This is a genomic window from Erythrobacter dokdonensis DSW-74, assembly GCF_001677335.1.
Taxonomy (GTDB): domain Bacteria; phylum Pseudomonadota; class Alphaproteobacteria; order Sphingomonadales; family Sphingomonadaceae; genus Erythrobacter; species Erythrobacter dokdonensis.
The window spans coordinates 55,476-111,209 of record NZ_LZYB01000009.1; the positions used below are offsets into that span (position 1 = coordinate 55,476).

General features: G+C 64.4%; 57 protein-coding genes (2 of these 57 running past the window's edge). 27 read left to right on the forward strand and 30 right to left on the reverse strand.

From position 1 onward, the window contains the following. Positions 1–2,207, reverse strand: partial view of a DUF305 domain-containing protein gene (locus I603_RS13735; RefSeq protein ID WP_068865804.1) — the 5' portion only. It extends 97 nt beyond the left edge of the window; only the first 2,207 of its 2,304 coding nucleotides appear in the window; it begins with the start codon at positions 2,205–2,207; its stop codon lies beyond the left edge, outside the window. Between the two features lie 277 nt (positions 2,208–2,484). On the opposite strand from I603_RS13735, the gene I603_RS13740 reads away from it, so the two are divergent. Then, positions 2,485–3,531 carry a serine hydrolase gene (locus I603_RS13740; RefSeq protein ID WP_068865805.1) on the forward strand — a complete coding sequence of 349 codons (1,047 nt, stop codon included), beginning with the start codon at positions 2,485–2,487 and terminating at the stop codon, positions 3,529–3,531. A 113-nt stretch (positions 3,532–3,644) separates the two neighbouring features. On the opposite strand, the gene I603_RS13745 is transcribed toward I603_RS13740, so the two are convergent. Beyond that, positions 3,645–3,932 carry a hypothetical protein gene (locus tag I603_RS13745; RefSeq protein ID WP_068865806.1) on the reverse strand — a complete coding sequence of 96 codons (288 nt, stop codon included), beginning with the start codon at positions 3,930–3,932 and terminating at the stop codon, positions 3,645–3,647. A 259-nt stretch (positions 3,933–4,191) separates the two neighbouring features. Between I603_RS13745 and polA the strand changes: the two genes are divergently transcribed. Beyond that, positions 4,192–7,047 (forward strand): DNA polymerase I, encoded by a 2,856-nt coding sequence (gene polA / locus I603_RS13750; protein ID WP_068865807.1) that lies wholly within the window; start codon positions 4,192–4,194, stop codon positions 7,045–7,047. Positions 7,048–7,167: 120 nt separating this feature from the next. Here the strand turns inward: polA and I603_RS13755 are convergent, their stop codons facing one another. After that, the gene (locus I603_RS13755) at positions 7,168–9,474 is read right to left on the reverse strand and encodes a CDC48 family AAA ATPase (protein ID WP_068865808.1); all 2,307 of its coding nucleotides are present in this window, start codon (positions 9,472–9,474) and stop codon (positions 7,168–7,170) included. Positions 9,475–9,998: 524 nt separating this feature from the next. Between I603_RS13755 and I603_RS13760 the strand changes: the two genes are divergently transcribed. The 5 genes from I603_RS13760 (at position 9,999) to I603_RS13780 (ending at position 14,033) form a co-directional block, all read left to right on the forward strand. Further along, on the forward strand, positions 9,999–10,721 hold the full coding sequence (locus tag I603_RS13760) for a CoA transferase subunit A (RefSeq protein ID WP_068865809.1): 723 nt from the start codon (positions 9,999–10,001) through the stop codon (positions 10,719–10,721). Between the two features lie 437 nt (positions 10,722–11,158). Continuing rightward, entirely contained in the window at positions 11,159–11,737 is a 579-nt protein-coding gene (locus tag I603_RS13765) for a ubiquitin-like domain-containing protein (RefSeq protein ID WP_143736699.1), read from the forward strand. Beyond that, positions 11,734–12,399 (forward strand): CoA transferase subunit B, encoded by a 666-nt coding sequence (locus tag I603_RS13770; RefSeq protein WP_068865811.1) that lies wholly within the window; start codon positions 11,734–11,736, stop codon positions 12,397–12,399. The genes I603_RS13765 and I603_RS13770 overlap by 4 nt, the downstream gene beginning before the upstream one ends. Before the next feature lie 9 nt (positions 12,400–12,408). Next, positions 12,409–12,879: a DUF2269 family protein gene (locus I603_RS13775; RefSeq protein WP_068865812.1), complete on the forward strand. Its 471-nt coding sequence runs from the start codon at positions 12,409–12,411 to the stop codon at positions 12,877–12,879. After that, positions 12,876–14,033, forward strand: coding sequence for a CaiB/BaiF CoA transferase family protein (locus I603_RS13780; RefSeq protein WP_068865813.1), 1,158 nt, complete (start codon positions 12,876–12,878; stop codon positions 14,031–14,033). The genes I603_RS13775 and I603_RS13780 overlap by 4 nt, the downstream gene beginning before the upstream one ends. Here I603_RS13780 and I603_RS13785 read toward each other — a convergent pair. From I603_RS13785 to hisS, 7 genes are all read right to left on the reverse strand, one after another. Next, complete coding sequence (locus I603_RS13785) at positions 14,030–15,223, reverse strand: DUF418 domain-containing protein (RefSeq protein ID WP_068865814.1); 1,194 nt, start codon at positions 15,221–15,223, stop codon at positions 14,030–14,032. The two genes, I603_RS13780 and I603_RS13785, sit on opposite strands and share 4 nt — an antisense overlap. 23 nt (positions 15,224–15,246) lie before the next feature. Beyond that, the gene (gene metK, locus I603_RS13790) at positions 15,247–16,479 is read right to left on the reverse strand and encodes a methionine adenosyltransferase (protein WP_068865815.1); all 1,233 of its coding nucleotides are present in this window, start codon (positions 16,477–16,479) and stop codon (positions 15,247–15,249) included. 97 nt (positions 16,480–16,576) lie between these two features. Further along, entirely contained in the window at positions 16,577–18,151 is a 1,575-nt protein-coding gene (gene lnt, locus I603_RS13795; protein ID WP_068865875.1) for an apolipoprotein N-acyltransferase, read from the reverse strand. Positions 18,152–18,189: 38 nt separating this feature from the next. Beyond that, positions 18,190–18,885: a DUF4167 domain-containing protein gene (locus I603_RS13800; protein ID WP_068865816.1), complete on the reverse strand. Its 696-nt coding sequence runs from the start codon at positions 18,883–18,885 to the stop codon at positions 18,190–18,192. A 277-nt stretch (positions 18,886–19,162) separates the two neighbouring features. Then, on the reverse strand, positions 19,163–20,050 hold the full coding sequence (locus I603_RS13805; RefSeq protein WP_068865817.1) for a N5-glutamine methyltransferase family protein: 888 nt from the start codon (positions 20,048–20,050) through the stop codon (positions 19,163–19,165). Then, positions 20,050–21,117, reverse strand: a complete 1,068-nt coding sequence (gene prfA, locus I603_RS13810; RefSeq protein ID WP_068865818.1) for a peptide chain release factor 1 — start codon at positions 21,115–21,117, stop codon at positions 20,050–20,052. The genes I603_RS13805 and prfA overlap by 1 nt, the downstream gene beginning before the upstream one ends. A gap of 110 nt (positions 21,118–21,227) precedes the next feature. Further along, a complete protein-coding gene (gene hisS / locus I603_RS13815; RefSeq protein WP_068865819.1) occupies positions 21,228–22,475 on the reverse strand; it encodes a histidine--tRNA ligase in 1,248 nt (415 codons plus the stop codon). A gap of 104 nt (positions 22,476–22,579) precedes the next feature. On the opposite strand from hisS, the gene ppa reads away from it, so the two are divergent. Continuing rightward, positions 22,580–23,110, forward strand: a complete 531-nt coding sequence (gene ppa, locus I603_RS13820; protein ID WP_068865820.1) for an inorganic diphosphatase — start codon at positions 22,580–22,582, stop codon at positions 23,108–23,110. Positions 23,111–23,164: 54 nt separating this feature from the next. Here ppa and I603_RS13825 read toward each other — a convergent pair whose 3' ends face one another. Next, entirely contained in the window at positions 23,165–23,542 is a 378-nt protein-coding gene (locus tag I603_RS13825) for a hypothetical protein (protein WP_068865821.1), read from the reverse strand. 250 nt (positions 23,543–23,792) lie between these two features. On the opposite strand from I603_RS13825, the gene lptB reads away from it, so the two are divergent. From lptB to ctrA, 3 genes are all read left to right on the forward strand, one after another. Beyond that, positions 23,793–24,575, forward strand: a complete 783-nt coding sequence (gene lptB, locus I603_RS13830) for an LPS export ABC transporter ATP-binding protein (protein ID WP_068865822.1) — start codon at positions 23,793–23,795, stop codon at positions 24,573–24,575. Between the two features lie 11 nt (positions 24,576–24,586). Next, positions 24,587–26,080, forward strand: coding sequence for an RNA polymerase factor sigma-54 (gene rpoN / locus I603_RS13835; RefSeq protein WP_068865823.1), 1,494 nt, complete (start codon positions 24,587–24,589; stop codon positions 26,078–26,080). Between the two features lie 202 nt (positions 26,081–26,282). Then, entirely contained in the window at positions 26,283–26,978 is a 696-nt protein-coding gene (ctrA, locus tag I603_RS13840) for a response regulator transcription factor CtrA (protein ID WP_068865824.1), read from the forward strand. 127 nt (positions 26,979–27,105) lie between these two features. Here the strand turns inward: ctrA and I603_RS13845 are convergent, their stop codons facing one another. Next, the gene (locus I603_RS13845; RefSeq protein ID WP_068865825.1) at positions 27,106–28,323 is read right to left on the reverse strand and encodes a mechanosensitive ion channel family protein; all 1,218 of its coding nucleotides are present in this window, start codon (positions 28,321–28,323) and stop codon (positions 27,106–27,108) included. A 97-nt stretch (positions 28,324–28,420) separates the two neighbouring features. Here I603_RS13845 and trmB point away from each other — a divergent pair, with 97 nt between their 5' ends. Both trmB and I603_RS13855 read left to right on the forward strand, forming a co-directional pair. Continuing rightward, positions 28,421–29,122 carry a tRNA (guanine(46)-N(7))-methyltransferase TrmB gene (trmB, locus tag I603_RS13850; RefSeq protein ID WP_068865876.1) on the forward strand — a complete coding sequence of 234 codons (702 nt, stop codon included), beginning with the start codon at positions 28,421–28,423 and terminating at the stop codon, positions 29,120–29,122. After that, entirely contained in the window at positions 29,119–29,838 is a 720-nt protein-coding gene (locus I603_RS13855; protein ID WP_068865826.1) for a M50 family metallopeptidase, read from the forward strand. Before trmB ends, I603_RS13855 begins: the two co-directional genes overlap by 4 nt. Here the strand turns inward: I603_RS13855 and I603_RS13860 are convergent. After that, positions 29,835–30,227, reverse strand: coding sequence for a hypothetical protein (locus I603_RS13860; RefSeq protein WP_084440133.1), 393 nt, complete (start codon positions 30,225–30,227; stop codon positions 29,835–29,837). The genes I603_RS13855 and I603_RS13860 overlap by 4 nt on opposite strands. Continuing rightward, complete coding sequence (locus I603_RS13865; protein ID WP_068865827.1) at positions 30,224–32,485, reverse strand: NADP-dependent malic enzyme; 2,262 nt, start codon at positions 32,483–32,485, stop codon at positions 30,224–30,226. The genes I603_RS13860 and I603_RS13865 overlap by 4 nt, the downstream gene beginning before the upstream one ends. Before the next feature lie 150 nt (positions 32,486–32,635). On the opposite strand from I603_RS13865, the gene mutS reads away from it, so the two are divergent. Together mutS and I603_RS13875 are read left to right on the forward strand one after the other, a co-directional pair. Next, complete coding sequence (gene mutS / locus I603_RS13870; RefSeq protein WP_456151861.1) at positions 32,636–35,278, forward strand: DNA mismatch repair protein MutS; 2,643 nt, start codon at positions 32,636–32,638, stop codon at positions 35,276–35,278. 42 nt (positions 35,279–35,320) lie between these two features. Then, positions 35,321–35,758, forward strand: coding sequence for a hypothetical protein (locus I603_RS13875; RefSeq protein ID WP_068865828.1), 438 nt, complete (start codon positions 35,321–35,323; stop codon positions 35,756–35,758). 17 nt (positions 35,759–35,775) lie between these two features. Here the strand turns inward: I603_RS13875 and I603_RS13880 are convergent, their stop codons facing one another. The 4 genes from I603_RS13880 to gluQRS all read right to left on the reverse strand — a co-directional run bounded on the left by I603_RS13880 (position 35,776) and on the right by gluQRS (position 38,388). Then, positions 35,776–36,645: a 3-hydroxyacyl-CoA dehydrogenase NAD-binding domain-containing protein gene (locus tag I603_RS13880; protein WP_068865829.1), complete on the reverse strand. Its 870-nt coding sequence runs from the start codon at positions 36,643–36,645 to the stop codon at positions 35,776–35,778. Between the two features lie 76 nt (positions 36,646–36,721). Continuing rightward, the gene (locus I603_RS13885) at positions 36,722–37,297 is read right to left on the reverse strand and encodes a cob(I)yrinic acid a,c-diamide adenosyltransferase (protein ID WP_068865830.1); all 576 of its coding nucleotides are present in this window, start codon (positions 37,295–37,297) and stop codon (positions 36,722–36,724) included. A gap of 5 nt (positions 37,298–37,302) precedes the next feature. Then, entirely contained in the window at positions 37,303–37,533 is a 231-nt protein-coding gene (locus I603_RS13890) for an HIG1 domain-containing protein (RefSeq protein WP_068865831.1), read from the reverse strand. A gap of 24 nt (positions 37,534–37,557) precedes the next feature. Beyond that, positions 37,558–38,388, reverse strand: a complete 831-nt coding sequence (gene gluQRS, locus I603_RS13895; protein ID WP_068865832.1) for a tRNA glutamyl-Q(34) synthetase GluQRS — start codon at positions 38,386–38,388, stop codon at positions 37,558–37,560. A 141-nt stretch (positions 38,389–38,529) separates the two neighbouring features. On the opposite strand from gluQRS, the gene I603_RS13900 reads away from it, so the two are divergent. Next, positions 38,530–39,138, forward strand: a complete 609-nt coding sequence (locus I603_RS13900) for an HNH endonuclease (protein ID WP_068865833.1) — start codon at positions 38,530–38,532, stop codon at positions 39,136–39,138. 78 nt (positions 39,139–39,216) lie between these two features. After that, positions 39,217–39,444 carry a hypothetical protein gene (locus I603_RS13905; protein WP_068865834.1) on the forward strand — a complete coding sequence of 76 codons (228 nt, stop codon included), beginning with the start codon at positions 39,217–39,219 and terminating at the stop codon, positions 39,442–39,444. Positions 39,445–39,459: 15 nt separating this feature from the next. Here the strand turns inward: I603_RS13905 and kynU are convergent, their stop codons facing one another. The 6 genes from kynU to dksA all read right to left on the reverse strand — a co-directional run bounded on the left by kynU (position 39,460) and on the right by dksA (position 44,513). Beyond that, complete coding sequence (gene kynU, locus I603_RS13910; RefSeq protein ID WP_068865835.1) at positions 39,460–40,683, reverse strand: kynureninase; 1,224 nt, start codon at positions 40,681–40,683, stop codon at positions 39,460–39,462. Then, the gene (locus tag I603_RS13915) at positions 40,680–41,471 is read right to left on the reverse strand and encodes a tryptophan 2,3-dioxygenase (protein WP_068865836.1); all 792 of its coding nucleotides are present in this window, start codon (positions 41,469–41,471) and stop codon (positions 40,680–40,682) included. The genes kynU and I603_RS13915 overlap by 4 nt, the downstream gene beginning before the upstream one ends. A 39-nt stretch (positions 41,472–41,510) precedes the next feature. Then, the gene (locus I603_RS13920; protein ID WP_084440142.1) at positions 41,511–41,843 is read right to left on the reverse strand and encodes a DUF4112 domain-containing protein; all 333 of its coding nucleotides are present in this window, start codon (positions 41,841–41,843) and stop codon (positions 41,511–41,513) included. Positions 41,844–41,938: 95 nt separating this feature from the next. Beyond that, positions 41,939–43,405: an ABC transporter substrate-binding protein gene (locus tag I603_RS13925; RefSeq protein WP_068865838.1), complete on the reverse strand. Its 1,467-nt coding sequence runs from the start codon at positions 43,403–43,405 to the stop codon at positions 41,939–41,941. Positions 43,406–43,486: 81 nt separating this feature from the next. Next, positions 43,487–43,864, reverse strand: a complete 378-nt coding sequence (locus tag I603_RS14375) for a PilZ domain-containing protein (RefSeq protein ID WP_084440134.1) — start codon at positions 43,862–43,864, stop codon at positions 43,487–43,489. Between the two features lie 190 nt (positions 43,865–44,054). Continuing rightward, entirely contained in the window at positions 44,055–44,513 is a 459-nt protein-coding gene (dksA, locus tag I603_RS13935; RefSeq protein WP_068865840.1) for an RNA polymerase-binding protein DksA, read from the reverse strand. 384 nt (positions 44,514–44,897) lie between these two features. Here dksA and I603_RS13940 point away from each other — a divergent pair, with 384 nt between their 5' ends. Further along, positions 44,898–45,176: a hypothetical protein gene (locus I603_RS13940; protein WP_068865841.1), complete on the forward strand. Its 279-nt coding sequence runs from the start codon at positions 44,898–44,900 to the stop codon at positions 45,174–45,176. Positions 45,177–45,184: 8 nt separating this feature from the next. Here I603_RS13940 and I603_RS13945 read toward each other — a convergent pair whose 3' ends face one another. Genes I603_RS13945 through I603_RS13965 form a run of 5 tightly spaced genes read right to left on the reverse strand, consistent with a single transcriptional unit; the run spans position 45,185 to position 48,358 of the window. Next, a complete protein-coding gene (locus I603_RS13945) occupies positions 45,185–46,324 on the reverse strand; it encodes a GNAT family N-acetyltransferase (protein ID WP_068865842.1) in 1,140 nt (379 codons plus the stop codon). Beyond that, the gene (locus I603_RS13950) at positions 46,321–47,049 is read right to left on the reverse strand and encodes a glycerophosphodiester phosphodiesterase family protein (protein ID WP_068865843.1); all 729 of its coding nucleotides are present in this window, start codon (positions 47,047–47,049) and stop codon (positions 46,321–46,323) included. Before I603_RS13950 ends, I603_RS13945 begins: the two co-directional genes overlap by 4 nt. Further along, the gene (locus I603_RS13955; protein WP_068865844.1) at positions 47,046–47,501 is read right to left on the reverse strand and encodes a RidA family protein; all 456 of its coding nucleotides are present in this window, start codon (positions 47,499–47,501) and stop codon (positions 47,046–47,048) included. The genes I603_RS13950 and I603_RS13955 overlap by 4 nt, the downstream gene beginning before the upstream one ends. Before the next feature lie 3 nt (positions 47,502–47,504). Next, a complete protein-coding gene (locus I603_RS13960; protein WP_068865845.1) occupies positions 47,505–48,125 on the reverse strand; it encodes an HAD family hydrolase in 621 nt (206 codons plus the stop codon). Next, positions 48,122–48,358: a DUF3572 family protein gene (locus I603_RS13965; RefSeq protein ID WP_068865846.1), complete on the reverse strand. Its 237-nt coding sequence runs from the start codon at positions 48,356–48,358 to the stop codon at positions 48,122–48,124. The genes I603_RS13960 and I603_RS13965 overlap by 4 nt, the downstream gene beginning before the upstream one ends. A 94-nt stretch (positions 48,359–48,452) precedes the next feature. Here I603_RS13965 and I603_RS13970 point away from each other — a divergent pair, with 94 nt between their 5' ends. Beyond that, the gene (locus tag I603_RS13970) at positions 48,453–48,815 is read left to right on the forward strand and encodes a response regulator (RefSeq protein WP_068865847.1); all 363 of its coding nucleotides are present in this window, start codon (positions 48,453–48,455) and stop codon (positions 48,813–48,815) included. Positions 48,816–48,831: 16 nt separating this feature from the next. On the opposite strand, the gene I603_RS13975 is transcribed toward I603_RS13970, so the two are convergent. Then, a complete protein-coding gene (locus I603_RS13975) occupies positions 48,832–49,407 on the reverse strand; it encodes a Pycsar system effector family protein (protein ID WP_084440136.1) in 576 nt (191 codons plus the stop codon). Between the two features lie 133 nt (positions 49,408–49,540). On the opposite strand from I603_RS13975, the gene I603_RS13980 reads away from it, so the two are divergent. The 8 genes from I603_RS13980 to I603_RS14010 form a co-directional block, all read left to right on the forward strand. Next, on the forward strand, positions 49,541–49,783 hold the full coding sequence (locus I603_RS13980) for an acyl carrier protein (protein ID WP_068865848.1): 243 nt from the start codon (positions 49,541–49,543) through the stop codon (positions 49,781–49,783). 14 nt (positions 49,784–49,797) lie between these two features. After that, on the forward strand, positions 49,798–51,024 hold the full coding sequence (gene spt / locus I603_RS13985; RefSeq protein WP_068865880.1) for a serine palmitoyltransferase: 1,227 nt from the start codon (positions 49,798–49,800) through the stop codon (positions 51,022–51,024). A 154-nt stretch (positions 51,025–51,178) separates the two neighbouring features. Continuing rightward, positions 51,179–51,637, forward strand: a complete 459-nt coding sequence (locus I603_RS13990; RefSeq protein WP_068865849.1) for a hypothetical protein — start codon at positions 51,179–51,181, stop codon at positions 51,635–51,637. Then, positions 51,634–52,977, forward strand: a complete 1,344-nt coding sequence (locus I603_RS13995) for a DNA-packaging protein (protein ID WP_068865850.1) — start codon at positions 51,634–51,636, stop codon at positions 52,975–52,977. The genes I603_RS13990 and I603_RS13995 overlap by 4 nt, the downstream gene beginning before the upstream one ends. 14 nt (positions 52,978–52,991) lie before the next feature. Next, complete coding sequence (locus I603_RS14000; RefSeq protein WP_068865851.1) at positions 52,992–54,149, forward strand: phage portal protein; 1,158 nt, start codon at positions 52,992–52,994, stop codon at positions 54,147–54,149. Beyond that, complete coding sequence (locus I603_RS14005; protein WP_068865852.1) at positions 54,146–54,451, forward strand: DUF6127 family protein; 306 nt, start codon at positions 54,146–54,148, stop codon at positions 54,449–54,451. The genes I603_RS14000 and I603_RS14005 overlap by 4 nt, the downstream gene beginning before the upstream one ends. Next, the gene (locus tag I603_RS14380) at positions 54,448–54,849 is read left to right on the forward strand and encodes an HK97 family phage prohead protease (protein ID WP_232305409.1); all 402 of its coding nucleotides are present in this window, start codon (positions 54,448–54,450) and stop codon (positions 54,847–54,849) included. Before I603_RS14005 ends, I603_RS14380 begins: the two co-directional genes overlap by 4 nt. A 75-nt stretch (positions 54,850–54,924) precedes the next feature. Then, positions 54,925–55,734, forward strand: partial view of a phage major capsid protein gene (locus tag I603_RS14010; RefSeq protein WP_068865853.1) — the 5' portion only. It continues 351 nt past the right edge of the window; 810 of the gene's 1,161 nt are visible here — the first part of the coding sequence; its start codon is at positions 54,925–54,927; its stop codon lies off the right edge, out of view.

A 55,734-nucleotide genomic window follows, 5' to 3' on the forward strand; every position in this document is an offset into this window, starting at 1 on the left:
CGCGCCGCGCCTGCTGCCGCGATCTCGGCCTCGGTCAGGAACTCGCTCGGTTCGAGCTTGAACACGTCGATCCCGCGGGTGATCTCGGTCCCGTAGATGTGGCCCCTGTACCAGTAGACCGACCAGTAACCGCCAAGCACCAGCTGCTTGTCGTCAATCGGCCCGCGATCGAAGAAGGCGATTTCCCTGGGGTTGTCGCTGTCGGTGAAGTCCATCACCGATAGCCCGCCCTGATACCAGGCTTGCGCGAACAGGTCGCGGCCCGGCACCGGAATGATCGAACCATTGTGGGCGACGCAGTTCTCCATGTCGCTCTGCGGCCCGGGCAGCTTGTAGTGCGCACGGAACTTCAGCTTGCCGTCGACCACATCATACACCGCGTTGGCGCCCCAGGTCTTGGGGTCGGAGGCCTTGCAGCGCGGCCGCCCGCCGCCGCCCCATTCGTCGGTGAAGATCACCTTGGTGCCGTCATTGTTGAAGGTGGCCGAGTGCCAGTAGGCAAAGGTCGTGTCGGTCACCGCGTCGATACGCTTCGGGTTCAGCGGATCGCGGATGTCGAACAGGATGCCGTTGCCCGAACAGGCGCCCGCCGCGATGCCCTTGGACGGGAACACGGTGATGTCGTGGCAGTGATCGGTCGTGGCGGTGCGCTGCGTGCCCTCGCCATGATCGCCGCCGCGCCACAGACCGGCGATCTCGCCCGTCTCGGTGTCGGCGAAGACGCGCGGGCTCTTGACGATGCGCGCCTTGGAGGGATCGGAGACTGGGATCTCGATCACGTCGACCGAGAACAGCGCGGTGCGGGTGTCGCCCGGAATTTCGCCGATGCACCCCGCGAGCTCCTCTTCCTCGCGGATGCCTGCGGTGCCGGAATTGTAGACGATGATGCGTGTGTCATCGGCGCTGACGATCGAATGGGTGTGGCTGCCCCGGCAGGTCTGCACCCCGCCGACCTGGCGCGGGCGCGTCAGGTCGGAAATGTCGAAGATGCGCAAGCCCCGGAAGCGGTCCTCGCTGACCTTGCCGTCAACGCCCTGCAATCCGCAGTCCACGCGCCCGCGGGTCTGCTCGACGCTCATCACGAGGATATTGCCGACCACCGAGACATCGCCTTGCCCGCCCGGACACACGACCGAGCTCATCAGGTTGGGCACGCCGTCCGCGCCCAGCTTGTAGATGTTGAAGCCGTGATAGCTGCCGGCCACAAGCACATCGTCGAAGAACGCCATGTCGGTATTGGCGAAGTCGAGCAGGGGCGAGCGCTCGGCGAACTGGGTGAGGCTTTCTTCCTCGCCGCGCTCGGGCGTTTCGCTTTCGGCGCCCTCTGCTTCAGGGGCGGCTTCAGCTTCGGGCTTGGCTTCGGCCTTGACGTCGGCCTTGGCCTTTTCGTCCTTCTTTTTTTCATCCTCGCGCGGCGGGACCGGCGGACGAAGATCGGCGGGATTGTCGGGATTGAAGAAACCTGCAGGCTTGCGCAGGCTGGCGACCTTCGTGAGATTGAAGATCGCCTCACCGGCATTGTCGAAGCCCGCAGCCAGTCCCGCGCGCGGATCTTCCGAAAGGCCGGCCAGCAGCACGTCCATGCGCTCGATCTCGCCGGTCTGCTCGTTCTCGATATCGCCGACGAAGCGGTAGAGCACCGGATCGGCCGCGGTGCCGGGCTGGCGCAGCAGCTCCTTCACCATGTCCAGCGCGCCTTCGTGGTGGGCGATCATCAGGGTGAGGAACTGGCGATCGAACTCAACCCCCTTGGCCTGCGCAAGTGCCTTCATCTGATCGGGACTCGCCATTCCGGCCATCATGTGATGCATATGCGCGCCGTGACCCTTCATCTTCGGGTCTTCTGCCGGCTCCCCCCGTTCGGCCAGCCAGCTCTTCATGAAGGCGATTTCATCGGCCTGGCTCGATTCGATGCGTCCGGCGATGTCGACGATTTCCTCGGTATTGGTACGGTCCTTGACCAGCACCGCCATTTCCACCGCCTGCTGGTGGTGGACGATCATGTGCTGCATGAAGGTCACGTCGGCCGGGGCATAGCTTGTCGCGGCGAGTTTGGTCGCTTCCTCGGCGGTAAGCGTGCGGCTGTCCTGCCCCGGCGCGCCCGGCTGGATGATCGGCACGCTCTGGGCCATGGCAATGCCGGAGGCGGAAAGCAGCAATACGGACAGGAAAGCGCCAGAGGCGCGCAAGGCGGATGCGTTGGTCATGATGTCCCTTCTAACCGGATGATAGACAGGCAGACTGCCGCCGCAGGCACGCCAGTCAAGGGGAGGAATGGTGCCTCCGGCCCAATTTCGACCAACCGGCAACGCAATCCGAGCAGCCGCATTGACGCACCATGGATGGCGAGGATGCCGAGTCGGCCCGGTCGTGCCATGCGCACCTTTCGTCGCAGACGGCGAAATGAAGTCTTGCCGCGACGAATCGGGCGTGCGTAGGGTGAGCGTTAAGTCGCCCGCAACCGTGAAGGAGTAACTTCAGGCCATGGCACGCACCCGCCTTTCCGCCCTCGTTACCGGCCTTGTCACCGGCCTCGCCGGGCTGTGCGCAGTCCTTGCCGCACCCGCCGCGGCGCAGACGCAGGAATTGCAGTCGCGCTTCGACGAGGCCTTTGGCACCGAGGTCCGCAAGCCGCAGACCTTCGAGGCGATCTATGCATCGAGCTTCGAACAGCGCATTGCCGAGCTGGCCGAACCGTCGCGCGGGCGGATCGGCGTGGCCGCGATCGACCTTGCCACGGGCGAGGAAGTGATGGTGCTGGGCGACCAGCTGTTCCCGATGGCCTCGACCAGCAAGATCGCGGTCGCGGCGACCTATCTCGAGATGGTGGAGAAGGGGCGCTATTCGCTGACTTCGGAATTCCCGCTGTTGCTCCCGGTCCGTTCGGCCAAGTTCTCCTCGGCCCGCGCGCCGGTGCGACAGGGGCAGTACATGCCCGCGATCGACCTGATCGAGATCATGATCACCCGCTCGTCCAATCCGGCGACCGACGCGCTGCTGGCCGCGGTCGGCGGGCCGGGCGTGGTGACCGACTGGGTGCACTCCCAGGGCATCGAGCAATTCAGCATCAACCGCGATATCGCCACGCTGGTGCGCGATGACGGCGAGCACAATCCGGCCATCCATATCGACCCGCGCGATGCCGCCACCCCGCGCGCCATGGTGCGGCTGCTGGCCGGGCTCTATCGCGGCGAGTTCCTGTCCGACGAAAGCCGCCGCGTGCTGCTGGGCGCGATGAGCCGCACCGTGACCGGCAAGCGCCGGATCGTCGCGCACATGCCGGAAGAGGCCCGGGTAAGCCACAAGACCGGCTCGCTCAGCAACACCTCAAGCGATATCGGCATCATCGAATCGCCTGATGGCCGGGCGATTGCGGTAGCGATTTACGTGACGGGGCAAGGCACCCGTCTTGCCCGCGAGGAGCGCATCGCGGCCATTGCCCGCGCGCTGTATGACGGTTTCGCCGTGCGCGCCCAGCAGCGCGATCCGGCGCGCAACTGGGCCAGCGCCCCCTACGGCAACGGCGGCTGAACCCGCACCGCAAGGTTCAGGACCACACATGACGCAAAAGGAAAGGGCGGCGCCTTGCGGCACCGCCCTTCCTGTTTGACCATCACTGCCTCAGCAGTGCGATCAGATCCGAATTACTCGGCAGCCTTCTCGGCAGCGGCAGCCACGTCAGCGGCGGCGTCAGCAACGGCGTCAGCGCCTTCAGCGGCGGCGTCGGCAGCAGCGGCAGCAGCGTCTTCGGCACCTTCAGCGGCGGCGTCAGCGGCGGCTTCGGCGCCTTCGGCGGCGGCGTCAGCATTGGCTTCGGCGTCGGCAGCCATCGCGTCGACAGCTTCTTCGGTTTCGGTGGCGGTTTCGCCCGAGCAAGCGGCGAGGCCGAGAGCCGAGGTGGCGATGGCAGCAGCCAGAACGATCTTACGCATAGTGATGAAATCCTTTTTCAGCGATTGTCCCGCGTTCCTTAAGGAAGCGCGGCGAAACCGGTATCTGACCCCCGGGTCCGGATCGGGAAATAGTGGCAAGATTGCGGCAGCGCAAGCCAATTAAGGCATTCCAGCCCCAATCTCGCCACTTTTCCGCCACATTTCGTCCGGCATTTGCGGCGGCCCGTCGCGGACGCGCGCCGGTCATCGCGCCGTCAAAGCGGCTACCGCGCCGCGCTGGCGGATGCTAGCAGGCGGCATGGCCGAACCGAAACAGCATCTCTACCTCGTCGACGGATCCTCATACATCTTCCGCGCCTATCACAGGCTGCCACCGCTGACCGATCCGCAGGGCACGCCGGTCGGAGCGGTGTATGGCTATACCACCATGCTGTGGAAGCTCGCCGCCGATCTCGACGAGGCCGACGGGCCGACACATCTTGCGGTGATTCTCGACGCCAGCGGCGTGTCTTTCCGCAACGAGATCTACGATCAATACAAGGCCAACCGGCCCGAACCGCCCGAAGACCTCGTCCCGCAATTCCCGCTGATCCGCGATGCGACCCGCGCCTTCAGCCTGCCCTGCATCGAGGTCGAAGGGCTGGAGGCCGATGACCTGATCGCGACCTATGCCCGCGAAGCGCAGCGCCAGGGCTGGGACGTGACCATCGTCTCGTCCGACAAGGACCTGATGCAGCTCATCAGCGAGGTGGACGGCCCGAACGGCCCGGCACGCATCGACATGCTCGACACAATGAAGAACCAGCGCATCTGGCTTCCGGAAGTCGAGGAAAAGTTCGGCGTCGGCCCCGAACTAGTCGGCGATGTGCTGGCGCTGATGGGCGACAGCGTGGACAATGTGCCGGGCATTTTCGGGATCGGGCCCAAGACCGCTTCCAAGCTGATCGCCGAACACGGCTCGCTCACCGCCGCGCTCGATGCGGCGCCGGAGATGAAGCCGTCCAAGCTGAAGGAGCGCCTGATCGAAGGGCGCGGCGATGCCGAGCTGTCGAAAATTCTCGTGACGCTCAAGGAGGACTGCGACCTGCCGCAGCCGCTGGAGGAGATGAAGCTCGGCCCCGTCCCGCCCGGACCGCTTGCCGCCTTCCTCGAAAAGCACGGCTTTACCTCGCTGCTGAAACGGCTCGAGACCGGCAATGGCAGCCCCGCGCGCAAGACCGATCTCAACCCGCCCAAGGCCGACAAGCCCGGAGCAAACCGCGCAGGGGACGACAGCGCCAACCGCCAGCCGCTGCCCGAAATGCCGCGCATCGATCACGCCGCCTATGCGACCGTCCAGACGCTGGACGCGCTGGAAGAATGGATCGCCCGCGCCCGCGCCGCGCAAGTGGTGGCGGTCGATACCGAGACCACCTCGCTCGATGCGATGCAGGCCGATCTCGTCGGGGTCAGCCTCGCGCTTGCACCCAATGATGCCTGCTATATCCCGCTGGCGCACGGCGGGAACGACATGTTCGCCCAGAAGCCCGAGCAGGTGGACAAGGCGGCGGCGCTTGCCGCGCTCAAGCCGCTGCTGGAGGATGATGCCGTCCTCAAGGTGTTCCAGAACGGCAAGTATGACCTCAACGTGCTGGCGCGCGAAGGGATCGCCGTGGCCCCCATCGAGGATACGATGGTGATCAGCTTCGATCTTGATGCCGGGCGCGGTGAAGATGGCATGGGGGGCGGCCACGGGATGGACGAACTCAGCCAGCGCCATCTCGGCCACACCCCCATCGCCTTCAAGGACGTATGCGGCACCGGCAAGAAGGCGATTTCCTTTGCCGAGGTGCCGCTGGAGGATGCCACCCGCTACGCCGCCGAGGATGCGGATGTGACCTTGCGGCTCTACCGTGTGCTCAAGCCGCGCCTTGCCGAGGAAGGGGGAACGCGCATCTACGAGCGGGTCGACCGCCCTCTGATCCCCGTGGTCGCCCGCATGGAGCGCGAGGGTATCCGCGTCGATCGTGCGCGGCTGGCGAAGCTGTCGGAGGAATTCGCCGTCGAGATCGGACGGCTCGAAGGGGAAGTCCACGCCGCTGCCGGACAGGAATTCACTGTCGGCAGCCCCAAGCAGCTGGGCGAGATCCTGTTCGACAAACTGGGTTACAAGGGCGGGAAGAAGGGCAAGAGCGGGCAATATTCGACCGATGTCTCGGTGCTCGAACGGCTTGCAGGCGAAGGCGCGCCGATTGCCAAGCTGGTGCTCGAATGGCGTCAGCTCTCGAAACTCAAATCGACCTATACCGATGCGCTTCAGGCGGCGATCAACCCGGATACCGGGCGGGTGCACACCAGCTATTCGCTGGTCGGTGCGCAGACCGGACGATTGAGTTCGACCGATCCGAACCTCCAGAACATCCCGGTGCGCACGCCGATCGGTCGCCAGATCCGCGAGGCCTTCGTACCCGAGCCGGGCAATGTCCTGCTCGCGGCGGACTATTCGCAGATCGAGCTGCGCCTCGCCGCGCACATGGCCGATGTCGATACGCTGAAACAGGCTTTCGCCCACGGCGAGGACATCCACGCCCGCACCGCGACCGAGATGTTCGGCGAAGTCACCCGCGATACCCGCGCGCGGGCCAAGACGATCAATTTCGCGATCCTCTACGGCATCAGCCGCTGGGGGCTGGCCTCAAGGCTGGAGGTTGAGCCCGACGAAGCCCAGGCGATGATCGACACCTATTTCCAGCGCTTCCCCGGCATCCAGCGCTATATCCACGAGACGCTCGAGAGCGTGCGCGCCAAGGGCTATTCCGAGACGCTGTTCGGCCGCAAGACGTGGTTCCCGCGGATCAATTCGAAGAACCAGGCCGAACGGCAGGGGTCGGAGCGCGCCGCGATCAATGCGCCGATCCAGGGCACCAGCGCCGACATCATCAAGCGCGCGATGGCGCGAATGCTCCCCGCGCTGGCCGAGGCCGGCCTGCATGACGTGCGGATGCTTCTGCAAGTGCACGACGAACTGGTGTTCGAGCTGCCGGAGGAGCGGGTCGAGGCCGCAACGCCGATCATCCGGCAGGTAATGGCCGAGGCCGCGCTGCCTGCGGTGGAACTGTCGGTCCCGCTCGGCGTGGATATCGGCACCGGGCTCAGCTGGGACGCGGCACATTAGGTCGGCCTAGCCCCCGGTTCGACCCCCGCCAGACCGGGTTTGGCGCGGCTTTGCCTTCCCTTTGGAAAGGGTCAGTCGCACCGCCGGTGCCAATGTTTCACGTGGAACATTAGCCGAACATCAATCGTGTTTCTTTTCCCGCGTCGGGGTCAGCATGTCGGGCGACAGGAAGCCGATGGGCTGCACTTCGGCCGCGCGTTTCTTCAATTCGCCGCGCATTTTCTTGTATTCGGACTCCATCGCCTCGGTGACGGTTGCACGCGAATCCTTGAGCGCGGCCTCGAAATCCTCGGCAGAGACCTGTGTGACCTCCCCGCCCACGCGCCGCAGCGCCGAAAGACCCGCGCGGCGCACGAGGTCTTCGAGGTCGGCCCCCGTAAAGCGCTCGGTCTTGCCCGCCAAGGCGCCGAGATCGACATCGTCCGCCAGCGGCATCTTGGCAGTGTGAATGCCGAGAATATGCTCGCGCCCCCCCTTGTCGGGGGTGCCGACATAGACAAGTTCATCGAAACGGCCCGGACGCAGCAGCGCAGGATCGACCAGCGTCGGGCGGTTGGTGGCACCGACCACAACGACCGATTGCAGCTCCTCCAACCCGTCCATTTCGGCAAGGATGGTATTGACCACGCGCCCGGTCACCTGCGGCTCGCCCTGCCCGCTGCCGCGAGCGGGAACCAGCGAATCGATCTCGTCGATGAACACCACGCAAGGCGCGACCGCGCGGGCGCGGGCGAAGAGGCGGGCGATCTGCTGCTCGCTCTCGCCATACCATTTGGAAAGCAGGTCGGAGGACTTCATCGAGATGAAGTTCGCCTCGGCCTCCTTCGCCACCGCCTTCGCCAGCAAGGTCTTGCCGGTGCCGGGCGGGCCATAGAGCAGAAATCCCTTGGCCGGACGGATGCCGAGCCGGCGGAAGGCCTCGGGGTTCTTCAAGGGGAGTTCGATCCCCTCCTTGAGCTTGTCGATGGCCTCGCCCGCCCCGCCGATATCACTCCAGGCGACATTGGGAACCTGCACCATCACCTCGCGCATCGCCGAGGGCTGGACGCGCTTCAGGGCCGCGAGGAAATCGTCGCGGGTCACGCACAGGTCTTCGAGGACTTCGGGCGGGATGGTGCGTTCGTCGAGGTCGAGCCGCGGCATGATCCGCCGCACTGCCTCGATCGCCGCCTCGCGTGAAAGCGCTGCAATATCTGCACCCACAAAGCCGTGGGTGACGCGCGCCAGCTCCCTGAGATCGACCGCCTCTTCCATCGGCATCCCGCGGGTGTGGATCGCCAGGATCTCGCGCCGCCCGCGCTCGTCGGGGACGCCGATCACGATCTCGCGGTCGAAGCGGCCGGGGCGGCGGAGCGCCTCGTCGATGGCATCGGGACGGTTGGTGGCGGCGATGACGACAAGGTTGGCGCGCTGTTCCAGCCCGTCCATTAGCGTCAGCAGCTGGGCGACCAGCCGCTTTTCCGCTTCACCCGTCACCTGCGTGCGCTTTGGCGCGATGGAATCGATCTCGTCGATGAAGATGATCGCGGGGGCCGCACGGGTGGCCTCCTCGAACACTTCGCGCAGGCGCTTTTCGCTTTCGCCATAGCCCGAACCCATGATTTCCGGGCCGTTGATGGTGAAGAATTCGGCATCGCTCTCGTTCGCCACCGCCTGAGCTAGGCGGGTTTTGCCCGTTCCCGGCGGGCCGTGGAGCAGCACGCCCTTGGGCGGCTCGACGCCAAGGCGGATGAACAGCTCGGGATAGCGCAACGGCAGTTCGACCATTTCGCGCAGCGCGCGGATGGTCTCTTCCATCCCGCCGACATCGTCATAGTTCACCGTGGCGCGGGCGTCGCGCGGTTCCTCGAACTCGGCGCGCAGTTCGACCTCGGTGTTCTCGTCAATATGGACGATGCCCTTGGGGCTGGTCGCATGAACGGAAAGCCGAATCTGGGTCAGCGCATAGGCTGGCGCACGCAGCAATTGCCGCACGTCGGGCGGCATGTTCTGCACCGGCTGCTGCCCGGTCGTGGCGACGAGGTCACCCGCTACAAGCGGCTTGCCGAAAAAATTGCGTTTCAATGCCTGGGTCGGCCCCTGCAGGCGCATTTCGCGCTGCGCCGGCGCAAAGACGACACGCGTGGCCGGCCTCGATTCGGCGCGGGCAATCTCGACATGTTCCCCAGACCCGGCCTCGGCATTGCCGCGCTGGAGACCGTCGAGCCGAACGACATCGAGTGCGTCGTCTTCGGGATAGGCGGCCATGGCGATTGCCGCGGTGGTGCGCTTGCCAACGATTTCGACGACATCGCCCTCAGTGATGCCGAGCTTCTGGAAGGCGGTGCGCGGCATGCGGGCGATACCCTGCCCGGATTCCTCCTGTCGCGCAGGGGCGACCTGAAGCCGTACGGTTCCGGCGGGCGCGGCGGTTTCTGCTTCGGCCATGGAAATTCCTGCGCTGGTCTGTTTCTCGAAACTCGCAGGACTAGCTAGGCATGCACCGGTTCTAATGCAATCGGAGAGGGCGCAGGTAGGGGCACGCGCATGGGAATCGAGGCGAAACGGAACGGCGTTCCGAAAGATCGCGTCAGGCAAGAAAAAAGCCCGGCAACGAGTGCCGGGCTTGAAAAGTTTGGGAGAGGATGCCTGAAAGGCCCTTCGCATTTGCAGCAGATTCGCTCTTTGTGCAAGTGCGTAAAGCGCGTAGATGATTGCAAAGTTTGCATCTATTGGCGCTTATTGGTGAGACTTGTAACAAAATTTGCAAAATCTGTGCCTCGGAATGCGGCAATCGCTTAAGTTTTGAGCAGACCGCTGCCGCACATCGATATTGCATTGCAACATGAACGTTGGTTCAAGTTTTGCTTTGCCCGGTGGTGACAGCATCGCCCGAAGGCACTAATCAGACAGCACAATGATCCGGCTTGCAGGATGCTCATGCCGAACAGACCACGAGGCATACAGGCCCGATGACCAAACTCTACCCTGACGCAGCCAGCGCATTGGCAGGCGTACTGAAAAACGAAATGCTGATCGCCGCCGGAGGCTTCGGCCTGTGCGGGATCCCCGAGCGCCTTCTCGACGCAATCCGTGACAGTGGCGTTACCGGTCTTACTTTCGCGAGCAATAATGCAGGGATCGACAACGAAGGCATCGGCAAGCTGTTGCGCACGCGGCAGGTCAAGAAAATGATCAGCTCCTATGTGGGTGAGAACAAGGAGTTCGAGCGGCAATATCTCTCCGGAGAGCTCGAGGTCGAGTTCTGTCCGCAGGGCACGCTCGCAGAGCGCATGCGCGCGGGCGGTGCCGGAATTCCCGGCTTCTACACCCGCACCGGGGTCGGAACAGCAGTTGCCGAAGGCAAGGAGCACAAGGACTTTCCCGATCGCGACGGGGTTATACAGACCTATATCCTCGAACGCGGCATCTTTGCCGACCTGTCGATAATCAAGGCTTGGAAGGCGGACGAGACCGGCAATCTCGTGTTCCGCAAGACCGCGCGTAACTTCAACCTGCCGGCCGCGACCTGCGGCAAGTTCTGTGTTGCCGAGGTCGAGGAGGTGGTGCCTGCGGGTGCGCTCGATCCCGACCAGGTCCACTTGGCAGGCGTATTCGTCAACAGGATCGTCTGCGGCGCGCCGTATGAAAAGAAGATTGAGTTCCGCACCATTCGGGAGAGGGAGACGGCATGATGGATCGAAGGCTTGTCCTTTTGCCCCTGCTGGCATTGGCAGGGACCTCAACTTCGGGTTGTGTCGCGGTGGCGATCCCCGCGCTCGCGGGCGCCGGGATTGTGGGCTCGCGGGTTGATGGTGAAGGGCCAGGGAATGATACGCCTGCTGCGCCCAGTCGACCTGCACAAGAGGCAGCGGCCGCGATCAGACCGGCTCCGGTTCCCGCCCCCCAACCGGCGGCGACCATCACTGCGCCGCCCCCCCAGACCGCGGCGACAAGCCGGACCCCTGCGCCGCCATCTGCTCCCGCTATCACCACAACGGCGCCGCCAGCCCCCGCAACGGTCAGCGCTGGCAGTGGCGCGGCTGCAGTTCCTGTGGCGCCGTCGCCAACACCCAACCCGCTTGGCACATCATCGGCACCCAGCCAGAGGCGCGTCGGCTTCGCACAATTCGTGCGCTACGGGCGCGGAGTGGCGGCGGTCAGTGCGCAATCGACCGGCCCGGTCTCAGCCATGCTGGCCGATCCGGTCGCGCTTGATGGCCAGCGCTCGCGCTGCGAGGCTGGCGCACAGCCTGTGGCCATTATCGACCTTGATCCGAAGGACAGCCTGTTTGCGGCCCCCGCTCGCCCGGAAAAGAATAATGGCCTCATTCTTGGCCTCGCCGTCCTGCGTGAGGCGGGAGTGCAGATCGCCTGGGTTTCGGACCTGCCTGTGGCGCAGATCGGCACGGTGCGGACCGCGCTTGAACAAGCGGGACTCGACCCGCGCGGGGAGGACATCGTCTCGCTCAGCCGCGACCCCGAGGATCGCAAGCAGGCGCGCCGCGTAAACCTCGCCGCCAATTCCTGCGTCATCGCCATCGCAGGCGACGAAAAGGCCGATTTCGACGAACGCTTCAAATATCTGCGCAACCCCGAAGCGGGCTCCGCGCTGGAAGCTGCCATCGGCGATGGATGGTTCCTGATCGAACCGCTGCTGCCCGTCGCATCGCCCGGTCAGGGCGCTCAGGAAGGACAAAAGGCACCATGAGCACGCTTCCGCAAGGCTGGACCCGCGACCAGATGGCGGCCCGCGCCGCGCGCGAACTGAAGGACGGCTACTACGTCAATCTCGGAATCGGCATTCCGACGCTTGTGGCGAACCACATCCCCGAAGGCATGATGGTAACGCTGCAGAGCGAGAACGGGATGCTCGGCATCGGCCCCTTCCCCTATGATGACGAAGTCGATGCAGACCTCATCAACGCAGGCAAGCAGACTATCAGCGAACTGCCGCACTCCGCCTATTTCGACAGCGCGACCAGCTTTTCGATGATCCGTGGCGGGCATATCGATCTTACCGTGCTTGGCGCGATGGAAGTGGCCGAAAACGGGGACATCGCCAACTGGATGATCCCCGGCAAGATGATCAAGGGCATGGGCGGGGCGATGGACCTTGTCGCAGGCGTCAAGAAGATCATCGTGGTCATGGACCACACCGCCAAGGACGGTAGCCCCAAGTTCATCCCCGAATGCACCCTGCCGCTGACCGGCGCGGGGGTGGTGGACATGATCATCACCAACCTGGCAGTGTTCCAGCGCCCCGATCACCAATCGCCCTTCCGCCTGATCGAGCTGGCTCCGGGGGTGGGCGAGGCCGACATCGCCGCCAGCACCACGGCGCATTACGAGGTGGCGCTGGAACACGTCTGAAGCGCGCCGATGCTCACCTATTACGTCCTGCTGTTCGTCCATTACACCGGCGTGATCCTGCTGGTGGGCAACATCACGGTCACAGCGGTGTGGAAGGTGTTCGCCAATCGCACCGGGGACGCGCGGATTATCGCCTTCGGGCAGAGGCTGGTGACGGGAACGGATTTCGGCCTGACAATCCCGGGCATCGTCCTGACCATGGCGGGCGGGTACGGGGTGGCATTCCACATGGGCTATCCACTGTTTGAAGAGCGGTGGCTGATCGCGAGCCAGGCCCTGTTCGTGATCGCCGGGCTGATCTGGCTGGGCATTCTGGTGCCGATCCAGATCCGGCAGGCGAAGATCGCGCGCGGGTTCGAGAACGGCGGCGAGGTTTCGGATGAGTATCGCACGCTGTCGCGGCGCTGGATCACCTGGGGGCTGATCAGCACGGTGCCGATGGTGGCGGTGCTGTGGTTGATGGTGGTGAAGCCCGCGTGACCGGGTGGCTCGCCGCGCCGCGCAACGCCCATGCGCCGCTCGCCGGGCTGAAGGTCGTGGAACTGGCGCGGGTGCTGGCAGGGCCGTTCTGCGGGCAGATCCTGGCCGATCTCGGCGCGGACGTGATCAAGGTCGAGAGCCCCGAAGGCGACGGCACCCGCCTGTGGGGGCCGCCCTGGATCGAACGCACCGACGCAAGCGGAAAGGTCCACCGCGAGGCGGCCTATTACCACGCCTGCAACCGCGGCAAGCGTTCGGTCATCGCCGATTTCCGCGCAGCGGAGGATCTGGAGCGGGTCAAGGCGCTGTGCGACGGCGCCGACGTGGTGATCGAGAACTTCAAGACCGGCAGCCTGGCCAAATTCGGCCTCGATTACCCCAGCCTTGCCGCCAGCAACCCGGCGCTGGTCTATTGCTCGATCACCGGTTTCGGACAGACCGGTCCGCGCGCGCACGAGGCGGGCTATGACTTCGTGGTGCAGGGAATGAGCGGCTTCATGTCACTTACCGGGGAGCCTGAAGGCTACCCGGTCAAGATGGGCATCTCGATCAGCGACCTTGCCACCGGGGTGTGGGCGGCGAACGGCATTCAGGCCGCGCTTATCCAGCGCGCGCGCACCGGCAGGGGCCAGCAAGTCGACATGAGCCTGCTCGATTGCTCGGTGGCGCTGCTGTCCAATCAGGCGACCTACCACTTCACCACCGGCACCAATCCGCCGCGCATGGGCAATGCCCATGCCCAGGTCGCGCCCTATGGCGTGTTCCCGGTGAGCGATGGTCACGTGATCCTCGCGCCCGCCAATGACGGGCTGTTCCACAAGCTGATGGACGTGCTCGACCTTGCGCACCTTTCCACCGATCCACGCTTTCTTGCCAATGGCGACCGGACGGCCAACGCCAGGGCTCTCGATGCCGAGATCGCCGCGGCGACGGCGGGTTGGACGAAGCAGGCCTTGCTCGATGCCTGTCACGCGGCGGGCATTCCGGCGGGGCCTATCAACGGGCTGAACGAGGTCTTTGCCGACCCGCAAGTGGTGGCACGCGGGATGAGGGTGGAGCTTGGCGGGATGGCGGGTGTGCGCAGCCCCTTCACCTTCTCGGATGCCGAACTGGCGCTTGACCGGCCATCGCCGATACTTGGCGAGGACGGCTAGGACAGGGCCTTCGCCCCGGCGCGCCACAGCCGCTCGAACGGTCCCTGCCCCAACCTCGCTACCCAAGCCGGCGACCACACCAGCATAGCGACCACCGGCACAAGACCGAGCACAAGGGCCTGCCAGCGGGTGACTTCGCCGAACAGGCCTAAACCCCAGGACGCGAAGATCGCGGCGAGGATCACGCTGGTCATCAGGTAATTGGTGAGCGACAGGCGCCCGACTGCCGCAAGCCTGCGGGTGAGCGCGCTGTCCCTCGCCAGAAACGCCATGGCGAGCGCGGCATAGGCCATGCCCAGCAACGTGTCGAAAGGAGCGGAGATCACCAGCGCTACCGGCCCGACCAGCGCAGCCGGGAAGCCTTGCACCACCAGCCAGCCAGCCAGACCCAGCAGCACCGGCAGCGACGCCAGTGCGCAACCTGCCGCGAGCCGCTGGAGGTGGAAAGTACGCCATTCGCCCTTCAGCATTCCGCCCTTCCACAGTCCCATGCCCAGCGCCACTGCGGCAAGATTGAGCGGCAGGGAAGCGAACAGCGTTGCGAGCTGCGCCGGTATCCCGAGGCTCCGGCGCACGACCCTTTCGGCAAAGCCCTCGCGCCCCTGCTCGAGAAGCGCGGCAATCGCCGCCGGATCGCGACCGAACTGGCGCTCGGCCCAAAGCAGCGCGTCGCTCCCCGAATGTTTCACGTGAAAATCGACCAACACGCTGCCGAACGCGGTCAAACCGAGGGCGAGATGCACCATAAGCAACCCCAAACCCACCGTTACCAGTGCCCTGGCGGACAATCCGGCCAGCAGCGGCAAGGCCAGTCCCGCAAGCGCATAGGCGCGCAGGATGTCATTGCTTGCAAGCAGCGCTGCATGGACGAGACCGATCGCGAAGAGCACGATCATGCGGGCATAATGCGCGCGCCACGGACGTTCTCCGCCGCGCTCGATCAATATCAGGCACCCTGCACCGAACAGCATCGCAAACAGGGTGCGAAACTTGTCCTCGATGAAAATGAAGCTCGCCAGCCAGACCCGATAATCCGCCGCATCGACAGCGCCATACGACAGGGGATTGTAATAGGCCGGTCCCGGCAGGGCGAAGGCATGCACATTCATCCCCACGATGCCGATCACCGCAATCCCGCGCAGCGCATCGAGCGCGAGGATGCGGTCCGGGGAATGCGGGGGTGCCATCATCGCGGACACCCCTAACGCAAAATTCAGCCGAGCGCTGCCTTGAGATCAGCGACGAGATCGGTGCGCTCCCACGGGAAGAAGTCGCCTTCCGCCTTACGCCCGAAGTGGCCGTAGGCGGCGGTCTTCTGGTAAATCGGCTTGTTAAGGCCGAGATGGGTGCGGATGCCGCGCGGGGTCAGCCCGCCAAGCTTGGCGATGCCCTTGATCGCGGTCTCGATCGCATCGTCGCCGACTGTGCCGGTGCCATGGGTATCGACATAAAGCGACAGCGGCTCGGACACGCCGATAGCATAGGCGATCTGGATGGTGCAGCGCTTGGCAAGGCCCGCAGCGACGACGTTCTTGGCGAGGTAGCGGGTAATATAGGCAGCCGAACGGTCGACCTTGGTCGGGTCCTTGCCGCTGAACGCACCGCCACCGTGCGGGCTGGCCCCACCATAGGTGTCGACGATGATCTTGCGCCCCGTCAGGCCCGCGTCGCCGTCAGGGCCGCCGATCACGAAGCTGCCGGTGGGATTGATGTGCCACACGGTCTCGTCCGAGATGAAGCCTTGCGGCAGGATCTCGCCTACGACCTTCTTCACATAGGCCTTGAGCTCGGCTTCCTTCTCGCCCTCGTCATAACCCTCGGCGTGCTGGGTGCTGACAACCACCGCGGTGCAGGCCACCGGCTTGCCATCACGGTAACGCAGCGTCACCTGGCTCTTGGCGTCGGGTTCGAGGAAGGGAGCGACGCCCGAATGGCGGTCGGCAGCGAGGCGTTCGAGGATCTTGTGGCTGTAATCGAGCGTCGCCGGCATCAGGTCGGGGGTCTCGTCACATGCAAAGCCGAACATGATGCCCTGATCGCCCGCGCCTTCATCCTTGTTGGCCCCGGCGTCCACCCCTTGCGCAATATGCGCCGACTGGCCGTGGAGGTGGTTTTCGAAGGTCAGGGTCTTCCAGTGAAAGCCGTCTTGCTCGTAGCCGATCTGCTTGATCGTGCGACGAACCGCGCTTTCGATCTCGTCGCGGGCGCCCGGTGCCCAATAGCCGTTGAACTTCCAGTCTTCGTTATTGTCGTCATACATCGGCTTGCAACGGATTTCGCCCGACAGCATCACCCGCTGGGTGGTGGTCATGGTTTCACAGGCGACCCGCGCTTCGGGGTCCTTGGCAAGCATCAGATCGACGATCGCATCGGAAATCTGGTCGGAGACCTTGTCAGGGTGCCCTTCGGAAACGCTTTCGGAAGTGAACAGATATTCGTTGCGCATGGGTCCCCCGGGGGCTGTGTTGAGCGGTCTTGCGCCGGACGGGCCACCTTATGCAGATATAAGGAAACCTTTATGTCCGACCTTCTGCCGGATCGCCCTAGCCTCGCGCGCGGGTCAGCGCAAGCGCTCTTGGCAGGGCAAGGCCCAGCGCCATGAACAGCGCCGCCCAGCCCAGCGTCAGCGCGTGGCCGAAGCGCCCGAACAGCGTCGGCGGCTTGGCGGCGGGCACGATCCCGTCGAGCGCGTCGGCCTTGCCCCGCCCGATATGCTGGCGAACGATCCCCTGCGAATCGATCACCGCGCTGATCCCGGTGGTGGTGGAGCGCAGCACCGGCAGCCCTTCCTCGATCGCCCGCATCCGTGCCTGCGCGAGATGCTGCGGCGGGCCCCAGGCACCGAACCAGCCGTCGTTCGAGGGATTGAAGATATAATCCGGGCGGTTGGCAGGATCGACCACCGCGCCCGAGAACACGATCTCGTAGCAGATCTGGATGCCCGCCTTGCCATGTTCGCCAAGGTCGAGCGTGCGCGGCCCCGGACCGGGGACGTAGTCAATGCTCCCCGCCACCAGCCGCGACAGGCCGAGCGGTTCGAGAATGGAGCGCATCGGCAGGTATTCGCCATAGGGCACCAGATGCGCCTTGGCGTAACTGGCCTTGATCGCGCCCTCGCCATCCAGCGCCATCACCGAATTGCGCGCACTGACCGCGCCTTGCGTGCCATCGGGACGGGCGGCGATGTCGAGATTGACCACTCCGGTCAGCAGGGTCGATTGCGGGCCGATGATTCCGCCGATACGCTTGCGGGCAAACTCCGGATCGCCTCCGGCGGTCATCTGGCGATAGTAAAGCGCCGGATAGCCGTCCTCCAGATAGTCGGGGATCGCGCTTTCGGGCCACAAGACGACGCGCGAGTCGCCGCGCCCCGTGTTGGTCAGCGCAGCGATGCGGGCGAATTGCGCCTCGAACTTGCTGGCATCGTTGATTTCGGATTGCGGGATATTGGGCTGGACGAGGGTGTAGCGGATGGGGCTGTCGGGGGTGAGGTCGGACGGTGGCAGCATGAACAGGGCGAGCGCCGCCGCAAAGCCAAGCCATCGCAGCAGATGATCGCGGCGGATCGCGCCATCGGCAATGGCAACCCCCAGCAACACCGCCAGACCGGACAGGGCATAAGTGCCCATCCATGGCAGGAACCTCGCAAGGCCCGGCGCGTCCCAGCCGCCCAGCAGCATCAGCCCCAGCGGCGGCCACGGGTAACCGGTGAAGACCCAGCCGCGCAGCCACTCGGTGACAATCCACGCCCCCGCCAGCACCAGCCCGAAAGCCCATAGCGGGCGCTTCTTCGCCAGCAGGTGCGCCACCAGCGCAGCAAAGGCGGGATACCATGCGAGGTAGATGCACAGCAGCGGCACCGCGACCCAGCCCAGCACCTCGGGCATCTTGGCCTGATGGGTAAAGGCGGTCGCGATCCAGTTATTAGCGAGCGTGAGATGCGCCCAGCCGAACAGCCACGCGCGTCCCAGCGCCTGCTTCCAATTATCGGCAGAGTGGATCAGCCACACGAACCCCGCCAGCGCCGCGAGGCCGAGCGGCCACAGGTGCAGCGGGGGAAAGGCGCAGGCAGCAACCAGTCCGAGAATAATGGCGGCGAGCGCCGGGCCGCGCTGCATCAGCGCCGGTATCGCCGCCAGCCGCTGAATCACGGCAGTCAGCCGACCGCTTCGAGGGTGCCGTCGCTGTCGCCGGAAGTATCACCGGCATCATCACCGCGAATCGAAGGCGGAAGAATCGATGAATCGATCGCCCCGCGGTCATCATCTGCCGCTTTCCGCGGCTTGCGGCGGCGCGCTTCGGCCTTTTCGGGGCGCTTGTCGCCGCGCTCGCCCTGCGCATCCTCGCGCGGCTTGCGCGGCTGACGACGACGCGGCTCGGGGCGCTGTTCGGTTTCCGCTTCGGCAGATGGAGCGGTTTCATCGGTGTTGAGGAAAGGCTCGCCTTCCTGCCCGTATTCGCCTTCGTCGTTGGCGCGCTGTTCGCTGTCACGGTCATCGCGGCGCTGGCGCTGGACGCGCTCGCTGCGGCGACCGCGATCGAAATCGCCGTCTTCGTCGCCAATATCGTCACTCTGGTCGCGATCATCGCCGCGGCGAGGCCCGCGCGCCTCTTCCTGACGCGCCTTGTTGTCAGCGATTACGCGGAAATAGTGGTCGGCAAACTGGAGGTAATACTCCATCTGCACCCGGTCGCCGTTATGTTGAGCGTCTTGCGCCAGCTTCTTGTATTTCTCGAGCAGTTGGGGCGCATTGCCGCGCGCCCGGCTGTCGATCCGGTTAAGCTGGTTGCCGTTGCCGCTCTGAGAGCGATTCCCGCGCCCGCGGCGACGGTTGTTGCGGTTGTTATTCAAGGAAGGTGTTCCTTAATCAGCGGCCCGGAGCAAACCCTGTCTGCACCTGTTGCCAACAGACCCCTTGTCCATGCACCCCACCGTTTTGGCTTTGCCTTTCAGGCCGTGCCAACGCGTGACGCGCGCTCCGCGCTACATGGCCGGGGGCAAGTCCTTACGGCCGGTTCGAGCGAGTTCTGGAGCTTGGCCCAGCGATTTGCGCCCTTCGCAGATCGTCTGTCCTGAAGATGCAGGTAGCGATGCCGGAGCGCTTTGCCAAGCCCTACCGCGCTTTTCCTCACCGAAGGACGAGCGCGCGAGGCCTTTCGGCCAGATCACGGCGCAGGTTGACGGCGAAGCCGGCCGCTTCGGCCAGCGCGGTGACGGGTTCCGCCTGATTCGTGCCGATTTCCAGAATTGCGACGGCGCCGGAGTTCATCAGGGCCCGCAGTTGGGGGATGAGAGCGCGGTAATCGTCGAGGCCGTCGGGTCCGGCGAACAATGCGGTGGCCGGCTCGAAGTCACGCACTTGGCGGTCAAGCGCGACGCCGTCTTCGACATAGGGCGGGTTGCACAGGATGAGGTCGAAGGTGCCGATCTGAGCGCGCCAGCCGTGCTTGAACCAGTCCCGCTCGACGAACCGTGCCATGCCCCGTTCAGGGCGTAACGGCGGCGGGTCAGCGTCCGGCGTTCCGATGATTCCAACCGGAATATTCGCATGCGCCTGCGCATTGCGGATCGCCACCAACAGTGCCTCGAATGATGCATCAAGACCAACACCATCAGCGGCGTTCCATACAGACATCGCGGCGAGCAACAGCGCACCCGATCCAGTGCCGAGATCGAGGATGCGCTGCGGCGGCGGACGGTCGGCGAAGGCTTCGCGCGCCGCCTCGATCAGCGCTTCGCTGTCGCTGCGCGGGATCAGGGTGGCGGGGGTGACCTTTAGGGTGAGGCCGTAGAATTCAGCCTCGCCGGTGATGTAGGCGACCGGCTCGTGGCCCATGCGCCGTTCGACCAGTGCGGCAAAGCTGTCTGGTGCACGCTCGCGCATCGCGCGCAGCAGCATGTCGGAACGGGAAACGCCCATCGCATGGGCCATCAGCAGTTCGGCATCCAATCGCGCGGTGTCGCTGGTGGCGACAAGTCGCGTGGCAGCGGCGCGAATCGCTTCGCCGACGGTCATCACTCGGCCAACGCCGCCAGCCGCTTGCCCTCGTCCTCGGCGATCAGCGCGTCGATCAGTTCGGCAAGACCCGGCCCGGCGAGCACTTCTTCAAGTTTGTGCAGCGTCAGCCCGATGCGGTGATCGGTCACGCGCCCCTGTGGGAAATTATAGGTGCGGATGCGTTCGGACCGGTCGCCAGAGCCGACCATCGCCTTCCTCGCCTCGGCCTCGGCGCCCTGGCTGGCCTCGCGCTGAGCATCGTAGAGCCGCGTGCGCAGCACCTGCATCGCCTTCTCGCGGTTCTTGTGCTGGCTGCGCGCGTCCTGGCAGGTGACGACGGTGCCGGTGGGCAGGTGGGTGATCCGCACCGCCGAATCGGTGGTGTTGACGTGCTGGCCGCCTGCTCCGCTCGCGCGGTACACGTCGATCTTGAGGTCCTTGTCCTCGATTTGAACGTCAACCTCGTCGGGTTCCGGCAGCACCGCCACGGTTGCCGCCGAGGTGTGGATACGCCCGCCGCTTTCGGTCACCGGCACGCGCTGGACGCGGTGGACGCCGCTTTCGAACTTCAGCTTGGCGAACACGCCGGTGCCGGTGACGTTGGCGATCACTTCCTTGTAGCCGCCGATGTCCGAGGCGTTGATGCTGACCGGCTCGACGCGCCAGCCCTGCTCGGCGGCGTATTTTTCATACATCCGATAGAGATCAGCGGCGAACAGCGCGGCCTCGTCGCCCCCGGTGCCAGCGCGGATTTCGAGCATGGCGGGCTTGGAGTCGGCGGAATCGCGCGGCAGCAGCGCGATGGCGAGACGGCGTTCGAGATCGGGGAGGGTGGCCTTGATTTCGCTCAGCTCCTCCTCGGCCATCGCCTTCATTTCCGGATCGGCGAGCATGTCTTGCAACCCCGCCATTTCCTCGCGCGCGGCCTTCACTTCGGCGGCGACCTTCGCCACCGGTTCGAGCTCGGCATAATCCCGCGAGGCGCGCACAAAGGCCTCGCCCTCGAGCGTGCCCGAGGCCATGCGCGCTTCCAGCTCCGCAAAGCGTTGCGCGATCTGGTCAAGGCGTTCGGGGGGGATTTGCATTTTCTTGGAGTTCACTCGTCTTCCCGGGCTTGACCCAGGATCCCGCTATTTAATGCCCCGCCACGAGAAGAAAAGCGGGGCCCCGGGTCAAGCCCGGGGAGACGTTTGTGTTAGGTGTTCGCCAAAACGAAGCTTTCGACTTTCGTATGGCGTTCACCGCCGTCTCCCATGACCCGAACGGGTGTGCCATCGGCCACGGCAAAGGACACGAGCGCGTGGCTGGCGAGCTTCTTCGCCTTATCGAAACGCTTTCGAGGCGAGCCGCTTGCAATCAGTTCAGTGGCGAAACCCGATGCACGCAGCCTTCCGACAAGCGCAATGGCATCGGCAAGCCGGTCGTCGTTCTCGACCACCACCACGGCGTCGGCCTTCGCCTCCTCCCGCGCCCCCACCAGCATCGCCAGCCGCTCGATCCCCGCGGCCCAGCCCACCGCAGGCGTCGGCGCGCCGCCGAGGCTTTCCATGAGCCCGTCATAGCGTCCGCCGCCCAGCACCGTGCTCTGGCTTCCCAAAGCCGCCGCCGAGGCACTCCCGTCGTCCGGGATGAATTCGAAGGCTGTGTGGCGGTAGTAGTCGAGGCCGCGAACGAGGCTTTCCGCCCGCACCCACTTCACCCCCGCCGCATCCAGCCCGCTGGTCACGGCGGCGAAGAAAGCCGAAGCCTCCTCCGAAAGAAACGCATCGATCTTCGGTGCATCCGCCAGAAACGGCTTGTCCCGCGCATCCTTCGAATCCAGAATCCGCAGCGGGTTCTTCTCCAGCCGCTCCTGCGATTCCTCGGACAACTCGCCCTTCACTGCGCGGAAGTATTCGACCAAAGCCGCCCGCCACGCCTCGCGGCTCGCGCCGTCGCCCAAAGTGTTGAGGTGCAGGGTGACATCGTGGATGCCAAGCTCGCGCAAGAGCTGGTCTGCCATCGCCAGCAGCTCGACATCCGCCTGCGGCTCGGCAGCGCCAATCACTTCGGCGTCGATCTGGTGGAACTGGCGATAGCGGCCCTTTTGCGGGCGCTCGTAACGGAACAGCGGGCCGTGGGTCGCGACCTTCAAGGGCGCATATTGCTGCCAGCCGTTGGTCAGGAACGCGCGCGCGATCCCGGCGGTGAACTCCGGGCGCAGGGTCAGCGATTCCCCGCCGCGGTCCTCGAAGGAATACATTTCCTTCGACACCACATCGGTCGTCTCGCCGAGGCTGCGCGCGAACACCTCGGTCTTTTCGAACACCGGCATTTCCACCCGGCGGAAACGGTACAGCCGCCGCACACGCTCGAAGGTTTCGACCACGAAGGCGAAAGCCTCGGCCTCTGCGCCGAAAATATCCTGGGTGCCGCGGATGGCCTGGGGGGTCTTCTTGCTCATGGGCGCGCGGATTAGGCCGAAGGAGCCCCTTTCGCAATCCTGCGGCACCGATTAAGGGCCAGCGCGTTACCTCTCCGATCACAGGCCACAAGAAGAGAACATCCATGCGCATCGACAAGATCCCGACCGGCAAGAATCCGCCGCATGATCTCAACGTCATTATCGAAGTCCCGACCGGCGGCGAGCCGGTGAAGTATGAATTCGACAAGGAAAGCGGCGCGCTGTTCGTCGACCGCATCCTCCACACGCCGATGCGTTACCCGGCCAATTACGGCTTCGTGCCGCACACGCTGTCGCCCGATGGCGACCCGCTGGATGCCCTGGTGATCTCGCGCTCGCCCTTCATCCCGGGCTGCGTGGTGCGCGCCCGCCCGATCGGTGTGCTCAACCTGGAAGACGAGCATGGCGGCGACGAAAAGCTGGTCTGCGTGCCTGTCGACACGACCTTCCCCTACTATTCCGATGTCGGCGAAACCAAGGACCTGCCGAGCATCATTTTCCAGCAGATCGAACACTTCTTCACCCACTACAAGGATCTTGAGAGCGAGAAGTGGGTGCGGATCGGGAGTTGGGGTGACGCGGCCGAAGCGCGGAAGATCGTGACCGAGGCAATCGAGCGGTATCAGGCCGGATAAAACGCGGACTGCACGCAGGGGAAGGGCGCCGGCCTGTGCGGGCCGCGCCCTTTCTCAGAAGGCGGCGAGCGCAGCCTTGAAAATCAGCGCGAGGCCGAAAGGCAGACCCACCGCCAGTAGCCACAAGGCAGCAATGTCGCGGCGGAACTCGCCGAGGAAAGCTTCGTCCGCCGCCTGAACATCGTTCAGCACAGCCCAACGTCGCTCGTACCAGCGCAGTGCGGGAATAATGCCGGCGACCAGCACGACCAGAGCCAGAAATGGCAGTGCGATGGATGACCCTTCGGACAAGGCCTTGGCCGTGACGAAGATCTGCAGGCCCGTGTAGACCAGCAGGCTGTAGGCGACATGATCGCTCATGGCCCGGCGCCAGTCACGCTTGCGCACGCCTGCCGCTACGCTGGCTTCCTGCTGTCGGCTTGCTTTCCCCATTGCGCCGCTCCCCAACGGTACGTGTCTGGGGCCGAGTATCGCAAAGCGCGCCCCAAGTTGCAATATTGCAAGGGAGCCCCGCTTCGTGTTGCGCAGTACGCAACGATGGCCCTGCAAATAGCGGGAATCGCCCAAGGTTTGTCTGGGCTGGTCCCCCGTGTTGCCGCAAGGGCCAAGACTAAGCAAAAATCCTGCCAAACGGCCCGCAGGTCTTTTCTGGCGCTTCAGGGCTGCTAAAGACCCCGCTGTAATGAACGAGTCCACACCCATCGCGCCAGTCGCAGACACTGCCGCTGACACTCAGCCACTCGGCAGCGGGCTGGAGGTCATCTCGATCGCCAAGAGCTATGACAAGCGCGCGGTGCTGACAGATATCTCGCTGCATGTGGCCAAGGGCGAGGTGCTGGGTCTGCTCGGTCCCAACGGGGCGGGCAAGACCACCTGCTTCTATTCGATCATGGGGCTGGTGAAGCCGGATTCGGGCCGTATCCTGATGGACGGCGAGGATGTGACGAAGCTGCCGATGTATCGCCGCGCGATCCTCGGCCTTGGCTACCTCCCCCAGGAAACCAGCATCTTCCGCGGGATGACGGTCGAACAGAACATCAATTGCGTCCTCGAGCTGGTCGAGCCCGATGCTACCACGCGTGCAGCCGAGCTGGAGCGCCTGCTTGATGAATTCGGCCTCACCCGCCTGCGCGAGTCGCCTGCCATGGCGCTGTCGGGCGGAGAGCGGCGCCGCTGCGAGATTGCCCGCGCGCTGGCGGCCAAGCCTTCGATCATGTTGCTGGACGAGCCCTTCGCCGGGATCGACCCGCTCTCGATCAGCGACATCCGCGATCTGGTGAAGGATCTGAAACAGCGTGGCATCGGGGTTCTGATCACCGATCACAATGTGCGCGAAACGCTCGATATCGTTGATCGCGCCTGCATCATCTACGGCGGGCAGGTGCTGTTCGCAGGTTCCCCGCAGGAACTGGTTGCGGACGAGAACGTGCGGCGGCTCTATCTTGGCGAGAGCTTCACGCTCTAGGGCGGTCAGGCATGGCATTAGGCCCCCGCCTCGACTTACGGCAGACGCAATCGCTGGTGATGACGCCGCAATTGCAGCAGGCGATCAAGCTGCTGGCGGCCTCCAATCTCGAGATCGAGACCTTTATCGCCGAGGCGCTCGAAGCCAATCCGCTGCTCGACACTGGCACGCCCGATGCAGGCGAGCCGGAACAGGGTGAACCGGCCCCGGCCCCGGGCGAGGATGCACCCGCCGACGAACTGATGCTGCTGGGTGGAGGCGAGGGCGATTCTCCGCTGGACCTGGCTGCGGTAGACCTCGACTGGGACACGGGCGACGGCGAGGCCCCGTCAGCGCGCGATGCCGAATGGGGCGCGGCAGGCAGCGCGGGCGGCGACTTCGACGAGCTGCCCGACTGGGAGCAGCTGCGCGCCGCCGAGATGACGCTTACAGAGCATCTCGAAGGCCAGATCGGCGCGCTGACCAGCGACCCGCGCCTTGTCTTCATCGCCCGCCACATCATCGGGCTGCTGGATGATGCAGGCTATCTCCTCACACCGCTGGCAGAAGTGGCGGAGGATCTGGGTGTCGCACCGGATGAGGCCGAGGCGGCGCTCGCGCTGGTGCAATCGCTAGACCCCTCAGGCGTCGGCGCGCGCAATCTGGCCGAATGCATCGCCATCCAGGCGCGCGAGGCGGACCGTTACGATCCGTGCATGAAGGCGCTGATCGACAACCTCGAACTGGTGGCGCGCGGCGAGGTAGAGCGATTGAAACGGCTATGCCGGGTAGACGACGAGGACTTCGCCGACATGCTGCGCGAATTGCGCAGCTACAATCCCAAGCCGGGGCTCGCCTTTGCGTCCTCGGCCACCACAGCTGTCACCCCGGATATTCTCGTCATCGCCAACGGGCGCGGCGGATGGGACATCGCCTTGAACGAGGAAACGCTGCCTCGCCTGATCGTGAACCGCGGCTACTTCATGGAACTGGACGCCGGAGCCTCGGACAAGGCGTCGCGGGGCTGGCTCAAGGAAAAGCTTGCCGATGCCCACTGGTTGATCCGCGCGCTCGACCAGCGCCAGAAGACAATTCTCAAGACCGCTGCCGAGATCGTGAAGCAGCAGGAAGGCTTCTTCCGCCGCGGCGTTTCCGAACTGCGCCCGCTGACCTTGCGCGAAGTGGCCGAGCAGATCGAGATGCACGAAAGCACCGTCAGCCGCGTCACCAGCAACAAGTACCTTTGGTGCGAGCGCGGGACTTTCGAACTGAAGTACTTCTTCACCAGCGGGGTGGCTTCGGCTGACGGGGAAGGCGCATCCTCGGAAGCGATCAAGGCCCGGATCAAGGCGCTGATCGATGCCGAGACGGTGAAGACGATCCTATCCGACCAGCAGCTGGCCGATATGCTGAAAGCCGAAGGCTACGACCTCGCGCGGCGCACGGTGGCCAAGTACCGCGAGGCGATCGGCCTCGGCTCCAGCGCCGAACGGAGGCGCGCGAAGAAGCTGGCGACTTTGCGTTAGGAGTTTCCCCGGACTGACGGGGAGGCCGTAAAGGCATATCTCCCGGGGGATTTTCCACCCGCCTCAGTGTGACTCGAAAGACTCACTTCAAAAAGTTAACGGCCTAAACTTCTTATTAACCTTTTTTGGTGAGAAGTGCCGTGGTTAACAGTCGGCAACCTCTCCTAAGCGGGGGTTACCAGGGGCAAGTTAGGGGACTGCAATGCGCGTTCTGCTGATCGAAGACGAACCGACCACCGCCAAGGCGATCGAGCTGATGCTCACGACCGAAGGCTTCAATGTCTATTCGACCGACCTCGGCGAAGAGGGTTTGGATCTTGGCAAGCTGTATGATTACGACATCATCCTGCTCGACCTGAACCTGCCCGACATGCATGGCTATGACGTGCTCAAGAAGCTGCGCGTCGCCAAGGTGCAGACGCCGGTGCTGATCCTGTCCGGCATTGCCGAGATGGATTCCAAGGTGCGCAGCTTCGGCTTCGGCGCCGACGATTATGTGACCAAGCCGTTCCACCGCGAGGAACTGGTCGCCCGCATCCACGCCGTGGTGCGCCGTTCGAAGGGCCACTCCCAGTCGGTCATCCGCACCGGCAAGCTGGCGGTGAACCTCGACGCCAAGACGGTGGAAGTCGACGGGGCCCGCGTGCACCTGACCGGCAAGGAATATGCGATGCTGGAACTGCTCAGCTTGCGCAAGGGCACCACGCTGACCAAGGAAATGTTCCTCAACCATCTCTATGGCGGGATGGACGAGCCGGAACTCAAGATCATCGACGTGTTCATCTGCAAGCTGCGCAAGAAGCTTTCGCTGGCTTGCGGCGGCGAGAACTACATCGAGACCGTGTGGGGCCGCGGCTACGTGCTGCGTGACCCGAACGAAGAAGCTGAGGCTGCGTAATTCGTTGCGAGGGCGCCTGCGCGCCCTCGTCTTCGCTGCGTTTCGATCCTTTCAGGATCGAGCAGCTGCGGGTGGCCGAACGGCCTTGCGGCTCTTTCAGGCCGGTACAGTCCTCAATACATCCCGGCTAGATCCGGGCGGCCGTCGTCAGGCCGCCGAAATCCACGCCCGAAGGCTCCTGGAATAGCCGCAGGTGAAATTCGGGCAGGATCGCCAGCAGGTGATCGAAGATATCGGCCTGGATTGCCTCATATTCCAGCCAGGCGGTGGTGTCGGTAAAGCAATAGAGCTCCAGCGGCAGCCCCTGCGCGCCCGGCGGCAATTGCCTCACCAGCAAAGTGAAACCATCGCTGATACGCGGATGCTGCTGGAGATAGGCCAGCACATAGGCGCGCAAAGTACCGATATTGGTCAGCCGCCGCGCATTCACCGGGTTTTCTTCGCCCGCAAGCTCGCGCGCGTTCCACGCGGCAATCTCGGCCTGCTTTTCCGCCAGATAGGGGCGCAGCAGCCGAAAGCGCTGGAGTGCCGTGACCTCGTCTTCCGACAGGAAGCGGATGGAATTCTGGTCGAGCGGCAGAGCGCGCTTGATCCGCCGCCCGCCGCTTTCGCTCATGCCGCGCCAGTTGCGGAAGGAATCAGACACCAGCCGGTGGGTCGGGATGGTGGTGATTGTCTTGTCGAAGTTCTGGACCTTCACCGTATGCAGCGAGATGTCGATCACATCGCCATCGGCGTTCATTCCCGGCATCTCGATCCAGTCGCCCACCCGCAGCATGTCGTTGGTGGACAGCTGCACGCTGGCGACAAGGCTGAGGATGGTGTCCTTGAACACCAGTAGCAACACTGCGGTGATTGCGCCGAGACCGGACAGCAGCAGCAGCGGGGACTGGTCGATCAGGATCGAGATGACAATCAGCGCAGCACCGCACAGCACAAGGATCTTGAGCACCTGCAGGTAACCCTTGATCGGCCGGTTCTTCGATTGCGGCAGGCGTTCGTAAAGCTCGTTGAGATAGGCCAGTCCCCTGACCATCGACAGTGCGACCGACAGCACGATCAGCGTCTCGGCGAGATTGCTGACAACCTCGCGCACCGCAGGCGCGAGATAGGGCACGAGTTCGATACCGTTCGACACGATCAGCAGCGGAACAACCGTCGCGAGCCAGCCGACGGCCTTGTCGATTGTCTTCGTCTGGCGGTCGAGCCAGGGAGAGGCGGCGCGCAGAATTACGTGTTTGAGAAAGTAGTTGGCAGTGAGCGCGGCAACCGTAAGTACGGCGAGCCCGATCAGCGATTGCAGCCATGCAGGCTGGCCTTCGAGAAAAAGTGCGACCTGATCCATGCCAGAGGCGATAGCGGCAATTGCAGGACGACTTCAAGGCAAGCAGGGCAAAGGCGGGCTGGACAAGCAGGCCCTGCCCGGCCTAGCGGCTGCGGCCATGACGGCATTCAAGGAAGGCGATCCGATCACATTGAACCGGCTCTATGGCCGCAGCCAGGGCAAACCCCTGCGCGCGCGCCAGCAGGGTCTGGTCGACAATCTCCTGCCGCAGATCGCCGTGCCCGCCGATGGCCCGGTGACCAGCGCCGCCCTGTTCGGCGATGAGCGCCCGCTGCATTTCGAGATCGGCTTTGGCGGGGGCGAGCATCTCGCCTACCGCGCCGATCTGCTGCCCGATCACGGCTTCATCGGCGCGGAACCCTTCCTCAACGGCGTGGCGCAGGCGCTGACCCATATCGAGGACCAGCGGCTCGGCAATATCCGGCTGCATCACGGCGATGCGATCGAGGTGCTGCAACGCGTGCCGGATGGGGCGCTGACGATGCTCTACCTGCTCCACCCCGATCCCTGGCCCAAGGCCCGCCACGCCAAGCGGCGGATGATGAACGATGGCCCGGTGGAGCTGTTTGCGCAGAAGCTGAAGCCCGGCGGCGAGCTGCGCTTCGGCACCGATCACGCGGTCTATCTGCGCCACGCCCTGATGGTGATGCAGCGCCACACCGACCTGTTCGAATGGGTGGTGGAGAAGCCGTCAGACTGGCAGCTGCGCCCGTCCGGCTGGCCCGAGACGCGCTATGAACACAAGGCGCGCACGGTGTACGGGCACGAGGTGTGGTATTTCCGGTTCAGGCGGCGGTGAGCTCGCTCGGCGACCGGATCGTCTATGCGCTCTGGTATCTGGCCAGCGCGGCGCTGTGGGTCACGGCGTCGAAGTATGAGGCTTTTGGCGACAACTGGCTGATCGCCTTTGCAGCGATTGCGGCGCTGCAATTCGTGATCATCGTCATCCATGAACTCGGCCATGCGCTGGCGGCGTGGCGCAGCGGCGCGCGAGTGGACGCGATTTGCGCGGTGCCCTTCGTGTGGGACACATCGCGCCGAGCGGTTCGGTTCGAGCCGGAACTGCCGGCGCACGATATCGGCGGGTATGTCAGCTATACCTTCGAAGCGGGCGGATCGACCCGCAAGGACATGGCGATTGCCGCCGCCGGGCCGCTTTCCAACTTCGCCTCGGCAGCGGTGGTGGCGGGGCTGGCGGCGCTGCTGTCGGCAAGCGTGCTGCCCTCAGGCGAACGAGCGGATCCCGATCCGCTGCAGATCTCGGCAGTCGACACCGACGCCCCGCCACGCGCAACCAGACCGGCAATCCGCCTGCCCTCGGAGGCCGAAATCGAAGCCATGCTGGAGACAGACCGCGCCCGCCGCCGCCGCGAGGCACTGGCCGATTGGGGCGAGGCGCTGAGCGAATTGTTCATCGCCTTGTCGGTGATCCTCGGTCTGCTCAACCTCGTGCCCCACCGTGGAAGCGACGGGGCCGCGATCCTTGCTGGCTGGCGCGTCTTGCGCGGGCGTTAGGTTCCGCGCCGCACCCGCCACCACGGCATCAGCGCAAACACGACCTGTCCCGCCAGTCCGAGGAGCGCGTGCGGTTCCTTTAGCCCCGTCAGCCATTGCGCAGGGCTCTGTGAAGATAGGAACGTCGCCAGTACCGCTTCTGCAGCGAGCAGCAGCATGAAGGCGAGTGCGCCCATGGCCAGCGCCTCGCCAGGCTGCGCGATCCCGAGCCGCTGCATCAACCAACCCGCCGCCCACCAGCTTGCCGCCAGCATCACCGGCAGTTCCAGCGCGGTCGCGGGGAGGAGGCCGACCAACGGCACCAGCCACAGCACCCGCACAGTGCCCAGCATGAACCCCAGCGCGAACACCATCGCCCAATAGGCGAGGCCCGCGCGCAGGAAGATCACCCCACAACCCCCGCGCTCGTCAGCACGGCCAGCGTCAGCACATCCGGGGCCAGTGCAGTCATCGGCACGATCTGCACCGGCTTTTCCATCCCGATCAGCATCGGGCCGACGGTCGCGTTGCTGCCCAGTTCGCGGAGCAGCTTGGCCGAGAGGTTGGCCGATTGCAGCCCCGGCATGATCAGCACATTGGCCGGGCCGGACAGGCGGCTGAAGGGATAGAGCGCCATCACCTTGGGGTTGAGCGCGGCATCGGGGGCCATTTCGCCTTCATACTCGAAGCCCGGATCTTCCTTGTCGAGGATCGCCACCGCCTCGCGGATGCTGGCAAGCCACTGGCCCGAAGGGTTGCCGAAGGTCGAATAGCTGAGGAACGCCACCCGCGGTTCATGGCCCATGCGACGGGCGACGGCGGCGGTCTCGCGCGCAATATGGGCAAGTTCCGCAGCGCTCGGGCGTTCGTTTATGGTGGTGTCGGCAAGAAAGGTAGTGTGGTGCTTGCCGATCATCATGTGGATGCCGAAAGGCAGCGCGCCCGGCTTCTTGTCGAGCACCAGATTCACCTCGCGCACGGTCTGGGCGAAGGTGCGGGTCATGCCGGTGATCATGCCCTCGCCGTGCCCGAGCGCGACCAGCAGCGCGGCAAAGACGTTGCGCTCCTGGTTCACCAGCCGGCGCACATCGCGCATGGTATAGCCGCGCCGCTGGAGCCGCTTGTAGAGATAATCGACCATCGCGGGCACATGCTCGCTGTCAGCCGAGTTCTGGATCTCGAAGCTGCCCGGATCGCTGACCGAAAGCTGGTGCAGCTTGTCGAGCACCGCCTTGGTGCGGCCCACCAGAACGGGCGTGCCATAGCCGAAATCGCGGAACTGGATCGCGGCGCGCAGCACCACTTCCTCTTCCGCCTCGGCGAACACCATGCGCTTGGGATTGGCCTTGGCGATTTCATAGACCCCGGTCAGCACCGACGTGGTTGGGTTGAGGCGCGAGCGCAGGGCGACGCGATAGGCCTCGAAATCCTCGATCCGCGTGCGGGCGACGCCCGAATCCATCGCCGCCTTGGCGACCGCCGATGACACGACCTCGATCAGACGCGGGTCAAACGGGGCAGGGATGATGTAATCGGTGCCGAACTTGTGATTCTTGCCATAGGCGCTTGCCACTTCTTCCGGCACCTGCTGGCGCGCGAGTTCCGCAATCGCTTCGGCAGCGGCGACCTTCATTTCCTCGTTGATCGTGGTCGCCTGCACGTCGAGCGCCCCGCGGAAGATGAAGGGGAAGCCCAGCACGTTGTTCACCTGATTGGGGAAATCGCTACGTCCGGTGGCGACGATGGCATCGGGACGGACGGCCTTGGCCTCGTCCGGCATGATTTCCGGCACGGGGTTGGCCATGGCGAAGATGATCGGCTTGTCGGCCATCTTCTTGACCCAATCGGGCTTCAACGCACCCGCCGCCGACAGGCCGAGGAAGATGTCAGCCCCTACCAGCGCCTCTTCGAGGCTCTTCGCCGAAGTGGCGACCGCGTGGGCGCTCTTCCACTGGTCGACACCCTCGCGGCCCGGGGTAATCGGCCCGGAACGATCGCACATGATCACGTTCTCGTGTGCCACACCCATCGCCTTGATCAGTGCGGTGCAGGCAATCGCCGCCGCGCCCGCGCCGTTGACCACCACCTTCACATCCTTGATGTCGCGCCCGGTAAGGTGGCAGGCATTGAGCAGGCCCGCCGCGGTGATGATCGCGGTGCCGTGCTGGTCGTCGTGCATGATCGGAATTTTCATGCGTTCGCGCAGCGCGGCCTCGATGATGAAGCATTCGGGCGCCTTGATGTCTTCGAGATTGATCCCGCCGAAAGTCGGTTCCATCAGCGCGACCGCCTCGATGAACGCCTGCGGATCTTCTGTGGCGAGTTCGATGTCGATCGAATCCACATCGGCGAAGCGCTTGAACAGAACCGCCTTGCCTTCCATCACCGGCTTGGAAGCCAGCGCACCCAGATTGCCGAGGCCGAGGATCGCGGTCCCGTTGGAGATCACCGCCACGAGGTTCGCCTTGGCCGTATAACGCGCGGCGAGCGAGGGATCGGCGGCGATCGCTTCGACCGGCACAGCGACGCCAGGCGAATAGGCGAGACTGAGGTCGCGCTGCGAGGTCATCGGCTTGGTGGCGACGATCTCCAGCTTACCCGGACGGATCGTCTCATGATAGAACAGCGCCTCACGCGCGGTGAACCCGCCCTTGTTCTCTTCGGCCATTTTGCCTGAACCCCTTGCCTTTGTCCGGTCGTCCGCCGCTGGTCTTAGCCTTGCCGAACGGCGAGGGATAGGCCGGAAATGGCACCGCTTCGGGGGAAAGCCGCAAGTGCTGTCATTCCGAATCGCCGCACATCGGTCTAGTCCGGCAGCATGGCCGCCTCCGCCGCATCCAAGCCCACGCCGATGATGGCGCAATACCTCGCCCTGCGCGAGGAAGCGGGCGACGCGCTGCTGTTCTATCGCATGGGCGATTTTTTCGAGCTGTTCTTCGAAGACGCCAAGCAGGCGGCGGCAATTCTCGATATCGCGCTGACCACGCGCGGGGAACACAATGGCGCACCAATCCCGATGTGCGGGGTGCCGGTGCATTCGGCAGAAAGCTACCTCGCGCGGCTCATCAAGGCGGGCTGCCGGGTGGCGATCGCCGAGCAGGTCGAGACGCCCGATGAGGCCAAGGCGCGCGCGAAACGCGAAGGCACGCCTTCATCCAAGGTGCTGGTTGGCCGTGCTATCGTGCGCCTGGTGACGGCGGGCACGCTGACCGAGGAAGCCCTGCTAGAGCCGCGCAGCGCCAATCTGCTGGTGGCTCTGGCGGAGCTGCGCGAAGCGGTGGGGCTTGCCGCTGTGGATGTGTCCACGGGCGCGATGGTGCTGGAAGAATGCGAGGCCGCACAGCTTGGCGCGGCGCTGGCGCGACTGTCCCCGAGCGAGGTAGTGGTGCCTGAAGATTGGGCGCATGGCCCAGAGGACGCGATTTTCCGTCCGCGGAGCACCTTCGGCAGTGATGCAGGGGCTGAACGGCTCAAGGCTCTCCACAAGGTAGCAACGCTGGATGCCTTCGGCGCCTTCACCCGCGCCATGCTGGCAGCGGCGGGCGGACTTATCTCCTATCTCGACCACGTCGGACGCGGGAGCCTGCCGTTGCTGCTGCCGCCGGTGCTGCGCGAGACCCATAGCACGATGGCGATGGACACGGCGACGCGGGCGAGCCTCGAGATACTGGAAAGCACGTCCGGCGGACGGGCAGGAAGCCTGATCGGGGCGGTGGATCGTTGCGTGACCGGGGCTGGTTCGCGGCTGTTGGCGGAGGATTTGTCGGCGCCGCTGCTCAATGCCATTGCCATCGAGGCGCGCCTTGCCCTGGTGCAGTTCTGGCGCGACCGCCCGATCGAGCGGACGCAGCTTCGCGATTCCCTGCGCGCCATTCCCGATCTGGGCCGTGCGCTCGGACGGGTAGTGGCGGGACGCGGAAGCCCGCGTGATCTCGGCCAGCTGCGCGACGGACTCTGCGAGGCGATGCGGCTGCACCATTGGCTCGGCAACGCGCCGGACCGGCCCGTGCTTCTCGATGAGGCGATTATCCGGCTGACCGGCCACGGCGCACTGACCGATCTGCTGTCGCGGGCGCTGGTGCCCTCCCCCCCGACCGAGCGCAGCAGCGGCGGATTCATCGCCGATGGTTACGACCCCGCACTCGATGAGTTGCGCGCCACATCCGGGGATGCCCGACGGGCGATTGCGGCGATGGAAGCGCGCTACCGCGAGGAGACGGGGATCGCGACACTCAAGATCCGTCACAACGGCGTGCTCGGCTATTTCATCGAAGTCTCGGCACGCCACGCAGACCGGCTGATGGCACCGGAGAGCGGCTTCACGCATCGCCAGACGATGAAGGACGCGGTGCGCTTCAACTCGCTGAGGCTCCACGAGGAAGCCGCCCGCATCGCTGAAGCCGCGGGTCATGCAATCGCCGCCGAGGAAGCCCATTTCGAGACGCTGGTCGGCGAAGTCGTCGCCGCGCGCGAGGCCATTGCCGCCACCGCCGCAGCGCTCGCCAGGCTGGACGTCGGCGCGGGCAATGCCGAACGCGCTGCGGAGGGTGACTGGTGCCGGCCGGATATCTCCGAAGACGGTGGCCTTTCCATCACAGCCGGGCGGCATCCGGTGGTCGAAGCCGCACTCGCCAAGGCGGGAGAGCGGTTTGTAGCGAACGATTGCCTGCTGGCAGAAGACAACCGGCTATGGCTGGTCGGCGGGCCCAACATGGGCGGCAAATCGACCTTCCTCAGACAGAACGCGCTGATCGTTCTGCTGGCGCAGGCAGGCTGCTTCGTACCGGCAAGTGCCGCGCGCGTTGGCCCTGTCGATCGCCTCTTCAGCCGGGTAGGGGCGGCGGACAATCTGGCTCGGGGCCGCTCTACCTTCATGGTCGAGATGGTCGAAACCGCCGCCATCCTCGCACAGGCAACGGATCGTAGCTTCGTGATCCTCGACGAGGTCGGACGCGGCACCTCCACCTATGACGGGCTGGCTCTGGCCTGGGCGGTGGCCGAGGCGGTACATTCGCAGATCCGCTGCCGGTGCCTCTTCGCGACCCACTATCACGAGCTCGCCCGTCTGGCCGAGACCTGCGACGCGCTTTCGCTCCACCATGTCCGCGCCCGCGAATGGCAAGGCGATCTGGTGCTGCTGCACGAGATGGCCGAAGGGCCGGCGGATCGCTCCTACGGGCTGGCAGTGGCGCGGCTTGCCGGGGTTCCGGCCCAGGTGGTCGAACGCGCAAGGGCAGTGCTCGAAAAGCTCGAGGCGACGCGCGAGGCGACCGGTGGCATAGCTGCCGGTCTCGGTGATCTCCCGCTGTTTGCCGCCCTGCATACCGAGCCCGCGCCCGCCTCGCCCGAACAGCGGCTTGCCGAAGCCCTGCGCGCCGCAGACCTCGATGCTCTCGCCCCGCGCGAGGCGCTGGATCTGCTCTATGAATGGAAACGCGCCTTGCCGTCCGCCAAAGGCTGACATCTACCAAAGCTTAACCGAAACCGGGCTACTAGTGCGCGCATGTCGACCAACCCGTTTGCCAACAGCAAGGCTGCGCTCGTATTCGCCGCGACGACCATCATCGGCGCATTGGTGATCGCCAGCACGCTCGATGGTGAGGAAGCGCTCGACGACAGGCTTGCCCGCGTCACCGAGGAGCGCGAGGTGGTTACCGAGGATGCACGCGACCTCTCCGAACAGCCCAGCGAGGTGATCGAACCGCTCGATCCGGCCAGCGGCTGGGGGGGTACGGGCGCGGATGTGTTCGGCGAATATGCTGCCGAAGAAGCGACCGAGGCGGAAGAGGAGGAAGCGCCTCAACCCTGGCAAGCAAGCGGTCAGCAAGGCCGGTCGGCTGCGAGCAAGGCAAAGATCGGCGGACCGGTAAAAGCGGACTCCCCCGGTATGCTGGTTCCGCGCGACGACGGGTCAGACCAGCAGACGATCGAGCCGTATTAGGCCTTGCCCCCGAAAGATCAGCGGGTCGGAACCGGCGCCTCGCCGGTATAGTCGTAGAAACCGCGTCCGGTCTTGCGGCCGAGCCAGCCAGCCTCGACATACTTCACGAGCAAGGGCGCAGGGCGATACTTGCTGTCGCGGGTGGTCTTGTAGAGCACCTTGATGATGTCGAGGCAGGTGTCGAGCCCGACGAAATCCGCCAGCTGCAGCGGTCCCATCGGGTGGTTCAGGCCGAGGCGGCAACCCTTGTCGATATCCTCGATCCCGGCGGTCGACTGGCCGAGCACGAACACGGCCTCGTTGATCATCGGTAGCAGGATACGGTTGACGACGAAGCCAGGTTCGTCCTGGCTCAGCACGACTTCCTTGCCCAGCCCCCTGGCGAAGGCGGTCACGCGGTCAGTGGTATCATGAGAGGTCGCAAGGCCGGGGATCACCTCGATCAGGCCCATGACCGGCACCGGATTGAAGAAATGCAGCCCGATAAAGCGCGCCGGATCGGGCGAGTGGTTGGCCATGCGGGTGATCGGGATCGAAGAGGTGTTGGATGCCATGATCGCATCGGCTGCCAGCACCTTGCCAGCATTGTCGAAGATCGCGTTCTTGATCTCCTCGCGCTCGGTTGCGGCTTCGACGATCAGATCGGCCTCGGCGAAGGGCGAATAATCGGCGACAGGTGTGATACGTGCTAGCAGCGCCTCGGCTTCGGCCGCCTCGATCTTGCCGCGGCCCATCAGCTTGACCAGCGCCTTCTCGATATTGGCCTTGCCCGCTTCGGCGCGGGCGAGATCGACGTCGGTCAGCATGACGTTCATGCCATGGGCGGCGACGGTCTGGGCGATACCGGTTCCCATCTGACCGGCGCCGATGACGGCGATGTTGCGCATGGGCTCATTCCTTCGCAAGTGCAGCAAGAGCGCCGCCCTAGCGGGGAACATGGCCGCTGGCTAGCAGACTAATTGCCTAGCGATTGGCGCCCGGCACCCACTTTACATCGGACCGCCCATCGTCATTCACCACCCGCGCGAGCACGAACAACAAGTCAGACAGGCGGTTGATATAGGCGAGCGCGGACGGATTGACCGGAACGTCTGCAGCCAGAGCAACCATCGCCCGCTCCGCCGCACGGGTGGTCGCACGGGCGACATGGATGCGGGCCGCCGCCTCGCTCCCGCCAGGCAGGACGAAGCTGGTCAGGGGTTTAAGCCGTTCATTGAGCGCATCGATCTGCGCCTCGATCCATTCAGGCTGACCCGAAACAATCCGCAACACCATCTCGGACGGGGTGAAATCATCGTTCGCGGCCGGGGTGGCAAGGTCCGCACCAAGATCGAACAGATCGTTCTGCACCCGCGTGAGCAGCGCCCGCTGGCCTTCGTCCGACAGCGCACAGATCGCAAGGCCGATGGCGCTGTTGGCCTCGTCGACCAGCCCCATAGCGGCGATCCGCGCGGAATGCTTCGGACAGCGCGAACCGTCGACAAGGCCCGTGGTCCCGTCATCCCCGGTGCGGGTGTAGATCCGATTCAGCTTGACCATGGGCCTCAGCGCGAAACGGCAAGGAGAATCGCCACTACGACGATCGCCAGCGCCTGATACTTGATGCGGGCGAACATCGCCTTGTTCTGGGCAAGCTGCATGTCGCTTGCCGTTTCAGCCTCTCCGCTTTCGAGGTCGATACGTGTGGTCTTGAGAAAGGCGACGATCCCGCGGATCAGCGAAAAGGCGACCAGCCCCATCAGGACGAGCAGCACAGGTACGAGAACATAGTACATGACACCACAATGGACGCTTGGCGCTCAGGTTCCAAGCCGCAAATGCTGCAAGCGCAGTTGTTCGGCGAGCATCTGCCCGTCTTCGCCCGCCCGTCGGCGCTCTACCAAAGCAGGCGAGCCACGGCGCTTGGCGAGCTTCTGCCCGTTCTCGTCGGTCAGCAGCGCATGATGATGCCAGCGCGGCACGGGCAGGCCCAGCAGCGCCTGCAGCGTGCGGTGGACATGGCTCGCTGCGAACAGATCGGCGCCGCGCGTCACCAGCGTCACGCCGTCAGCCGCATCATCAAGCGTGGCGGCGAGGTGATAGCTCGCTGGCAGATCCTTGCGCAACAGCACCACATCCCCAAGGCCGGAAAGGTCAACGGCCTGCGGCCCGGCCAGCGCATCTTCCCACACCAGCGGACCGGTTTCAGCGAGAGCCTTCGCGGCATCAAGCCGCCATGCAGCCGGGAACGACGGATCGGGCGGGGCGCGCTTGCAGGTGCCGGGGTAGATCAGGCCATCGCTGCCCGCGATCGCGCCCGCTGCCTCGATTGCCTTGCGGGTGCAGGTGCAAGGATAAATCAGCCCGCGCGCCTTGAGTGCCTCGGCGGCAGCGGCGTAGCTGGCGAGGCGGGTCGACTGCGCGGGCACTTCGCCCCATTCCAGCCCCAGCCACGCCAGATCACGGCGAAATTCGTCGGCCAGTTCGGGGCGTGAACGGGGGCCGTCGATGTCCTCGATTCGCAGCAGGAACCGTCCTCCGCCGGCCCTTGCCAGGTCATGGGCGACGATCGCCGACAGCGCGTGGCCGAGGTGGAGCGGCCCGTTCGGGCTGGGTGCGAAGCGGGTGACGATGGGGGCGCGTGTCGCCATGCCACGCCCATGCCACAGGACATATCCTGAGGCTATCCACAGCTCATCAACATGCTGTCCCTGTGGATAGCCACCCTGTCACGGGTTTGACTCTTTGTCCTGTCAGGTCAGGATGCAGGTCAATCAGGGAGGAACGCGAAGGTGTTCAACGCCGAACTGATCGAGAAAGCCGCCCGGTTCCGCGGCGTCGACGAAGACCCGACGCGCAATCTTTCAGCCTGCCCGGCATTGGTGCTGAATGCGGATTACACCCCGCTGTCCTACTACCCGCTCAGCCTGTGGCCGTGGCAAACGGCGATCAAGGCGGTCTTCCTCGACCGGGTGGATATCGTCGCGAGCTACGACCGCGAGGTACATTCACCCAGCCTCGACATGAAAATCCCGAGCGTCATCGCGCTCAGGCAATATGTTAAGCAGAGCGAGTTTCCCGCCTTCACCCGCTTCAACCTTTTCCTGCGCGACCGCTTCCAGTGCCAGTATTGCGGCAGCCCGGAGCATCTGACCTTTGACCACGTCATCCCACGCCGCCTCGGTGGGCGTACGACGTGGGAGAACATCATCACCGCCTGCGCCCCGTGCAACATGAAGAAGGGCGGTCGCACGCCCAAGCAGGCCGGGATGCCCGTGCACCAGTCGCCGATCCGGCCCACCAGCTGGCAATTGCAGCAGCACGGCAAGCAATTCCCTCCCAATTACCTGCACGAAACCTGGCGCGACTGGCTTTACTGGGATGTCGAGCTGGAAGCGTAACGGCAGAGGCTTGTCGCTGTCCGGAGATTGTGAGACGCTCGCCGTGCCTCGACGTGCGAGGTATTAGGGGAACCAATCATGGGCGAGAAAGCTGGTCCGAACGCGAGTTTGACTGCGGGCACGGTCCTGCTGGCGGTGTCCTGTCTGAATATCGGCTATGGTCTGTGCATGACCGTAAACGGCATGGACAATGCCATGATCCCACTGGGGATTGGTGTAATGCTGTCCGGTCTCGCCACGTCGTTCATTACCAAGAGCGCCAAGATGCTCGGCGAACAGGGCGCGGGGCCCGGAGAAGAAACCTAGCGGCCCAGCCGCCGTTCAGGTCACCGTGGTGCGTTGACTGAAAGCCGGGCGCTGCCACTCCCCGCTTGCCAGCACTGCGGCAAGGTGGCCCGCAGCCGCGGCGATGTCGGCGAAGCTCAGATAGGCGGGGGCAAAGCCCAGCCGCAGCACATCGGGATCGCGGAAGTCGCCGATCACTCCGCGCGCGATCAGCGCCTGACAGATGGCGTAGGCCTCCGGATGCCGGAACGACAGCTGGCTCCCGCGGGCGCCGCTATCGGGCGGGCTGACGCATTCGAGCACAGCGCCCTGAGCGTCGAGGCTTTGGAGGAAGAACTCCGAAAGCGCCTGCGATTTCTGGTGCAGCCGCCCCACCCCGATCTCCGCAATCAGATCGACGCCAACTTCTAGCGCGGCCAGCCCGAGCACCGGCGAGGTGCCGCACAGGAGCTGTTCGATCCCCGGCGCGGGAGCATAATCGTCGGAAAAGGCGAACGGTGCAGCATGGCCGAACCAGCCGGTGAGTGGCTGGGAGAGGCTTGGATGGTGCCGCTCGGCAACAAAGGCAAAGGCCGGTGCGCCCGGCCCGCCGCACAGATACTTGTACCCGCAACCGACAGCGAAATCGACACTGGCTCCGTTCAGATCAACCGGCACCGCCCCGGTCGAGTGCGACAGATCCCACAGCACCAGCGCTCCTGCCTCATGCGCCGCGCGGGTCAGGGCTGCCATATCGTGCATTGCGCCGGTCTTGTAATGGACATGGGTGAGCAGCAGCAGCGCCACATCGCTGTCGAGCGCGTCAATCAAACGTTCCCGCTCGGCCAGTCGCCGGGTCGCCAACCCCTGCGCCTCCAGTCCGGCGATCATGTAGAGATCGGTCGGGAAATTGCCCGACTCGGACAGGATCACTTTGCGCCCCGGGCACATTTGCAGTGCGGCTGCGATCAGCTTGAACAGGTTCACGCTGGTCGAATCGCAGGCAATCACCTCTTGCGGCGCGGCACCGACGAGCGGCGCGATCTTCGCCCCCACCCGGCCTGCCGCCTCGAACCAACCTGCGGAATTCCACGAGCGGATCAGCCCCTCGCCCCATTCCTTCTTGACCACACAGCGCAGCACTTCGGGTGTCGTCTTGGGCAAGGCGCCAAGAGAATTGCCGTCCAGATAAATGACACCCTCGGGCAGGGTAAATCTTTCACGATACCCTGCCAGCGGGTCAGCCGCATCGAATTCGGCAGCGCGCCGTTCGGCCGTCATATCGCCGTCCTCACACTCAGCAATTCCGGGAAGAAAGCCTGCTTGAGCACGCCTTCGAGATAGGGCACGCCGGGGGTGCCACCCGTCCCACGCTTGAAACCGATGATCCTTTCGACCGTCTTGAGATGGCCGAAGCGCCAGCGCTGGAAATGATATTCGAGGTCGACCAGCTTTTCGGCCAGTTCGTAGAGGTCCCAATGGTTCTGCGGATCGCGGTAGATCGCCGCCCATGCGGCCTCGACGCTGGAGTTGTGGACATAGGCTGAGGTCGGATCGCGCTCCGTCGCTGCCGCGTCCACGGTAAAGCCCCGGCGCGCAAGCAGCCCTATGGCTGCGTCATACAGGCTCGCGCGCCCGCGTTCGGATTCAAGCCGCTCGGCCCAATCGGCATTGCCCTTGTGCCGCTTTACATGCCGTGCGTCCCGCCCGCCTAGCATGAATTCCATCATCCGGTACTGGGCTGACTGGAACCCGCTGGAAGCACCGAGATACGGGCGGATCGCGGAGTAATCGTGCGGTGTCATGGTGCTCAGCACATCCCAGCTCTGAATCAGCTGCTGCTGCGCGCGCGCGACACGGGCCAGCATCTTGAAAGCCGGACGCAGTCTATCAGCTTCGATGCATTCGCGCGCGGCGGTCAACTCGTGCAGGCACAGCTTGAGCCACAACTCGCTCGCCTGATGGACGATGATGAACAACAATTCGTCATGCGCGCCCGAGGCCGGATGCTGGGCCGCGAGGATCCGGTCCAGATCGAGATAACTCGCATAGGTGACTTTGTCGGTCATGGCGCCCGCACCCCTAGCGCCTGACCGCCCGGAGGGAAACTACCCCTCGATCACGCGCGTTTGCGGATGATGCTTGTCGAGGTGCTTGCGGATGATCCTGAGGTTGCGGCTATTCGACCGGAACACGAAGTCCGCCGCATCGCCTACCACCGGAATAGCGCCGATGGCGGTGTCGAACAGGACGTTCATGCCCATGCGTGCAAGCTGCCACTTCGACATACCGAGATTGCGCGCCTCCCAGACGATATAGGCACCCAGAGCTGCCATCACGATGTCGCCCATCACCGGCACCAGACCGGCCAGCGCGTCGAGACCGACAGGCATGTTCAGACCGGGGACGACGAAGCTGCGTTCTAGCAGACGCTCCATCATTTCCACCCGAACGCGCACCGACGCGGCATCGGTGCCCGTCGGAATGACCGAATTAAGAGAGCGAGTCTGATGCACCTATGCGATCCTTTCCCCTATTATGTGGTGGGTTGGGACAACGGGAACAAGGGGTGCAGCCCCCATTGGTTGGCGAGGTAGTTGTTCAGCGACCCGCGCACCAGCGACCAGCGCACCGGCGCTCCGAGCGGAATATAGGCCTCGCGCGCGATTAACGCGCCATGGGCTTCAGCCAGAAGCCGCTCCCGTTCGGCCGGATCGCCGGCAGCGAGCGATGCGCGAACCAGCGCATCTGCTTCCGGCGAGCAGAGCCCAGCCTTCAACGAGCAATTGAACTGGTTGAGATACCACCGTGGAGAGGAATAGCGCGCAAGACTGTCGCGCAGCTCAAGTTCCGCCCCTTCGCCAGGTGCCTTGCGTGTTGCTACAACGCCGATCTCGCTCCAGGCCTCGGCGAGCTGCCGGAACAACAGATCGCTGCCCGGGCCTGCGGGCAAACCGACCGCGACCTGGGCCTTCTTGCCAGACTGTGTCTCCCAGGCGCGGATCCGCGCTGCGGCGGTCGCGCGGCGCTGTTGGAGCGACAGATCCGCCCAGCGCTGCGCAGGATACGGGGGTTGTGAAAATGCCCCTTGCGGCACGATCCACGTGTTCGCCTGCCAGCCGCCGAGACCGAAAGGCTGGATCACCGCTGTGCGGTCAATCGCCATGGACAAGGCCTCGCGCCGGGCCGGATCGCCGAGCAAACCAGTCTCCTCACGGACCACCAACCCCAACAAGCCGAGTGTCGGGTCAACCTGAATCGTCCCACGCGAAAGCGGGCCAGCCTCGGCCTGCGGGAAGTCGACGATGCTTCCCCCCAGCACCAGATCGACATCGCCGCGCTTGAATGCGGCGACGGCCTGCGCGGCTGATTGCGCCTGCAATTGCACTGGACGGGCGAGTTCCTCCCAATCCTCCCTCGCCGGAAGGCCGCGCGTTTCCGGCGGCAACGCGGAAAGGCGGACACGCATCGTATCCTCGTCGCGCGACATCGCCATCGGGCCTGCTCCGCTGCCGCTCTTCACGAAGCCGACTTCCGGCTGGGCGAGCAGGCGCAGAAAATCGGGCATCGGCGCAGACAGGCGGACCTCGACAACCCGCCCGGTCATAGCCCGGATCTCTTCGATCTTTGCCAGATCCAGCCCCAGAGAGGTTCCCCTCAGACGGCGAAGCGATTCGCGCAGCAGGCGCCGCACATCGGCCGCGCTGATTTCCTCGCCATCTGGCCATGTGCCGTCGCGCAGCCGGAAAATATAGCTGAGCCCGTCGTCGGTCACGATCCATCGTTCGGCCAGCGCCGGGACGACCTGCCCGCCGGGGTCGAGCGTGACCAAGCCCTCGAAGGTCGCAGCGCGCAGATGCTGGGCTGCCGGCGAGAGCCGCACCCCCTGCTGGAACAGGCTCTCGGGCGCACCGATGATGGCCACCTTGACAGGCCCGCCACCAGCCGAGGAACCGCAAGCGGCCAACAGCAGCGCCAGAAACAGGGTCAGCCGGATTCGCATCGCGCCGTGCCTAGCAGCTTGCGCGGCTCTGGTCAGCTTGGTTGGCCGGAGATTGCCCCGGCAATGTCGGGGTGAGGATGCTCAGATCTTGCGCAGCTTGCCTGGCTCTGGCGGCGGTGGTGCACGGTGCGTCCACATTGGCTTGAGTATTGTGGCTGCCGCAAGGTCATGGGTCTTGAGCGGGCGGCGTGCGTCCTGGGATTCGATCTCTTGGTCGAATGCAATGCCGAAGCGGTTGTCTTGCACCCAGGCAACGCTGCCGGGAACCACGCCGATGTTTCGCAGCTCGACCTCGACGCGATGTCCACGCTGAACGCGCAGACTGCCTTCGGCCATCATTCCGCCGTCGGACAGGTTGCGCACACGCACACGGTGGACCTCGGATGCCTGCTCAATCCGAAGATCGGCCAACAGGAACAAGCTGTCGCGCGTTACGCTGCGCGTCTCAACTCCCGTCATCTCAGGATCGCCTCCATCTTCATGCGTGCTGTCCTCAGCAACGCCGAACCCGATCCTACGGAGTTTCGTTACCAAGCGCCATCGGGCGATAGGCAAATGCGGTAAACAGGCGGTAAATTAATGGCCTCTGATCGCGGTTGAAACCACGCGCGTCCCGCAGCGGGACATGCTGCAGCGCAATTGCTACCGGTCAGTCATCGCGCGAGATTTTCTCGCGGCGCTCATGCGCCTCCTGCGCCTCGACGGTCATGGTCGCAACCGGTCGCGCGATAAGCCGACGCAGGCCGATAGGATCGCCGGTGACTTCACAATAGCCATATTCGCCTTCGTCCAGCCGACGCAGTGCCGCATCGATCTTGGACACCAGCTTGCGCTGCCGATCGCGCGTGCGCAATTCGATGCCCCAATCGGTTTCGCTCGAAGCGCGGTCGGTAAGGTCGGCCTCGCGGATCGGCCCGTCCGCAAGCGATTGCAGGGTTTGGCCGGCGGCGGAGTGGATAGAGCGCTTCCATTCGATCAGCAGCATCCGGAAATAGGCCTGCTGCCGCTCGTTCATGTATTCCTCGTCCTCGCTCGGGACGTAGTCTTCGGTGATCAGGCGCTTGGCCTTTTCGAGGATATCAATTTCGTCAGACGCCGCAGATGCCATGTCGCCCTCTAATCCCATAGAGCTGCTTGCAAGGCCGTTGCACGCTGGCACCTGAATATTTTCATTGGTCCCCTCGACCCCGGCAAGTCGAAGCCATGAGCGCGCTATAGGCAAGCCCCTTGAAGCACACAAGCGGCTTTCCTGCCCCTCGGGCAAAAGACGCAAAGGCTCGCGAGGCAGGCGGGCGCACCATTCCGGTCCCAACCCGGAAAGGCCTCCTGCCGTTAACGATTTATTGACCATGTTAGCGGAGTTCTCTGGCGAAGGAGGGCCGCAGGGGGCGGTCTGGTGACTAACGGGGACTAAACCATGCAGCTGATCACGATCACGGGTCAGGAAACGGATGTTTCATATGGAAGCGACGCTCAAGCGAATGCGGGACCAGTGGCCGATCTTGTGCTCGCACGGTGGCTTGTGGCCGCTGCGGAGGGCGACACCAATGCTTTGTTTGATCTCGGCGTGGCCTTCTCGACCGGCAGCAATGGCGCGGAATGCGACCTGATCGAAGCCCACAAGTGGTTCAACCTTGCCGCTGCGCACGGACACGAGGAAGCTGCACACTGTCGCGCCGATATATCGGAAGACATGACGGCTCGCGAGATCGCCGAAGCCCAGCGCCGCGCGCGCCAGTGGCTGGCCGAGGAACGCCGCCGCGCCGCCTGACCGGCTGGTCAGACGCCCTTTCTGAACGGGGTGCGCCCGCCAAGGTAAAGCTGGTCCGAGGCGATGCCCTCCCGCTCGCGTTCGAGAAAGTCGGCAACGGCGGCGCGAAAACCCGGGTCGGCGATCCAGTGCGCCGACCATGTCTGCACCGGTTCGTATCCGCGTGCGAGCTTATGGCCGCCCTGTGCGCCGGCCTCGACCCGATCGAGTCCCCGCGCGATGGCGATGTCGATCGCCTGATAATAACAAAGCTCGAAATGCAGGAAGCGCACCTCGCGCGTGCAGCCCCAGTAACGTCCGTAGAGCGCATCCCTGCCGGCGAAGTTCAGCGCCCCGGCAATCGGTGTCGACCCGTCATAGGCGAGGATCAGCACGATCCGCTCCCCCATCCGCTCGCCCAGGAGGCTGAAGGCCTCGCGGGTCAGATAGGGGCTCCCCCATTTGCGGCTGCCTGTATCCTGGTAGAATACCCAGAAGGCGTCCCAGTGCTCCTCGCGTATTTCGGTGCCGCTGAGGTGGCGGATGGTCAGACCCTGCGTCGCGGCTGCCCGCTCCTTGCGCAAGTCCTTGCGCTTGCGTGAGGAGAGCGCGGCAAGGAAATCGTCGAAACCGGCATAGCCCCGGTTGAACCAGTGGAACTGGATATCGGATCGCGGCATCCATCCGGCGGCCTCGAACAATGGCAATTGCTCCGGCGTGATGAAGGTCGCGTGGGCGCTCGACAGCTTGTTTTGCGCGCACACCGTTTCGGCCCCCTTCAGCAGATGCGGTGCAAGGCTCGGATCGGACAGCAGCAGGCGCGGGCCGGTGGCCGGGGTAAAGGGCGCGGCGATCTGGAGCTTGGGGTAATAGCGCCCTCCTGCCCGGTGCCATGCATCGGCCCAGCTGTGATCGAAGACATATTCGCCCTGACTATGCGCTTTCGCATAGGACGGCATCGCGGCAAGCAAGCGCCCAGCCTCATCGACGATGGCGATCGGCGCGGGCTCCCACCCGGTGCCGGGACCGACAGAGCCCGAATCCTCCATCGTGGTGAGGAATTCATGGCTGATGAAAGGATTGTCCTTCCCGCCCAGCGCGTTCCATTCCTCGCGGTCGAACGCAGCGACCGACGAGGCGATGCGGACGGTCAGTTCGGTGTCGCTCACGCCAGCCCCTCCGCTTCGGCGATCAGCGCATCGGCTTGGGCGAGCGCGCGCGCACGGGTCTCGGGCGAGTTGACCGTCCATGTCAGCACCGGCAGCCCCCTAGCACGCAGGCCCGCGACCCAACGGCTCGGCAGGGCGTTGATGTGATAGGCGAGGAAATCAGGCTTCGCGATCCACAGCGCGAGACTCCGGCGCCACGCCGTCTGCGTATTCCCCCGCTCGTCCTCGCGCATCACCAGCCCGGCGCAGACCTTCGGGGCGTGCCGCTTGAACCAGCGGGCCACGAGCGGGTCGAAGCTCATGACGGCATGCGGCCCGGCATAGTCTTCGAGAAGCCGGCCGACCTGAATGCAGGTTCGCTCGACATGATAGCCGCGCTTCGACTTGATCTCGATCAGCAGCGGCACCCGGCCAGCGACCATATCGAGAAACGTCGCCAGCCGCACCGGGTGCTGATCCGTACCAAGCAGGTGGAGCATTTCGAGGGTGTCAGCATCAAGTCCCTCGGTGGACTCCGGTCTGCCGGTGAGCCGCTCAAGCTCCCAGTCATGGAACACGATCGGGTGATCATCGCGGCTGCGCTGGATATCGCATTCGATCCCCAGCCCTGCCGCGATCGCCGCCTCGGCCGCCGCAAGCGAGTTTTCCGGAACGCCCGGCCCATGCAGGCCGCGATGGGCATATTCCCACCGCGTCAACCAGTCCGGGACGCAGCCTTCGCTCATGCCTTCAGCGCTATCACCGCATCAACCTCGACCGCCGCACCGCGCGGCAGGGCAGGCACGCCAACTGCGGCACGGGCGTGCTTGCCGGCATCGCCGAATACCTGCTCCATAAGGTCCGACGCGCCATTGGCGACCTCCGGCTGGTCGGTGAAGTCGCCGGTACAGTTGATGAAAGCGCCCAGTTTGACGATCCGCTCGACCTGGTCGAGCAACCCAGCGGCTTCGAGCTGCGCAATGATCATGAGGCCGCAGGCGCGGGCAGCAGCCTGACCTTCGGCAACGCCCACGTCATCGCCCAGCCGCCCCTTGACCACCTGACCATCGACAAACGGCAGCTGGCCCGAAACATGGGCAAAACCGCCATGCACCACTACCGGCACATAGCTGGCGACGGGCGCGGCGGCTTTGGGCAGGGTGATGCCGAGTTCGGCGAGTTTGGCGGTGTAAGTCATGTGTCAGTCCTCCAGTCGTTCAAGCAGCCAGGGCAGGGCCTCGTCCCAGCGGTCGATCCGCGAATGGGCGTGGCCAGCCTTGTGAGCGCAATCAATGGCGTGGGCGATCATCGGCTCGCCGCACAGGTGCAGCCGCGTAACGTGAGGCGTGATGTCGGCGACCGAGGCGTGGTGCTGGGCGAGATCGTCGATGAACAGCGCGCGGGTCGGCGCATACTCCTCGATGATCGCCTTCAATGCCGGGCCTTTCGGCCCCTGGTTTGTGAACACGCGGGCATTGATGCCGACAGCCGCAAGCTGCTCGGCGCGTTTGTCGCGGCGTTCATCGACGAGGTTAGTGAGGATCACCACGTCCGCCTTTTCGGCAAGGGTATTGATCCCCTCGACTGCGCCGTGGATGGGCATCTGGCTGTCCATCTGCGTGTCGAAGAAGCGGCCGAGCATCTTCCAGATATCGGGCGGGGCGAGCAGTTCGCCGGTCGCCTGCCAGCGCAGTGCCTCGGCGAAATTGTGGCCTTCGAGATGGAAGCTGACGCCCTGGCTTGCCTCCAGCCAGTTCTTGAAGGGAGCGACCATGTGCAAGAGCACTTCGTCGCAATCGGAAATGATAAGGGGGCGGGTCATGCTTGCAAAGCGTCCTTGGCGGCGACCAGTTCCTCGGGCGTGACGGCAAGGGCCTCGGCGGCGCGGATCAGGTCGGGTTCGTGGTTGGCGAGAAACTCCAGCGCCGAGGCGAGGATCATCGGATCACCCAGCCCGGCGCGCAAACTATCGGGATCAAGCCCGGTCAGTTCAAGATAGCGTGCCGCCCTGTCATCGCATTCCAGAACCCAGCCGAGCGCAGCCAGCGCCAGCATCTGGGGGTTGGCAGGATCGGATGGCGGGCGAAGCGGGATTGCCGTGTCCTTCGGGTCGGTCTAGTTTGATCGCGGGCGGCGAACGGGGCGTGCAGTGACAAAGCGGATCATGGTTGTCGAGGACAATGACCTCAACCGGAAATTGTTCTGCGATGTTTTGCGCGCCAATGGCTTCGAGGTCGAGCCGGTCGCCGAGGGCGACAAGGTGCTGGCGACCGCGCGGGCCATGTCGCCTGATCTGATCATCATGGACATCCAGCTTGGCGGGATCTCGGGGGTGGATCTTATCGAGGCGGCCAAGCGCGACCGGCTTCTGGCCGCAATCCCTGTGCTGGCGGTAACGGCCTTCGCTGCCAAGGGCGACGAAGAACGCATCCGGGCGGCCGGGGCGGAGGGCTATCTGTCTAAGCCGGTGTCGATCGGCCCGTTCATGTCCGCAGTCAACGCTCTTGTATAGACTCTCGCGCCCGGGTTCAGGCGAGCCTCACCGCATACTCGGCGATAAACATCAATACCGTCAGGATCAGCCCCGCCATGAAGCTCTTGTAGGCATAGGCGAGGTACTTGTATTTCTTGCGCTGGAGCACCTGTCCGTTCTGGTAGACATCGTGCAGCATGGCGCGGAACACGGTCTCGTCGGCGCGCAAGTCGTTGAGGATGCTGTTTGTCCATTCCTCCTCATCCATGTGGGTGAAATAGCCAAAAAACAGCTTGTTTGGCTTGCCGCCGGTGAGTCTCCCCGCCTTGGGCCCGCTGATCGAGGGCAGAACCGCAAACACCGCGAACATCGCAGAAACAAAAGCAAACACTGCCAGCACCGCCAGGGACCATGGCAGTGTACCATTGGTGGCCTGCCCGACCGACAGGGTAAAGACGAGAAAGGCTGCTCCCATCAGGATCGAGGCCTTGGTGTCGGCCATCTGGCTCAGCATGACATTGGTCTGCTGGCTGGTGCGCACCAGATGGATCGCATGGTTGGAATAGCCGGATGGCGACAGCAGCGACGGAGAAGCGTCCGGCAGTTCAGCCTGCGTTGAATCGTCAGCCATTATTCCCCCCGGACTGGCGTACCGCACGGCCATGGCGCGGCGAAAACTTGACAAGCTGCATCATCCGCCGCTTTGCACTCGTAATATCGTGGCAAAGGCCACGCGACAACCGATCCTGAGAAGGCATTCCGCCATGACCCCCACCCAAGTCGATGCTTCCATCCGCGCATTGATCGAACCCTTCAACAAGAAGGGCATCGCCATCGAGGACACCACCACTTTTGCCGGCGATCTGGAATTCGACAGTCTGACGGTGATGGATTTCGTTGCCGCGATCGAGGATGAGTTCGACATCATCATCTCGATGAACCAGCAAGCCGAGATCGAAAATTGGGGTCAGCTCGTTGCGGCAGTCCACAAGCTGCAGGATAGCTGATAATGGCAACATCCATGACTGAAACCCTCAGCGCGGCCGAGCCTGTAGATCTGCTCGCCAAATTCGATCCGATCATCCAGACCCGCGAGCAGCTGCTCGCGGCCGGGGTGGAGGATCCGTTCAACCTTGTGATGGAGCAGGTGCTTTCGCCCACCCGGGCGATCTGCAACGGTCGGGACACGATTCTGCTCGGCACCTACAATTACATGGGCATGACCTTCGATCCTGACGTGATCGCGGCAGGCAAGCAGGCAATGGAGGATTTCGGTGCGGGGACGACCGGCAGCCGCGTCCTGAACGGCACATTCCGCGATCACCGCGATGTCGAAGCCGCACTGCGCGACTTCTACGACATGGACCACGCGATGGTCTTTTCGACCGGCTACCAGGCAAACCTCGGGATCATCTCGACCCTGGCGGGCAAAGGCGATTACATCATTCTTGATATCGACAGCCACGCATCGATCTATGATGGATGCGCGATGGGCAAGGCCGAGGTCGTGCCGTTCAAACACAATGATGTCGAAGCGCTGGAAAAGCGCCTCAAACGCATTCCTGAAGGCGCGGGCAAGCTGGTGGTGCTCGAAGGCGTCTATTCGATGATGGGCGACGTTGCCCCGCTCAGGGAAATGGTCCGCATCGCCAAGGAGCACGGGGCAATGGTGCTGGTCGACGAGGCGCATTCGATGGGCTTCATCGGAGAGCATGGCCGCGGCGTCGCCGAGGCCCAGGGGGTGATTGATGATGTCGATTTCATCATCGGCACCTTTTCCAAGAGCGTCGGCACAGTCGGCGGCTTCTGCGTTTCGAATCATCCGAAGTTCGAAGTGCTGCGACTGGTATGCCGCCCCTATGTTTTCACCGCCGCTCTGCCGCCGAGCGTCATGGCAAGCTCTGCCACGTCGATCCGCAAGTTGATGCACGGCGGCAACAAGCGCGCGCACCTCTGGGAGAATAGCCGTACCCTGCACAAGGGCCTGCGCGATCTCGGCTTCAAGCTCGGCACCGACGAACCGCAGAGCGCGATCATCGCTGTCATCATGCCCGACCTCGAAAGGGGCGCGATGATGTGGGAGGCGCTGCTCAAGGAAGGTCTCTACGTCAATCTTGCCCGCCCACCGGCAACGCCTGCCGGCATGACTTTGCTGCGCTGCTCGCTGTGCGCCGAACATTCCGCGGAACAGGTGCAGACGATCCTTGGAATGTTCGAGCGCGCCGGGAGAGCGATCGGAATCATCTGACCACGGAGCATTCATAACCAATACGGTTATTTATTATTGACATCGTAACGCTCTTTGGTTATCAGAGGGCATCATCGAAAAATTGTGATTCGCCAGCGGGCGGCTTCCCTTCGCGGAGAGCCGCCCGTTTTCGTTTGCACGGGGAGTAGCGCTCATGCCCGACGAAAAGCCGGTCCGCTCCTGTAGCGGGACCGCCAATCCGGGTCGGCACTGGCGCAAGCGCTTTCTCGAAACCCTCGCCGCCACGTCCGATATCGAGCGTGCTGCCAGCGCGGCCAGGGTGACGGTCGCACGAGCACAGCAGGTGCGCAGGACCGATACCGGCTTCGCCCGCGACTGGCAGGCCGCCATCGCCGACGGCTACCTCAACCTTGAAATCGAGGTGATCCGCCGCCTGCGCGAAGGCGATCTGATGACTGCCAATGGCGACAAGTTCGACTTCGCCAATGCGATCCGGCTGCTCGCCGCCCGCCGCGACCGGGCGGCATCGGCGCAGCATAGCCAGATCCGCGATGTCAGCGCTGCCGAAGTGCGCGCTTCGATCGATCGCAAGATCGAGGACATACGGCGACGGGTAGCTCGCCAGAAGGCAGCCCGTGGGGAGGAAACATGATCGCACCCTACGATGCGATGATGGCGGACCAGTCGGAAGACGGTGCCAGGGTCCGCCGGCTGCTGAGCGAGCAGCTGGACCAGAACGAACGGAACGGTTTCGATTACGTCTGGGAATATATTGCCCGGCGGGAGCAGCTTCCGCCGGAGGGTGACTGGCGCATCTGGATGATTATGGCCGGACGCGGTTTCGGCAAGACCCGTTCGGGCGCTGAATGGGTCCGGATGATCGCCGATTCCAATCCTGAAGCGCGCATCGCCCTCGTCTCCTCCTCGCTCGCCGAAGCGCGCGCGGTGATGGTCGAGGGAGAAAGCGGGCTGCTCGCGATCTGCCGTCCAGGCCACAAGCCGCATTTCGAGCCCTCGCTCCACCGCATTCGTTTCAGAAGCGGGGCACAAGCACAGTTGTTCTCGGCTAGCGAGCCCGAAAGCTTGCGCGGGCCGCAGCACAGTCACGCCTGGTGCGACGAGATCGGCAAGTGGCCGCTGGCCCACGAACGGGCGACGCGATGCTGGGACAACCTGCTGCTTGGCCTGAGACTTGGCTGTGACCCGCGCATCGCAGTCACCACCACACCGCGCGCCGTGCCCCTCGTGCAGCGCCTGGTGGCACAAGCGGCGGCGGGGAACGATGTGGCGATCACGCGTGGCTCCACAGTGGACAACACCGAACACCTCGCCGAGCGATTCATGGAGGCGATCGCCAGCGAATTCGGCGATACCCAGCTTGCCCGGCAGGAGATCGGCGGCGAACTGCTCGAAGATATCGAGGGTGCGCTCTGGACCCGGTCGTTGCTCGAGCAGGCACGCGAGCATGGGTCCGTGCCCGACCAAGCGAGAGTAGTGGTTGCAGTCGACCCGCCTGCCGGAACAGCAGGCGACGAATGCGGGATCATCGTTGCCGCGCTCGGCAGCGACGGGATCGCAAGGGTGCTGGCGGATTGCTCCCTGAACGGGGCAGCCCCCGCCGACTGGGCACAGACTGTGGCAAATGCAGCGCAGGAATGGGACGCCGACCGGGTAGTGGCCGAAGCCAACCAGGGCGGCGCGATGGTAGAGAGCGTGTTGCGCGCAGCCGACAAGGCGCTGCCGGTGAAACTGGTTCATGCCAGCCGCGGCAAAATCGCGAGGGCGGAACCGGTAGCGGCGCTCTACACTGCAGGCAGGGTTCGTCATGTCGGCGTGTTCGCCCGGCTCGAGGATCAACTTTGCGGCCTGCTCGTAGGCGGTACCTATGCCGGACCGGGACGCAGCCCCGACCGGGCCGACGCACTGGTGTGGGCATTGACCGAACTGCTCCTGGGACGGCGGCCAGCCAGCCCGAGCGTGCGGCAGATCTAACCTAAGGAAATCTCATGGCCTTGCTCGACATTTTCCGCTCCGCCTTCAAGGGCGGAGAGCGCTCCCGCGTGCCCCTCTCTTGCGGGATGACGCAGGGCTGGCACCCGGCCTTCGATGGTGGTCCGGCGGCGCGCAGCTATGACTATTCGCGGGCAGTGACCGATGGCTTCCTCGCCAATCCGATCGCCCAGCGGTCGGTCCGTCTGCTGGCCGAAGGGATCGGCCAGGCGCCGCTGCATTGCCCGGACCCGCGCCTCGCAGCGCTGGTATCGGCCACCAGCGCGGGACAGTCGCTGATCGAGACACTGGCAGCCAATCTGCTGCTTCACGGCAATGGCTATGTGCAGATTCTCAAGGACGCGTCCGGGACGCCGGTCGAACTGTTCGCGCTGCGGCCCGACCGCATTCAGGTCGTGCTCGACAGTAAGGGCTGGCCCTTCGCCTATCATTACAAGGTGGGCAGCGACACGGCGCGCCTGCCGCTCGAGGACGAGGATGGCTGGCCCGGAGTGATCGCGATCCGGGCTATGCATCCGCTCGACGATCATCGCGGCGCCGGCGCGCTCGAGGCGGCTTGGCAGGCGGTCCTCATCCACAATGCGGCAACCCATTGGAACCGGGCATTACTGGAGAATGCCGCGCGGCCCTCGGGCGCGCTGGTCTACGAGGCCGGTGATGGCGCGGCACTGACGTTCGAGCAGTTCGAGCGGCTCAAGCTTGAGCTCGACACCGCCTTCTCCGGCTCTGGCAATGCCGGTCGCCCGATGCTTCTCGACGGCGGGCTGAAATGGCAGAGCATGGCGCTTTCTCCAGCCGACATGGACTTCGCGACACTCAAGAGCGCAGCAGCACGCGACATCGCGCTCGCTTTTGGCGTACCGCCAATGCTGCTCGGTCTGCCGGGCGACAATACCTATTCGAACTACCGCGAGGCCAATCGCGCGCTGTGGCGCCTGACGCTGCTGCCACTTGGCGAGAAGCTGTTTTCCGCGCTGCGCGAGGGTCTCGCGCCATGGTTTCCGGCGGCCGAGCTGGGGATCGATCTCGACCGTGTGCCGGCGCTTTCGGAAGATCGCGAACGACTTTGGTCGCAAGTCTCCGACGCAGACTTCCTGACACGCGCCGAAAAGCGCCAACTGCTGGGCCTGAGCCCCGAGGAGAGTTCCCAATGAGCCGCGAAGACCTTCTCGCCAGCCTGATGGCGCAGGCACGGAACGAGGGCGCTGAACTGGTCACTCTGCGGGCCATAGTCGAAGAGGCGAGCGTGCTCGCTACGGATCGGGCGCTTGAGCGGCTCGGCTTGGGCGATGCGGGCGCAGAAGACGATCTTGGCGAGCTGCGCGAACTGCTGCAGGCATGGCGCGATGCCAAGACCAGCGCCTGGAAGGCGCTGGTGGAATGGATCATTCGTGGAGCGCTGGCGCTACTCTTGGTCGGGATCGCGGTGCGGCTTGGCGCCTGGGACTTGCTGTGAGCGCGCCGCTGCGATTTGCCGGTTATGCGGCGCTGTTCGACATCGCCGACGCCGGGCGCGACACAATCCGTCGCGGTGCCTTTGCAAGAACGCTCGCGGCGAGAGAAAGTCCTTTACCGCTATATTGGCAGCACCGGCCCGACCAGCCGATAGGGATAGTGGAACACGCTGCCGAGGACAGTCGCGGCCTGCGCATCATAGCACGAATTGACCGCCCCGAGAGTCGGGCCGCGGTTCTTTTGTCACGAGGCAAGGTCGAGGGTCTGAGCTTCGGTTTCCGCACCCGCGCCTCCCGCCATAGCGAGGCAGGACGGGAACTACTCGATCTCGATCTGTTCGAGGTCAGCCTCGTTACGCATCCGCTCCAATACGGAGCGCGCGTCCATCTGGTGCGCTGACACCAGCCACATGCATCTCCCACCGGCCGCCAAAGGGGCGGCCTTTTTCTTGTCCAACCGAAAGGCCAATGCCCCATGGAAAATACCACGTCTCCCGTCTCCGGTGCTGCCAGCGGCGATCCGCTCGCAGAAAGCTTCGACATCGTTGCGCGCCAGGATCAGGTCGAAGCCCAGATCGAGGTCCTGCGCAGCGACGTGACCGAGGTAAAGTCTCGTCTCGACAAGGTCGCACGGGCAGCGGCGCGTCCCGCCATAGGGGGCGCATCGACCAGCGATGCGACCGAAGTCAAAGGCTTCGTCGACGGCTATTTGCGTCGCGGCCGCGAGACTGAGCTGAAGTCGATCAGCGGCATCAATCCGGCTGATGGCGGCTATGCGGTTCCGCGGCAAATCGATGCCATCATCGCAAGCGAACTGGCCGAGATCAGTCCGATCCGGGCAATCGCTCAAGTCGTCCAGACCGGCACATCAGGCTATCGCAAGCTGGTTGCGACCGGGGGGACTGCTTCGGGTTGGGTAAGCGAAGCCAGCCAGCGGCCCGAAACAGCCGCGCCCGGCTTTGCGGAAATCGCTCCTCCCTCGGGCGAACTCTACGCCAATCCGGCGGCGAGCCAGGCAATGCTCGATGATGCCGCATTCGACATCGAAACCTGGCTGGCCAATGAGATTGCGCTCGAATTTGCGCGGGCCGAAGGAACGGCCTTCGTGCGGGGAAGCGGAATCAACCAGCCCGAGGGCTTCCTCAGCGCGCCGACCGGCACCGCCGAGGACGGCGTGCGCGCGTTCGGAACGATGCAATATATCGGCTCGGGCAACGCTACCGGCTTCGACATGTCGCCTGATTCCAGGCTGATTGACCTCATCCACTCTCTCAAGTCGAGCCAT

Excerpts from the sequence above, each read along its gene's own strand:
- I603_RS13740 (WP_068865805.1), top strand. The coding sequence starts at position 2,485 with ATGGCACGCACCCGCCTTTCCGCCCTCGTTACCGGCCTTGTCACCGGC.
- I603_RS13745 (WP_068865806.1), bottom strand. The coding sequence starts at position 3,932 with ATGCGTAAGATCGTTCTGGCTGCTGCCATCGCCACCTCGGCTCTCGGC.
- polA (WP_068865807.1), top strand. The coding sequence starts at position 4,192 with ATGGCCGAACCGAAACAGCATCTCTACCTCGTCGACGGATCCTCATAC.
- I603_RS13755 (WP_068865808.1), bottom strand. The coding sequence starts at position 9,474 with ATGGCCGAAGCAGAAACCGCCGCGCCCGCCGGAACCGTACGGCTTCAG.
- I603_RS13760 (WP_068865809.1), top strand. The coding sequence starts at position 9,999 with ATGACCAAACTCTACCCTGACGCAGCCAGCGCATTGGCAGGCGTACTG.
- I603_RS13770 (WP_068865811.1), top strand. The coding sequence starts at position 11,734 with ATGAGCACGCTTCCGCAAGGCTGGACCCGCGACCAGATGGCGGCCCGC.
- I603_RS13775 (WP_068865812.1), top strand. The coding sequence starts at position 12,409 with ATGCTCACCTATTACGTCCTGCTGTTCGTCCATTACACCGGCGTGATC.
- I603_RS13785 (WP_068865814.1), bottom strand. The coding sequence starts at position 15,223 with ATGATGGCACCCCCGCATTCCCCGGACCGCATCCTCGCGCTCGATGCG.
- metK (WP_068865815.1), bottom strand. The coding sequence starts at position 16,479 with ATGCGCAACGAATATCTGTTCACTTCCGAAAGCGTTTCCGAAGGGCAC.
- lnt (WP_068865875.1), bottom strand. The coding sequence starts at position 18,151 with ATGCAGCGCGGCCCGGCGCTCGCCGCCATTATTCTCGGACTGGTTGCT.
- I603_RS13805 (WP_068865817.1), bottom strand. The coding sequence starts at position 20,050 with ATGACCGTCGGCGAAGCGATTCGCGCCGCTGCCACGCGACTTGTCGCC.
- prfA (WP_068865818.1), bottom strand. The coding sequence starts at position 21,117 with ATGCAAATCCCCCCCGAACGCCTTGACCAGATCGCGCAACGCTTTGCG.
- hisS (WP_068865819.1), bottom strand. The coding sequence starts at position 22,475 with ATGAGCAAGAAGACCCCCCAGGCCATCCGCGGCACCCAGGATATTTTC.
- ppa (WP_068865820.1), top strand. The coding sequence starts at position 22,580 with ATGCGCATCGACAAGATCCCGACCGGCAAGAATCCGCCGCATGATCTC.
- I603_RS13825 (WP_068865821.1), bottom strand. The coding sequence starts at position 23,542 with ATGGGGAAAGCAAGCCGACAGCAGGAAGCCAGCGTAGCGGCAGGCGTG.
- lptB (WP_068865822.1), top strand. The coding sequence starts at position 23,793 with ATGAACGAGTCCACACCCATCGCGCCAGTCGCAGACACTGCCGCTGAC.
- rpoN (WP_068865823.1), top strand. The coding sequence starts at position 24,587 with ATGGCATTAGGCCCCCGCCTCGACTTACGGCAGACGCAATCGCTGGTG.
- ctrA (WP_068865824.1), top strand. The coding sequence starts at position 26,283 with ATGCGCGTTCTGCTGATCGAAGACGAACCGACCACCGCCAAGGCGATC.
- I603_RS13845 (WP_068865825.1), bottom strand. The coding sequence starts at position 28,323 with ATGGATCAGGTCGCACTTTTTCTCGAAGGCCAGCCTGCATGGCTGCAA.
- trmB (WP_068865876.1), top strand. The coding sequence starts at position 28,421 with ATGACGGCATTCAAGGAAGGCGATCCGATCACATTGAACCGGCTCTAT.
- I603_RS13865 (WP_068865827.1), bottom strand. The coding sequence starts at position 32,485 with ATGGCCGAAGAGAACAAGGGCGGGTTCACCGCGCGTGAGGCGCTGTTC.
- mutS (WP_456151861.1), top strand. The coding sequence starts at position 32,636 with ATGGCCGCCTCCGCCGCATCCAAGCCCACGCCGATGATGGCGCAATAC.
- I603_RS13875 (WP_068865828.1), top strand. The coding sequence starts at position 35,321 with ATGTCGACCAACCCGTTTGCCAACAGCAAGGCTGCGCTCGTATTCGCC.
- I603_RS13880 (WP_068865829.1), bottom strand. The coding sequence starts at position 36,645 with ATGCGCAACATCGCCGTCATCGGCGCCGGTCAGATGGGAACCGGTATC.
- I603_RS13885 (WP_068865830.1), bottom strand. The coding sequence starts at position 37,297 with ATGGTCAAGCTGAATCGGATCTACACCCGCACCGGGGATGACGGGACC.
- I603_RS13890 (WP_068865831.1), bottom strand. The coding sequence starts at position 37,533 with ATGTACTATGTTCTCGTACCTGTGCTGCTCGTCCTGATGGGGCTGGTC.
- gluQRS (WP_068865832.1), bottom strand. The coding sequence starts at position 38,388 with ATGGCGACACGCGCCCCCATCGTCACCCGCTTCGCACCCAGCCCGAAC.
- I603_RS13905 (WP_068865834.1), top strand. The coding sequence starts at position 39,217 with ATGGGCGAGAAAGCTGGTCCGAACGCGAGTTTGACTGCGGGCACGGTC.
- kynU (WP_068865835.1), bottom strand. The coding sequence starts at position 40,683 with ATGACGGCCGAACGGCGCGCTGCCGAATTCGATGCGGCTGACCCGCTG.
- I603_RS13915 (WP_068865836.1), bottom strand. The coding sequence starts at position 41,471 with ATGACCGACAAAGTCACCTATGCGAGTTATCTCGATCTGGACCGGATC.
- I603_RS13920 (WP_084440142.1), bottom strand. The coding sequence starts at position 41,843 with ATGATGGAGCGTCTGCTAGAACGCAGCTTCGTCGTCCCCGGTCTGAAC.
- I603_RS13925 (WP_068865838.1), bottom strand. The coding sequence starts at position 43,405 with ATGCGAATCCGGCTGACCCTGTTTCTGGCGCTGCTGTTGGCCGCTTGC.
- I603_RS14375 (WP_084440134.1), bottom strand. The coding sequence starts at position 43,864 with ATGACGGGAGTTGAGACGCGCAGCGTAACGCGCGACAGCTTGTTCCTG.
- dksA (WP_068865840.1), bottom strand. The coding sequence starts at position 44,513 with ATGGCATCTGCGGCGTCTGACGAAATTGATATCCTCGAAAAGGCCAAG.
- I603_RS13950 (WP_068865843.1), bottom strand. The coding sequence starts at position 47,049 with ATGAGCGAAGGCTGCGTCCCGGACTGGTTGACGCGGTGGGAATATGCC.
- I603_RS13955 (WP_068865844.1), bottom strand. The coding sequence starts at position 47,501 with ATGACTTACACCGCCAAACTCGCCGAACTCGGCATCACCCTGCCCAAA.
- I603_RS13960 (WP_068865845.1), bottom strand. The coding sequence starts at position 48,125 with ATGACCCGCCCCCTTATCATTTCCGATTGCGACGAAGTGCTCTTGCAC.
- I603_RS13965 (WP_068865846.1), bottom strand. The coding sequence starts at position 48,358 with ATGCTGGCGCTGGCTGCGCTCGGCTGGGTTCTGGAATGCGATGACAGG.
- I603_RS13975 (WP_084440136.1), bottom strand. The coding sequence starts at position 49,407 with ATGGCTGACGATTCAACGCAGGCTGAACTGCCGGACGCTTCTCCGTCG.
- I603_RS13980 (WP_068865848.1), top strand. The coding sequence starts at position 49,541 with ATGACCCCCACCCAAGTCGATGCTTCCATCCGCGCATTGATCGAACCC.
- spt (WP_068865880.1), top strand. The coding sequence starts at position 49,798 with ATGACTGAAACCCTCAGCGCGGCCGAGCCTGTAGATCTGCTCGCCAAA.
- I603_RS13990 (WP_068865849.1), top strand. The coding sequence starts at position 51,179 with ATGCCCGACGAAAAGCCGGTCCGCTCCTGTAGCGGGACCGCCAATCCG.
- I603_RS13995 (WP_068865850.1), top strand. The coding sequence starts at position 51,634 with ATGATCGCACCCTACGATGCGATGATGGCGGACCAGTCGGAAGACGGT.
- I603_RS14000 (WP_068865851.1), top strand. The coding sequence starts at position 52,992 with ATGGCCTTGCTCGACATTTTCCGCTCCGCCTTCAAGGGCGGAGAGCGC.
- I603_RS14005 (WP_068865852.1), top strand. The coding sequence starts at position 54,146 with ATGAGCCGCGAAGACCTTCTCGCCAGCCTGATGGCGCAGGCACGGAAC.